This is a genomic window from Legionella bononiensis (assembly GCF_016786215.1).
Taxonomy (GTDB): domain Bacteria; phylum Pseudomonadota; class Gammaproteobacteria; order Legionellales; family Legionellaceae; genus Legionella; species Legionella bononiensis.
The window spans coordinates 115344-173014 of sequence record NZ_JADOBG010000010.1 but is presented as its reverse complement, the minus strand read 5'-3'; the positions used below and the strand labels follow the sequence as shown (position 1 = coordinate 173014).

Below are 57671 nucleotides of genomic sequence, written 5' to 3'. Positions count from 1 at the left end.
TTTCATTTGGCAGGTGGCCTTAATGATTCCTTGTTTATCAATAAGCAGCGGGATGATTTTTTAGCGACTATAGCCGTAAAAATTGCTGGGGCAGAAGTGATCAAGCGACTTGCAGAGCAGTTTAAACCACAGTCAGTCTGTTTATTTTCTTCCTTATCGGGGATCTTGGGAAATACTGGCCAAACAGATTACGCAGCCGCTAACGCTGGTCTTAATGAGTTGGCAGAGCAAAATAATTTGAACCACTCTACTCGATGGTTTGCGATTAATTGGGGATTATGGGAAACCGCGTCTGGCATGCAAATGACTGATACCGGGAGGATGAACGCAATGAAATCAGAAGAAGCGCTCAAACAACTCGATGCAATTTATGCAAACAAACTCACCGTATCTGCGGTTTATCATGGTCAAGTTGAATTACTCAAACCGGTTAAGCAACTGGACCGTCGTGGGGACTCATCTGAAATTTCATTGGCGAAGGTCCGTCAATGGATAAAGGAACTTATTGCTGAATGTACCAAAATTAAAAATATAGAGGAGGAAGTTTCCCTACTTGAAAAGGGAGTTGACTCCATCATTGCCACGCATATTGCGATTCACCTTGAAAAAGAATTATCGAAATTTAGCACGCGATGCACCATACCTAAAACCCTGGTTTTTCAACACAGTAGTGTGAACCACATTATGGAGTATTTGCTTGCGAATCATGCGGATGCGCTACAGTCGCTGTTTCCCGCTGAAAACGAGGAAGTTACTGCCTCTTCAATAAGCGAGGTGCCTGAGCTACCAATCCAGTCTGTAGAAGATGATCGTTTTGCTATTATCGCTGCAGCTGGTGAATTTCCTCAAGCAGAAGATGTACATGCACTTTGGGAGCTATTAAACAGCAGTTCGGATGCAATTAGACCTATTCCTGAAAATCGTTGGGATTGGCAGCAACAGTTTAGCTTGGATGCAGCTGAACCAGGAAAAAGTTATTGCCGTCAAGGTGGCTTTATCCAAAACGCGGCGCAATTTGATGCCAGTTACTTCAAAATCACTCCACGCGATGCGCAAAAAATGACCCCTGAGGCACGCAGGCTGTTGCATCAAAGTTATTATGCTTTGGAGCAGTGTCATTTCCTTAAAGCACTTGATGGTTCTGTGGGCGTTTTTGTTGCTAATATGTATGCCCATTATCAAAATCTTGATAAAACCAGTGAGCTGTTTGATAGCTCTTTGTCAGCCATGGCCAATCACGTCTCTTATGCTTTTAATTTTAATGGTCCTAGTATGGGGATCGATTCCATGTGTTCTGGAGGCCTTAATGCCTTACATATCGGCTTGAACAGTTTGAAACTCGGTGATTGCAATGCCATTTTGGTAGGCGCGGCTAATATCATGTCCCATCCTGGAAAATACCGCTTTTTATCCGAAGGCAAATTTTTGAGCCATTTTGGTAAATGCCAGAGCTTTGGCATAGGCGCTGATGGTTATGTTCCGGGTGAGGGCTGTGTGGTGTTGGTGGTTAAGCGTTATAAAGACGCCATAGCACATAAGGATAAAATTTTAGGTATTATTCGTGGTTCTGCGGTCAATTCAAATGGGGCCAATGGCGCTATGACTGTTCCTTCGGCAAAGGCTCAATCCCAAGTCATTAAAAAGGCCTTGGCTCGAAGTGGTTTACAGGCTGACGACATTAGTTATATAGAAACGCATGGTACTGGAACTTCTCTAGGCGATCCCATTGAGATAGACGGTTTAAATCAGGTCTATGGTCAAAGTAGCAAAAGAATTTCTTTAGGTTCATTAAAAAGTAATATCGGTCATTTAGAGGCTGCTGCAGGCCTTGCTTCCATTGTCAAAGTGCTCTTACAAATGCATTACCGCAAGAAAGTGCCGAGTCTTCATTGTGATATAGAAAATCCATTATTAGGCTTAGATAAAACCCCCTTCGTTCTTCATAAAAAATCGGCTGCATGGGGCGATGCGAAACACGTTCTTTATGCCGGAATCAGTGCTTTTGGTGCTGGAGGGGCGAATGCGCATGTGATTATAGAATCACCTCCACCAGACTATGCATACAGCGAACTGCCACGAGCGATTAAACAACTTGATGAAAGCCAGTCTTTTTGGTTGGATCCACAGACCATCGATCGGATACAACATAAGGACAATCCAGTTGATCTTGATAGCACTCGTTCGCTATGGCTGACTAAAGAGTTTCAGTCTTGCGATACGCCACTGACTAAATTAGAGAAGGGCTCTTATTGTTTTATAGTAACACTAAGTCAAAAACAAGTTTTAGATCTGGTCGATAACACCCTGCCATTAATTCTGCTTCATGAGGCAGGGCAACAACAACACTACAAACACGTGGTGATTAACTTAAGTGCATTAGATGATGCAGATGATGCTGACTATTTATTAGATCAGTTTAATTTGGCGCAAAGTTTAGCCAATCAAAAAGCAAATCTGGATTTAATTACCTTGACCCGCTTAAACTTTTTGTCTTCTTCATCTGCTTATCGCGCTGCATTTGATGGACTATATAGAACCTTAAGTTTAGAAAATCCAAGTATTAATCATCTCGTCATTCAAAGCGATGAGTCATTAACTCAGATCGTAACTTTATTAACAAACACGCAAATTAAAGAGCAGCATTTCGGTGTTTATCAGTGGCAAGGATCTTATTGGAAACAACAAAAATTTATTGAGAATAAAGAATTAATCCAGCAACACCATAAACCTTTATTAAAGAAGGGTGGTATTTATGTGATTAGCGGTGGTTTAGGCGCGATAGGTCAAATTATTTGTCGTTGCTTATTAAGTCAGTACGATGCCACAGTGATTTGCCTGGGCCGGTCTCCATTGCTAGGAGTGAAGCAAGAACAGTTTGCCAAGCTTCATTCAATCAATGGGAAGCTTGAATATTATCAAGTGGACGTTACCGATAGTGTCAAAGTACATGAAACAATTAAAGGGATTGTGCAACGTCATGGGACGCTCAGTGGGGTTATCAACAGTGCTTGTGTATTAAACGATGGTTTATTGCGTGAAAAAAACTTTGCTGTGTTTGCTGAGGTAGTTCATAGTAAAGTCCAAGGCACTATAAATCTTGATGAAGCAACTAAAGACTGCCTGCTAGATTTCTTTGTTTCTTTCTCGTCAATGTCGGCGGTATATTCCAACGTAGGCCAGTCCGATTATTGTCTGGCGAATACTTTTGTTGATAATTTTACCCATTATCGCCAGCAGCTGGTCAACACGTCACAGCGTTTTGGTGCAAGTTTGACTATCAATTGGCCATTATGGGATGTTGATGGTCTATCACTGAGTCCACAAACTATAACCTATTTGTGTGAGGCGACGGGAATAGAGCTTCTAAATGAAGTATTGGGAGCGACGCTTTTTGAACGACTTATGGATAGCAAACATCCAAATCAACTTATTCCTTTATATGGGAATACAGCGGATATTCGAACAAAACTGTTAACGCAAAAGACAGCTACTTTGCAGGCATCAGAACATTCCCTAGATTCGATTATCAGTACGGTTATCGACTGCATCAGTCAGGTTACTCATATCAATAAAGCCCATTTAAATGCAAGGACCAGTATTAACGAACTAGGAATGTCGTCGGTTTTATTAGCAGAGCTTGCCGAATTAATTGAAACACACTTAGGGACGCCAATAGCACCAAGTGCGTTTTTTTCTTACCACACAGTGCACAAAATTGCTCATTACTTAAATCCAAAGATTACTAAGAATGAATCAAGCCATCCCCAATTGGATAGGACGGTTGATGCGCTTCCCGCTCATGATGAGTACGCTATCATTGGTTTATCAGCACTCTTGCCTGGAGGTCCCAGGCCAGAAGACTTTTGGACTAGTTTAGTTAACAATCAGTCATCGGTCAGGAGGGTTACTCGTTGGGAAGGGGAGTATTTTGCTGCGACTTTGGACTCTATAAAGCAATTTGATAATCAGTTTTTTAATTTATCGAATAAAGAAGCCATGTTAATGGATCCCCAGCATCGCTTGTTTTTGCAAGAAAGTTATCAGGCCTTACTTAATGCAGGTTATCCTCCCAGCAGTATGAAACAAGTTGGTGTCTTTGCTGGTGTTCAATTTAATGACTATCACAATTTATTAGGCCGCAATCAAATCCCACAACATCCTTATATGGCGACAGGTAACTCTCATGCCATGCTTGCTAATCGAGTCTCATATCTGTTTGATTTTAACGGTCCAAGTCAGACTATCGATACGGCCTGCTCCAGTACTTTGGTTGCCATAAATCGCGGGCTATTAGCCTTGAAAAACAATGAATGTGAACTGGCCTTATGCGGAGCGGTCAGTTTGCTTATTGATGCGCGTGTTACTGATGCGGCACAGAGCATGGGTGTTTTGTCGCCTAATTTTCGCTGTGCCACCTTTGATGAGAGTGCCGATGGCTATGTTCGTGGTGAAGGGGTTGGCGTATTTGTCATTAAACGCCTTAATGATGCCTTGCGAGATAAAGATGCCATACATGCGATCATTGTTTCATCTGCAGAAAATCATGGAGGTAGAGCAAATTCGCTCACTGCACCTAATCCCATTGCTCAAAAAGAGTTACTACTTAGGGCTTATAAGGGGTCTTTGGCCCAGCAGGTCAGCTATATAGAAACACATGGGACCGGAACTCGTTTGGGCGATCCCATTGAGTTGGATGCGCTGACTCAAGCCTTTAAACATCTACGATCTGAAACGGTTGCTAATACCATTATGTTGGGATCAGTAAAAACCAATGTGGGCCATCTTGAGCCTGCAGCTGGTGTGGCGTCGTTGATTAAAGTGATTTACTCCTTAAAGAACAAGCTGCTTCCTGCAAATGTGCACTTCAAGCAATTGAATCCTTATATTAACTTAGACAATACTCCGTTTAAAATCGTTGATAGAAATACATCCTGGCAAGGTAAAGAGCGAGTTGCGGGAATTAGCTCCTTTGGCTTTGGTGGTTCCTATGCTCATCTGGTTTTAAAAGAGGCACCAGAATTAAGTATATCTCCACACACACAGAACTCGTTTTATTTGCCATTATCAGCTCGTAAACCAGAGCTCTTGCAGGAAATGATCGCTCAATTGCTTGCCTTCTTGAGACAGAATATGAATAGTCCCCTGGAGGCGCTTTCTTATATGTTGTGTTGCTGCAGAGATCATTTTACTCATCGATTTATTGCCCGTTGTAGCTCGATAGAGGAACTAATAGTGCATTTAGAGAATCAAGAAGTTCAGGATGATCCGCTTTGTCGCGAGTATTGCGAAGGTAAAGATATACATTGGGATAAATACTTCCCGAAAAAACCCAATAAACACTTTATTCCTGGATATGTATTTGAACAAAAAGAATTTTGGTTTGATACCCATAGTGTAGAAACAATAGCAGGGCTGGATAATGAACACTAGTCAAGAAAGAATTGCGCTCGTTGGTATGGCATGCAGGCTTCCTGATGCACATACAGTCAATGAATTTTGGCAGAATTTGATACAAGGTAGGGTGTCTACTAAAAAGAAAAGACTCTGGCCGGATGGTTCTTCAGCTTATTCTGGCTTCTTGGATGATCCCAATAGTTTTGATGCGGCTTTTTTTAATTGCTCCCCTAATGAGGCTCAATGTATGAGCCCACAATTACGTCAATTATTAGAAGTGTCGTATCAGGCGATTGAAAGCAGTGGGTTAACGATAAAAAAATTGGGTGAGTTAAATACCGGGGTATTTTGTACGAGTTTACCTGGAGATTATAAAAATATTCTGGCTCAAGATGCGCACAATGCAATTAATCCTTATAGCTTTTCCGGTAATGCGCCCTCGGCTATGTCAGGCAGATTGTCTTATTACTATGATTTTCATGGTCCATCAATTTCTATTGATACGGCTTGTTCTTCAGGGCTTACTGCCTTGCATTTGGCACAGTTGTCGATTAAAAATGGCGATTGTGACGCTGCCTTAGTGGGTGGGGCTAGTATCTTTTCAACCAGTGAATTTCATACCTTGGCTGCCGCCAGTCAAATGCTCTCTAAAGATCATGAATGCGCGGCTTTTGATGAAAAGGCAGATGGCTTCGTAGCCAGTGAGGCAGTTATTTGTCTGGTCTTGATTCGTGAAAGTAAAGCTCAAGAGTTGGGTATACCTGTTTATGGCTTAATTAAAGAACTCAAATTAAACCATAATGGCTTGAGTAATGGTCTGATGGCGCCTAATGCAAAACAGCAAGAATCATTAATTAGACAATGCTACCAACAGGCTGGACTATCCCTAAAAGATATAGCACTTTTTGAAACACATGGAACAGCAACAAAACTGGGGGATAGTATCGAGCTCAGAGGATTAGCCAATGCTTTAGGAGCGCAAGGTGATTCAGTCAGTTATCTAGGTGCTTCTAAAATGATTATTGGACATTGCCTGGTTTGCTCTGCCTTAGCATCTGTTATTAAAGTCGCTTTGTCTTATCATTATCAAATGATTCCGCCAAATCCATTATTTAAAACAATGAATCCTTTGTTGACTATCCCTGATGGATTAGCGATTAATACCACCGCTGTTCCTTGGCCTAAAGGAAAGCAGTATGCCAGCATCAGTGCTTATGGATTTACCGGCTCTAATGGTCATTTGATCATGGAGTTTGTTGAGCATCAGAAGACTAACGCCGAACTCTTACCCCCATACTCTTTTGAGCGTGTTGAATACCACGTTAAAAATAACCAGCAACGAATAGCAAAAATGGAGACTCAGACTTCAGAAATGGAGGCCTGTATTGAGGTGTTATGTGAGGTTTTATCTTATCAGGCGAATAAACTGGATCTAAGTAAGTCTTTAGCCGAGTTGGGCATTGATTCTTTGAGCGCATTGAATGTATTGACCAAATTAAAAGAACGTGGTTATGCCACCTCTGCTGATAAAGTATGGAGCGCCCCGACTTTGCGGGACTTTGCTCATGAATTAACTCCTCCTGTACACGAGGATATAGAGAGTGATATTCCCGGGCTAAGAAAGAAAAAAAGTAATGGTTTAGAGTGGCTATATTCTAATGGAGATGGGCCTATTTTAATTCTTTTACCGCCATTAAATAGTGACTATAAAGCCTGGATGCGACAGATTCCTATGTTTTTAAAACGCCGTTATCGACTCTGTATTCCTCATTATCCTGGGCATGGAGCTCAAGCACTTGAAGAGTCATTAGTATTGGAAGGACTAGCAAATAAAATCGCGGACTTTGCTTATTCCTTGCCGCAAAAAGCGCATTTTATTGGTTGGTCATTGGGTGGGATTTTAAGCATTTTAATCGCGACGGTACATAGAGATTTAATAAAGAGCATGACTTTAATTGCCTGCACCACTCAATTTGATGAGAGCTTATTTGAAAAAACAGTGGAGATGCAAGACGATCTGAACAGTAGAGATGATTTATTAAAAATTGTTTTTCAGACTGAGCAATCGATTAGCGAGTATATTTCCTGCAAAACGGCGATGACCGTTTTGAAAGACTATTATCAAGAGCTGATCCATTTATCCATTGAACCCCAAGCGCTTAGCGCAATTTCTACACCCACCCAGATCATTTTAGGAAAACACGATCCGGTAATTAATGCGCAACAAGTTGAACGACTGAAAACAATTCCTCATCAAGCACTCACTGTTTTTGAGCAAGCAGGGCATTTCATACCTATTACTTCTGCCGCAGAGTTTAATTCATTAGTGCTTTCTTTTGTGGACTCAATTGAGAATACTAAGGCTGATGAGCATGTATAAGTTACTGGAAGCAAATTCTGCAGAACAACTGATTTGGCGGCGGTTGCTTGAAAATCCTCATGATAAATCGTGTACGCTTAGTTATCGATTTTTAATCAAACAGATACTCACTCCAACACAAATTAACGAAGCGATTTATCGCTTTCTTAGTGCGCATAAAGAGCTCAATTATCGATTTTATGAACATGATGGGATGGTCTATAAACGGTTTCAACCGCCATCCATAGAACCAGTCCGTGAATTGTCGGGACACGATACAAGCGAGAAGGTTTTATTTCATAAACCCTTAGCCCCGCTTTATGAATTTCAATGGCAAAGAAGCGATGAAGGCTTGTATTTGTATGTTCATTTGAGTCATTTAATCATTGATGGCAGTGGATTTTGGCTCTTGGTTCATGAGCTGGAAGCCGCATTTTCAGGTAAGCAGAACCCAGTTCACCAAGAGCAGCCACAAAAGCACTCGGAAGATGACTCATACTGGCAGCATTATCTGCACAATCAATCCGTACACCAAGCCATTCCTTTTTTAGAGCATGGTGCAACACCCCAATGGATTAGTCATGACTGCTTACTTTCTCCTGAACTGGTTAGAGAGTTAATCAATTTTAAAAACAGTCATTCCGTGTCGATTTTTCATGTATTAAGTGCTGCTTTGGCTAGTACCTTACATCACTACTTAAAAGATGACTCATCAGCCACAATCATTCGATTAGCTTATTATGTAAAATTAAACAGGCAACTCAATCAGTTTGGTTGCGATATCAACTTGCTACCCTTATTTGTGCCTTGTGAGGATACTCAAACTCTGGAGCAAATACTGCAATCAATTGTTGCTACACGCAAAGAGCAGGTTACAGTACAAAATAGGCCTCTTATTCAGCTTCTAAAGTACGTAGATCCCATAAAAAATAATAATCGTCCTTTATTGAATGTAGTAGTTAATGAGTCTCCTGGGCTAGTAGCTCAGACGAAGACTGCATATTTTGCAGAAGTTATAAGTTTAGATAATCAAAGCGCGGCTAATACCTTGTCACTAGTTTATACCTTTGATGGAGAACAACTACGTATCCGTTTTGAATCCAATCAAGGGCCATTGCTGCAGGAGCTATTAAGTCAATTGGCGGCAAATTGTATAAAAGCCTTGGCGTTAATCGTCACTAAGCCACAGATGCACTTGGGAGATGTGGTATTTAGAGAAGAGGCGCAACCGGTAAGCAAAGGCGCACTTTGTAATTATTCAGGGTCATTATTCGATGCAATTGCATCACATAATCAAAAACGTAGAGCAGTGGTTGATGATCGTACAACTTTATCCTACGAGGATCTTAAGGAGCGAATCCATGCAGTCTATAGGACTTTAACCACTTTAGATATAAGCTTATTAACCCATGGTGTTGCTTTATTTTTAACTCGAAGCAGTCAACTTCCAATTGCTATGATAAGCACATTAGCAGCTAAAGTCCCCTTTATTCCAATAGCAGAAAATACACCTGCAGCAGCACGGGATTTACTCATCAAGGAAACGCAATTAAAAACTATCTTTGTGGATACCCAAACCGAACAATTACTCTCTGAAGATGAAAGAGAAGCGCTACAAGTGATTAATTTAGACTTGATAAAAAACGTGGACAGCCATTTGTCTATGGAGCCCTTACTAGACAATGACATTGCTTACATTTTGTTTACCTCCGGCTCAACAGGTAAACCTAAAGGCGTGATGATTAGTTATGATAATTTAAATAATTTTCTTTGTTCGATGGCTGTTCATCCGGGATTTACTCAACACGATACCTTACTGGCGCTCACGGCAATAAGTTTTGATATTTCGATTAACGAACTTCTATTGCCACTTTTTTGTGGTGGTTGCGTGCTTATTGCATCTACTGCTGTGCGTTCGTCTCATCAGATTTTAGGTGAGATGATTAATCAAGATCAGGTATCAGTGGTGCAGGCAACTCCATCAACACTAAATTTACTGATGCAAAGCCAATGGATTTGGCATAATAAAAGAACCTTGCGTTTATGGATTGGTGGTGAGGCTTTAAGCGCCGATCTGGTTACTTTTTTTAAGCGCCAAAATATTGAGATCTACAATATGTATGGCCCAACCGAAGCAACGATTTGGGTCAGTGCTTCATTAGTTCACTCGGCAAGCTTAATCTCTATTGGAACTCCTTTAGCGAATACATCGTTATATGTGCTTGATAGCAATGGGGCATCCATGCCGCTTGGAATGGCTGGTGAGTTGGTCATTGAGGGCAAATTAGTTGGCCAAGGTTATATCAATTATCCAGCTAATTCATTTAAAGATGGGGAAAATGGGTTAAAGCGATATCATACCGGTGATAAAGTGATTGCCTTGGCAAAAGACACGCTAATCTACCTCAATCGTTACGACGAGCAGGTCAAAGTACGAGGTCATCGGATTGAGTTGGATGAGATCAACAGTCAGATACGAAAGTTAATTCCAAATTTTATTGGTTTAACGCTACTAGTTCCAGAACCGGAAGCGCATCTTTGTGTTTATTACACCTCACCAACTCATCTTAATGTGGATCAATTAAAGGAAAGCCTTAATAAAATACTTCCTGGATACAAAGTGCCGCAGCGTTTTCATTTTTTAGAAGCAATTCCTTTAACTAATAATGGTAAGGTAGATAAGAAAAAGCTTCTTGCTTATGAGGTTGAGCAACAAGATTGCCCACTTATTGATGATAAGGAACCCACCACATTCGAGCAAAAAATCCTCAGGCTTATTACTCAGCATTTTAATGTTACTATTAGTGATTTAGAGCGATCCTTACTGGAGTATGGCTTTAACTCATTGAGTTTTAATCAACTGTCGTTTTTATGTGATCAACACCTCGATTTTACAGTGAGCCCTCACCAGTTTTATCATCTTAATACGATCAAAAAACTGACCGAATATTTTCAATTTAATACAATTTCAGTCGCCAAAGATTATTCTCTGATGGTTTCTAAAAAAACGCAAACACGCATCGCTGTAATTGGCTATGATGCATTGTTGCCTGGTGGTAAAAATCCAACTGAGTTTTGGGAGTCATTACTAAATCAAGAATGTTTAATTAGTGATCACAAACGTCCTTGGTTAAGTAGCAAGGAACGTGCTGGTTATATCGAAAAGGTAGAGTATTTCGATAGGAAGTTTTTTAATCTCTCTCCTATAGAGGTTATGCATCTGGATTTTAGGCAACGTTTATTGCTGCAATGTGCTTTTCGTACTTTAGAGCATGCCAGTATTTCAACAACAGCCCTTGATCATAAATCAGTGGCGTGTTTTATTGCAGCAACGGGTATGGATTCAATACTTGCTTTAAGTAAACATCAGATTCCTGCACATCCCTATACGCTTTCAGGTAATTCGCTGAGTATGCTGGCTAATAGATTGTCCTTTTATTTTAACTGGAAAGGACCTTCAGCTACTGTTGATACCGCGTGTAGCGGTTCTTTAGCAGCACTGGCGCGAGCAATGGATAGTTTAGTTTTAGGTAAGGCTGATTTATGCTTTGTTGGTTCTGCCAATTTAATCTTGGATAATGAATTCACCGATGCTTTACAGGCTGGACGATTTTTATCGCCTCAATATCAATGCGCGAGCTTTTTAGAACATGCCGATGGTTATGTGCGTGGTGAAGGGGTATTAGGATTTCTGTTGAAACCTTTGGAACAAGCCGTAGAGGACGGCGATGTTATTCATGCCGTTATTCATCACGTGGTGGAAAATCATGGTGGTAGATCGGCATCGCTTACCTCACCCAATCAGCAAGCGCAGACCGATTTATTAACTAGAGCTTATCCTAAAGAATTGGCTCAAAATCTCAGTTTTGTAGAAACCCATGGTACGGGAACAAAGCTTGGTGATCCTATAGAAATTGATGCGCTAAAAGAGTTTGAGCAACTTAGTTTGGGCGATAATCAACATGAGTCAATTTATTTAGGCGCGTTAAAACAAAATATAGGTCATCTGGAGGCTTCAGCGGGATTTGCTTCCTTATTAAAAATTATTTTGGCGATGAAGCATCAATGTCTGCCTGCAAATGTACTGAGTGAAACACTCAATACATCCATCAATTTAACGAATTCCAGGTTTAAGTTAAGTTCGAATACTATACCCTGGGTAGCTAAAAATCTCACGGCCGGGGTTAGTTCATTTGGTTTTGGTGGTTCAAATGCCCATGTCGTATTATCGAATTATGATGAAGTCGAGCTGTGCCGTGATTTAGATCAGGATGTGTTCCTACCTATCGTTTTATCTGCTAAAACAAAAGGTGCATTAAGGGCACGCCTAAACAATCTACTGAACGACCTGGCGAGTGATGTACCATTGCTAGATATAGCCTACAGTCTGGCAGTGGGGCGAACTCATTTTGAGTGTCGTACGGCGGTATTAGCACAAAATAAGCAGCAATTAGTTGAGGAGCTGAAGGAGTTATTAGCCACGGAACAATTACAAAAACCAATAGAAGGACGTTCAGCTGCTCTTGACGACTATTTAGCCGGTAATCCAGTGGATTGGGAGTCGCTTTTCTCTTCATTTAAAGCAAAACGGGTCGCACTTAGTCCCTATGTTTTTGATACAGAGCCCTATGTGCATAAAACCTTTGCTTCAAGTACCAATTTAATAAGTAAAATTAAATTCACTCCGATTAATGCAAATCACTATTCAATAATAATCTCGAGCGACCATCCTTTTCTTGCCCAGCATCGAGTATTTAATCATAAAGTACTTCCTGGAGTGGCTTATATTGATTTTGTTTTGTCACTTTTGTCCAAGGATATATCCAATAAGGCTTTGTGTTTAGAAAATCTTCGTTGGCTTCAACCAGCAGTATGCGAAGAAGAGTCTTTGTGTTTGAATCTTGAGCTCGGTTTGAACGCGTTTAAATTTTCAAATCTTGATAATCAAATTTTGGCAACAGGAGACTACAGTTGGTTAGAGAAGGAATCTGTTTTAACTCAACCTTGGTTTGAAAAAACACAAAGTGAACTAAGAAAATCAGTTCTTAATGAGAGTTTAGCGGCATATGTTTATAACCGATTTAAACAGCTGGGGATAGAATACGGCGCCTATTTTCAAGGGATATCCTCAATAAGTTGTACCGAAAATGTAGCATTAACGCAAATTGTCATAGAGCCACAAGGAAGCTGTATTGGCTTGTTGGATGCAGCGTTTCAATCAGGAATGGCGATTAACTTGGCAGAAACTCAGGCAGGATTAATGCCCTTTAGTTTAGGACGAATTATAATTCTTGAACCCAATAAATTAAGATTAGTACAAAAAAGCCACGTTTACACGCTAAAAAACTCTCCATTTAGAACCAATTTTGTAATTTGCGATGAGTATGATAATCCTTTGTGTATACTAGTTGACCTCGGTGTCAAAGCTTCAAATCTGCCTTTATCTTAAATGTCTACTTACTTTGACTGGAGAAAGTTAACAACTACGCGATACTATTAGAAGAACGAGGGGTACACTTTATATTCAAATAAACTTTAAGATAACGATACGAAGCAATTTTGCTTCAAAGAATGTGGGCTGCTATCAGCCCAATTTTGGAGTTTTATTTATTAAATTCTGCAATAGTTCAAATAGCATCGGTTCAATAACGTCATTTTGTGATGTTCGATCATGAATTTCATAATTAATATATTCGTGGATAATTTCTGGGTCAGATGCAAATTGATTCGCTTGTGAAGTCACATGGTCTAATGGACTATTTTGAGGTCTTAATTGTTTGGTATTAAGGTATTCCAAAAACTGTTTATCTAATAATTTTTCATTTATAAGTGGAGTAAGATGTTCCTGGATATTGTGTAAATTTTCAATTAATAAGGAATGGGCTTGTTCCCGAGTTAACCCAAGTCGTGCATAATCGTCCATGCTATTATCATCAGATAGTCTTGATTTTAGAGAAGAACTAAAAAATGTTGGCACCCGAGTTACAAGGGAAGATTGCTCTTCATCGTCAAACTCGTCTGAAGGGAGTGCTATCAATGTTTGGTAAAAAGCGGACTCCAGAATATTTTTTTCTGGTCTGGTTTTTATTGTATCAAGATCTGCAAGAAGTGACTGCACCTGTTCTTCTTTTAATGGAATAATGAGTGAATCTGATGTTCCATGAAGAAATTGAAAGGGGTTGATAATATTGGCTATTTCTGTATCAGTGAATCCTAATCGTTGTAACTTTACATCCACTTCAGCTCTCGCATTTACATACCAGAAATCAAATTGACCCTGAATTTCTAAAGAGTTTGTTGACCCATTATAACTAAAAACAATGTGACCATCGGCATTCAAATAAGGAAGAAGTTCCATTAGTTTAAATTCAGGATAATAAGAGTGACTTAATGACCTGATTAGGCCCTGATGTTGTCCTTTTATTGCAAGAAAATCAAACTCTTTTTGCCATTGATTTGCTACCAGTATTGTAACCATTTGCAGGTATGAATCATGATGTCTTTCATCATAAAATTTTAGTGCTTCAATCAGGCGTCCTTTCTCATTACCTAGGTTCGCTTCATTCGATACATCAGCTCGCCTGTCTGGATATTGTTTAAAAAAGGCCAGCATGTAATATATTACGAGATCCTTTTGAGGATCAATTAACTTAGATTCGTCCAAGGTCTTAACCAGATGTTCTACATCTTCAAAATTAGACCAATTCTTTATGGCCCAAAACACTAATTCCTCTGATCTGTTGTGCACTTCTTTGGGAGTATCTAAACTGATATTTTTTACAAGCATAATTAGATTTTGATAAGCATCTTCAAAATCCCGGTTATAAAATTTTAAAGATTCGATTATTCTGTCTTTTCTATTTTGAGTAGATGAGAGTGTTTTACAGAGAAGGTCAGATCCATAAATTCCAGGTTGATTGTATACATGTAACAGATAATATAACTCCGGGTCTGTAGTGCTATTAATTAGATTCAATTTCTCTAATAGGTACATTACTTTTTCAAAATTAGAAGAATTGATGTCTTGTACAGCTGAATTAACTAATTCATCCCTTTTTTGAGCTGATGTATTATGAAATTGTTCATTCTTTAAATATTCTAAAAAGAGTGTATTATCAAATATCCAATTTCTAAGTCCATATTGCTCAGACAAATGGATTAAGTTTAGAAAAACAGAGCGTTCATTTTTACTGTGTAACAATAAATTTTTAATATAAAAATCGGAGAATTGTGACGACACAAATTGGTCGGATAAATCAGTAAGATCAGGTTCAAAGGAAGAATTAAACCACCATGATGCCCCAAGGAAATGCTCATCTCTTGTATAATACATTGATTTGATGTGTTCTTCTGGAAATGAATCATAAAATTCTTGGAGCTGATTAATTTGATTATGCCAAAATACGAGTTTAACCTTAGGTTTCTCTTTAATAATTAATTTTATCGCGTCTATCAACTTAGGTGTTAAAGTTGTAAATGAAAGATCGATAATGCTGTCATCAGCAAGGTGTTTTAATAATTGCTGATTATCGAGCAATGCAGAAGGGTTGTGGTATAAGGACAAATCAAGCGTATTATATTGTTTGAGTTTTTTTAATTTCTGATTAATAAATTCTTTCTGAGTCATCTTTTTACAAGAAAATAATTCACTCGCTGTAGTTGTCGACGGTTCCATCCGGTATCCAACTTGCTTGGCAATACGTCGGTTAATCAATGGTTCACCAACACCACAACCCACTAAATAATCAGCAAAATCAGTTTGGGCAAAGCCCTGTAATACCTTTAGTGCCTGAAAACCATTGGTTAATACAAGGCGTGTTAGTGAGCCCGATAACACAATAAAAGTAGGGGCATTATCATCCAACACGTGAGCGCATTGGTCTAGAACCTCTTGAAAATTCAGCAAATCCCCTCTAATGAATGTTCCTTTATCTGAATATTTAGATTGTGCTTGCTCAATATTGGACTCGTTAAAATCAAAGCCCACCAAATGAACATCGATTTCATTGAATGCGTTTGCTGTTGCATTAATGTACTTACCGTTACCACAACCTCCATCGATAATATTGATTGATTTCAGTGCTGGTTCTTTTGCCAGTATTCGTCTGATTTCGTTATTAATTTTTAAATGTTCGGAATCATAGAATTCATCAACTTTATCACGGCGCGAAGCGTATGAATTGTAGACGGTATCTACATTTGATTTAATCCAATCCACAGCAAGCGCAGATTTTCTTGAATAAATACGATCAAGGTTGCATCCCTGAACTTTGAACAACTCTTTAAGGTCTAAACAATTTGCGGAATTAAGCGGTATGGGTAATTTGGTTTTATCCTTAAAACTCAGTATAAGATATCCTTTAAAACTTGGACTATCACTGTCAATAAATTCTAGCAAACGCATTTTTACCAGAGATTTTTGGGCTCCATCAACCAGGAGTTCACAGGGTTCTCCTGAATCAGTTGCACATTTAGCTTGTGGTAAAATATACATGTTGAAATCGAGTTCAGAGGGGAATGAATGTCTCCCTTGGGGATACGAATCAATAAGAGACTGGACTTCAAATAATAAGTGAGCTGATTTTTGTGATGCGGACTCAATAGCGCTATTGAGTGAATCTTGTTGTCGCATGATAAGAATCTCTTGCATTTATTCATATGATCAAACATGGTGCATGTATTCAGAGAATTTACAGCAATTTAGTCTGGAGTTTCTCATTAGAAAGTATAGAACAATTTTGGTGTTAAGATGCTGGTGATTAGATCTGCCCACTTAAATAGGAAAGGGCCGGGTTTTGCCGAGAATACTTGTCCGGTAAATTATTGTTGACCTACTTTTTGGTCACAATGGAACTAAAAATCAAATGCTCTATGTTAAAACTATCAGATTAAATTATTGATTTAAAATATAAAAATGGTGCGCTCGGAGGGACTCGAACCCCCGACACCTTGGTTCGAAGCCAAGTACTCTATCCAGCTGAGCTACGAGCGCAATGGGTGATGATTTATAAATTGTTTTGCTATTTTGGTCTCTATCAGGAGGGTTGACCAAAATGGTGGGCCGTATAGGATTTGAACCTATGACACAGAGGTTAAAAGCCTCCTGCTCTACCAACTGAGCTAACGGCCCATTACAGGGTATTCTTTATCTAAACTACTTTGTTGGTATCAGTTTATTAAACTGGTGGGCCGTATAGGATTTGAACCTATGACACAGAGGTTAAAAGCCTCCTGCTCTACCAACTGAGCTAACGGCCCTAAAGAGGCTGAAATCATACCGGATTAGCGTAGAATTTCAAGTGTTTTATTGATTATTTTTGAATTGGTCTGACTTTTTTTGGCAAAGTTACAAGTAAAATGGTGTATATGATTTAAGAGTGAATGGAACGAGACTTAAGACGAATCCCAGACTTCGTGAAAAACATGCTTGTAGTCTTCATTGCTGGTTTGCAAAAAATTCATTTTATTCAATTACTTATGATTTTTAAATCAAACGTGTCCCTTAATAAGGGCTTAAGAGATTTGAAAGCTGCTATCGCCTTCATGACTTAACTCATCATCTTTCTGTTTCTCTTTACTAAGAAAAGCCGATCTTTGTTCTTGCATGGCCCGTCGTGCATCTTTTGTTTTATTTATGGCAGTTGCCTGTATATCAGATGGTGATTCATCGTGTTTACTGAGTAGAGGTTCCCTTAATTCTTCAGCTTTGTGTTTAGGTAAATCAGATTCATTTTGTGTCCAGAGAGTTTGTGTTTCAGTAGCCATTGGATTGACAGTGTCATTGTTGGCTGCTGCATTAGCCCGTTCAATTTTAATATCAAGAATTGCTTTATTTAGTGCATCTCTAATTCCGTTTAAACCACTGGTGATAAAATCAGTCAATGGCTTTAATCCAAAACTGTTTTTAATGGCAAAACCTATTCCTTCCATAGTATAGGCTATAGCAGAGGCTACATATTTTAATGGGTTATAGCCAAGAGGCCCCAGCATATCATTTAATCTTCGACCAATGTCCTGAACGGCATGCCCTATAGCAAACAATACTGTTCCACCTAGATATCCCAGGTTTCCTACAAAACTGATTACTTCTTTAAGGAGGTTCATTGTCGCGTGCACAATGCCAGATAAAAGCATTCGAACTATACCGGGATCTTGAATTGTATATTGACGTCCATAACTGTCTAATAATTTACCTAGCATTGAAGCTAAATCGGAAGTGCTTGCCTGTTGTGCCATCTCTTTGTAATGCTTCTCAACCAGATCCAATACACTGTGATATTTTTCATCATCAGATAGTTTCTTATCATTAACTAATAAATTAATTTCTTTAATAAGCTTTGTTGCCCGTAAATCTTCTGGTCTTTCACCAGAGAAATACACGATCGGTTTTTCTCTTTGATATCGAAAAATATGGCGATAAGCATTCATTTCCAGGACGGCTAATTTATTGGGTGTTTTTTGATATATCAAATCATTGGTTACAAGATTTGGGAACATTTGTACTACTGTGCCACAAGGTTCCAAATGATATAGTCCCCCTGAGGGACCAACAGTAATAATGCCGTTAACTTCTTGCACTCCACGAGGTTTCAAACGTTCAAATAATTTAGAGTTGTCTCGTTTTAAAGAGTTCAATTCAATTTCAACTTGCTCTGGGGTAGAGTTACTGTTTTCAGGAAAACGGATATCGAATTGATTTCTTTCAAATAAATAATTAAATGTTTTAGGATAAGTTATTTTAAAAAGTTCACGTTCCAATTGATTAGTAAAAAAATCCGGGTTTTTAACATAGAAATCCAGGTGGTTATTTAGTGTTCTTTGCACTCTAGGTACGGGTATGCCATCAGTAAGGTTTGATTTTTTTCCAGATTTCAGGTACGCATCGCGTTCTTCATGATTTACACTGAATAATTCGAGTAACTCTTTGGCAGATGGATTTTGAGGTAAATCAACAGGGTTTTTATAATTTTGACTGTAAACAATTTGTGGTATTTGATCATTATTAAACTTTGTTCCATGTTGAGTTAGAAATTGATGCAAAGAATACCAGGCAATTTTAGGTCCGGCAGTCATCTGGTCATTTTTAATTTTGGTTGTGTCTGAATGATTACCATACATAGGCAACATGGATACTTTTGTGGTTTGAGGGGATTGAACAATGATACGGGTCATATCTTGTGGTTTAAAATCACGACGCATTTCATCCATCTGCAATACAGCAACATAATTTTTGACATTATCAGGTATAACACGACCATCCATGTTGCTTTTATCACTCAGTCCAGCTACTGGATCCATGAGAAAGAGATTTAAATTGATCTTCTGTAATTGAGTCAAAAGTTGTTTATCTGAATTATTTAGTTCCTTCCCTGCACGCAACAAACGCTGTTCTTTAGCTGCTAATGCTTTTTCCTGTCGCTTTAAATTATTGGCAATATGAAGTGAAGTCACTGAACCACGACTAAACCCTGTCAGATTAATATTATGAGAATCATCTTGCTGGGTGCTTAACCATTTAATAATCTGATCAGTCGCTCTTTTAGCATTAGCCTTAACTTCTGTTCCTAACAAAGTTGGGCCATCGACATGGATGGAATGTTCCTGAGAGCAGGCCTTGGAAAACTGAGAAATAATATTGTTTGCTGCTTGATGAGTTTCTCCAGTTCCATAACAAAATACTGTAAATGTTGCCATGTTTTGCTCATACTATTTCTTAATTTTAGTATAGATGGGAATTATGAAGGTTTTATTATGGAGAGGGGGATGAATATCCATGCTTTTGGATATTTAAAATTAGGGAAATTTCTGATTTTTTTCGATAAATCATAGATTTGATTGAGACTTGGTAATCCTTCGTTAAGTGAGCTATGGGTTCTAGCACTTTTAACAGTTTAGATCTGCTTCAGACGCCAAAACAGTCCAACCTTCATGTTCCATTTTTTTTCGCAAGGTATGAAGATTCTGACGTTTGGTTAGTATCAGCAGGGTATCAGCTCCTAATGCGCCACAACCTTTTATCGCTACTATTTCAGGATTAGATTTAAGGGTATTGATCATGTTCAGACTGTGTTCTTCAACCAAATTTAAACTTGAAAGTATTTGGTGATACTTATTGACGGCGTTGATTAGTTGCGTGCTATCTCGTTGTTCAAATGCCAGCTTTGCTTCATCGACCAAATTGGACATCTCGTTAATTTGGGTTGGAAGGGTGGTATTCATGAGATGTTGGTGAGTCGCAAGTTTAACTCCCGTGTGAAGAATGAGAAATGATAGGTCATCAAAGGGCCAATGGTATGACTGCACCATGTTTTTTTGCTTATTAATGTACACACATCCTTTTCGAGCCTGGGCTATTACATCATATCCACTGGGTCTTAATCCTTCGCCTGACCAGGAACTTTGATAATATGCTTCCAACATGGATTGTTCATCAGGTATGTTCTGATGAAGATGACATGTAGCCCAATAAGTTCCTAAAAATTGAGCACTGGATGCCCCAAGGCCGCCTCGCTCGTTATAGGGATCATTCCAGCCCAAGAACGTTCCTTCGTTTTGTGCCTTACTCCACCATTTTCCTGCTGGCGACTGAGGATGAATGGGGGATTGTTCTATACTATCGGTTAATGAAAGTTCAAAATACGGTGCTGTGGTGAGTATGATTGCAGAACCTCCAGTAATTGCAACATACTCGCCAAGTAAGAATGTTTTGGCAGGGATGGACCATTTCATACGGCTATAGGGGCTTGTCTGATTGCGGCTAACAGATCATGCGCATTATTGAGGCTGACTCTTTTGTTAATATCCAGCCACTCCTGTAAACGCTCTTTGAGTAAGGGCATTTCATTTTCATCTGCACCTGCAACCAGCAACAGGTTATCAATATGTAATTTCATATGCCCCTGAATGATGCCATCAGTGCATAATGCTTTAATCGCACCAAGATTCTGTACAAGTCCTACGGCGGCAATCACTTGAGACAGCTGATTTGCAGAACTTATATCCATCATTCGCAGACACATTTTAGCTGTAGGATGTAGGGAAGTGACTCCACCTACAGTGCCGACAATGATTGGCGCGGTGAGTTCGCCTGTCAGTACATCATCTTGATAACGCCATTTGGTAATGGCCTGATATCGTCCTGATCGAGCTGCGTATGCATGTATTCCTGCTTCGACCGCACGCCAATCATTGCCGGTTGCTATTAAAACCGGATCAATACCATTCATTACTCCCTTATTGTGAGTCGCTGCTCGGTAGGGATCCATTTCAGCAAAAAGAGACGCTTCCTGCAGTTTATATCCTAGAACAGGGTCTATATTACGCAAGGTTACTTGTGCGGTGGTTAATTTTTGATCGTTTAAATTGGATAGAATGCACATGGTGACTTCTTCACCAGTTAATTGTTCAATGGGTGATTTTAAATATTCTAAAACCTGATTAATGATATTAGCTCCCATTGCATCACAACTATTCATCGTTAAATGAATAACTGCCATGTCCTGACCATCATCTCGTTTTAATTGACGTAATTGTAGATCAATAACACCACCACCTCGTTTTACCATATTCGCAGCAACATCTTCATTTGCTATTTTGATAAGATTGAGGCGATTTTCTTCAAAAATCCGGGAAAATCGTTGAAAATCGTTTATTTTTGCTAATTGAATTTGTCCCAGTATGCAATCACCCTGAACGCTGGTGCTGATTTCTCCGTGTTGCCGAATCCATTTAGCTGATTTGGATAAGGCGGCAATAATCGATGTTTCCTCAACCGCTAAAGGGATAACGTAATCACGACCATTGATGTTAAAATTAGTAGCAACCCCTAAAGGCAATTGGAAATATCCAATCACGTTTTCAATCAATTTGTCTGCAAGATTCAGGTCTTTTATACCGCCTTGCTGAAGAAAGGAGATGTCCTCGGAGGTCATAGCCCCCAATTCTAATAACCTTTGAAAACGTTCTTCTCTGGATAGTTTTGAGAAACCACGAAATAATTCATTGGCATTGGAGACTATTGACATGCTTTCTCCTTTAAATCGCTAAGTATCTGACTGCCAGTACAGAACATGGCGGTCTTTAACTCATATTCTATTGTAGCCATTTTGTTAAGTACTTGTTCTGTTGAGTTCAGAGCTGCTTCCAGCATGGGTTTGGCAAATCCGATAGATGTTGCGCCGAGTGCAATTAATTTAGCTGCATCCAGACCATGACGCACTCCTCCTGAACCCCAGATTTCGAAGTGAGGGTTTATTTGTGCTGCATTTTTAACACTTTGCAGTGTATCAATACCCCAATTCCTGAAGGTATCTGCAGTTTGATGACGGATTGAGTTTTTATCGGCTCTATGACCTTCTATACGTCCCCAGTGAGTACCCCCAACACCGCTGACATCTACGGCCGCGACACCGGTTTCATTCAGGCGAGCCAGTGTCTTTTGCGAAAAACCACATCCAGTTTCTTTAACTATTACTGGGACTTCCAGGTTTTTAACCAACTCGGTTATGGCATTCCAACATCCTTTAAAATGAGTTGTTCCTTCCGGTTGAATGCACTCTTGCAGTGGATTGCAATGAATAATTAAAGCTTCCGCCTGGAGTGAGTCGATCAATCTTTGGATGGATGAGATCGGGGTATTTATTAACTGAGCTATACCCAGGTTACTGAATAATCGGGTTTTGGGAAAATCACGACGCAGTGGCGTCCACTCAAAAGCAGCCTGATTATCAGTCAACTCTCTGCGTTGCGAGCCTACTCCCATTGCCCATTGTGACTCAGTACAGGCTTCGATAAGTCGTCTGTTAATATCAATTGCATTGGAATGACCAGCTGTCATGGAGCTGATAAAAAACGGGGTTTCCACTATCTGATTAAAGCGTTTGCTTTGAATGCAAATATCCTCAAAATTGATATCAGGCAGGGCCTCATGAACTAAAGAAAAATGATCAAATGGATTTAATTCACTGCTTTGATTTGCAGGCATCAGCGCGAGTTCAATATGATCTCGTTTGCGTTGTTCAAACTCTGTGTAGTCGTTTTGCATGCCTGATTTTAGTTTTATGAAAAATAGAGGCAATTTTATCATAAAGAAAGAAACCAAACTACCTGATTTAAAATGTTCCAATTAGAGGGTCATTAGGACCTTGAGCCAGGAGGAGGGGGTGTTGATCACTAATGAACTCATTTCCAACAAATTGTAATCTGCACTCGAACAATCCTCACTTTTTATAGGTCATCTCCGCGAGTACGGGAACTTGCAATTAGCCTTAAGTTTTTCTTGATACACTGTAAAAAGTTCTATCGAGATCTCACTAAAATCGTCTTCTCCATGCGGGAGAAGGTGCCGACAGGCGGATGAGGGGATTTTAAAATGATTTCAACTATCAATTAAAAAAGTTGACCAACCAATAAAGGTTAAAATGCATGGAGCTATTTGAAAAGGCAAAAAGCAGATGTAAAAACAGATCCATTATGAACATATAGAACTTGCTTGGATCTCTACAATTTCAATGAATTTAATCAGAGGGCAAGGTTTTTGGGGTAGCAATAGCTTGGATTTTATTTTGTATCGAAAAAAGTTAATAAATGAAATTTGATCCCCTCATCCGCCTGTCGGCACCTTCTCCCTGAGGGAGAGGGCGATTTTAGTGAAATCTCGATAGCAGTTTTTATTCAAAATTTATCATTGTTTTAGGAAAACTCTGGGGGTAATTTAAAGAACGGGTATCCATTACGCTAGCATAACGAGGTGCTCATTTAATGCATTGATACCCACTCTTGCGTGAGTGATGCAAATTTTGTTCAGGTGATTTTCATAGTAACGAGTTGTCAAATAAATGCCGGAATCCCTCAGTGCTTTCTCGATGTTGACAATCTGCTTTACATTTAAAAAAGCGAGACTCTTTCATGACTTGCTCTGGGGATCCTGAGATCTGGTATTATATGAACGAATGATTTATCGACAACAAAATTCCCGGAATTCTAATATTTTAACATTCCGGGAATTTCAAATGAGTGACTCGTTTTCTATTGCACTCTTACTGATTACCAACGGTAATAGTATCGATAGGGTCGATAGTAACGATACGGATAATAGTAACGATATGAATTGTAATATCGATAGGGGTAATAATATCGGTAAGGTCTATATCCATAATAGATATACCAGGAAACCTGGGTAGGAATAACCTTGGGAACGGGCGCATTTAATTCCCTTGAATCTGCTCTTGCCGGTGTTACAAAGACCAAAGCCCCAATTAATATAGATAATAGTGCGAAGAGTCTGATTAATGAGGTGCTTTTAGGTATGCAGTTATCCATTTTTAACTCCCAAACGCGTTTACCTCTATTATTATAGTTCAAAATTTGATCATATGTTGTAGTATTCATTAATATTGATTTGTTCTAAAAAGTCATCATCATGAGAAATAACAATAAATGGTCCCGGGTATTTTTGCATGAGGGTCATGACATGGGATCTGGTTTTAAGATCCATGTTATTCGTCAGTTCATCCAAGAGCAGTAGTTTTGGCGGATTGGCCGCAATTTTTGCTAAGCATAATCGCGCTTTTTCTCCTCCTGACAAGGTTAATGTCGGTGCATTAACTTCTTCATTTGTACGAAAAAGAAAATCATTTAAATGTTTACGTAGCTCCACGTGACTCCAGTCCTCCCTGCAATTCTGGAGGGTTTCCAGTACTGTGTCGTCTGGTGATAGTTGTTGGTAATGTTGATCGAGATAGCCTATATCTTTTAATCCAGGCGTTAGCCATAACCCTTCTTTTATTATTTCTTTAGACCCCATAATTGCTTTTATAAGAGTAGATTTTCCCGAACCATTAACACCACAAAGAGCTACCCGGCTTTGCCCAGTAATGTTTAAATTGATATTATTTAATATCTTCCGTTGATTATATGAAACGGAGCCGTCACTAATCGTAACCAGAGCTTTAGTCGTACTGTGTGATAGCGATAAATCAAAATGCGGATTGATTTCTTCCTCTTTGCCTAATTCATGCAGACGGTTTATGAGATCTTCCTTGTTTTTAGCAAGGTTCTTTTTCTTTTTACCCGATGTTTCTTGAGCACGGAGTACTTTTGATTTGGAAACGATGGTTGGCCATTTGGCTTGATCAATTGATTTTTCACCTTTCAAGCGAGAGTTTTTTGCTCTTATCTGTTCTTTCATCAGCGCTTGATGCTGTTGTTTTTTTTGATATCGTAACTGTCCAATTTCGGTTTCAATCACCTGCCGATTTAGGGTATTCTGTTGTTGAAAATGATCGAAATGCCCTTTAAACAGAGTAATTTGGCTCTGATTGAAATGCCAAAAGCAATACTCCGCACTTCTAAGTAAATGAATGTCATGAGAAGCGATGATCAAGGTACCTGTGTATTGAGCAAGCAATCGCATCAGGCTTTGGCGATTTTTAGTGTCGAGATGATTGGTAGGTTCATCAAGCAATAAAACATCGGGATCTTCGGCCAAGGCCTGGGTTAAAGCCCAGTTAAACCGTTCCGCACCGCTGGCTGTATCATGGCCATTAATTAATTGAGGTACATAAGATACAGTCAGGTTATCTGCATAATGGACGTATCCCTCGTTGGGAGGCATAAGGTTTTTAATTATTTTGAGCATACAGCTTTTACCAGAGCCATTATCGCCTATTAAGGCAATTCGTTCCCCTGAATAAATTGAATAGTTAAATGCTTCAAAACAGATTTTTTTGGAACAATACAGACTTAGATCAACTAATTGAATTAAACGACTCATATACTCTCTCTCAATGGTTTGGGCCAGAAATTATTGTGCCCATCAGGGCTTATTGAGAGATAATGCGCATCGGAGTATAGACCTCGTTTTTATTGAATTTGGCCATTATAATAAAACATTGATATATTTTCAATCGATCAAGCCTGACGAAAGCTCTCAAGTTTTAGGCTTACTGAATTATAAACACATGCTCCATTGCGTGATCACAAGGCTAAATGTATTTAGAATTGATTGGCTGATCAATGTATCAATTCAAAATTAACGCCCTCAAGAGTATGTTACCCAAAGTTTTATGGATTTTCATACTGAGCCGGTTTTGCTTCACAAAATTCTTCATCTTCTTCAATTATTGGATCTAAAGAACTTCCGAATTTATTTGACCAGGACTTCACAAATGAAAAAGGATTATGACCTGTAGATAATCCTGGTTTGGTATCAAGTACCGTTTCTTCTTCTTCAGGAATGGCCGATAGCGTTGACGGAGACGATAATCTTGACTTAAAGAGATTGTTATTGAAGTCAGTTGGCCAACAACTGGCATATCTGGACATAGTCGGTTTCTCAGCATTTGTAGGTACACATATTTGACTTGAACTTTTAGAATTAAGTTGTTCCTGTTGAGTTAATTTATCCCTCTTTTCTAAGTCTGAATGCTTATTAGTATCTTTTTGTTCTGGTGATTGTACAGTCTTATCAAACATAAATAATACCTTTAAAATGAGCCTATTAGTGCTGATTGGATCACGTTTCGAAGAATTAACCCCACAATTTGTGCGGTACTATATCACGCCAGAACTCAGGGGTGTACTCAAAATGACTGATGTGATCGAATTAATTATGATGTGATTTATGTTGTTCCTGCATGCGCGGTTCAAATTTTATACAAAAAATAATCACTTTGATGCTTATATTTTGAAACAAAAAAGTAGGCAAACTCATTATTGTAGATCAACATGACGCAATTGTTACAATAGTAGCCGGAATCTTTACTCTATTTTTACCCTATAACTGGTTTTTTTCTGAAAACTAGAGTACAATGTGCCCACTATTTGTTCATAAACTTTGGAGTAAACAATGTCCTCTAAATCTAAACGTGAAAAGGCTGCTTTTGATAAAGCTAAAGGCAGGCTTGAGAACACAATTTCAAACTTAGAACGGTGCAATTCCTATGACCGATTACAAGAGATAATTAAATCAATTGAAAAAGCGAAAAAAAGCACTCAAAGCCCCTATACACCTGCTGGTTTGAGTGACAATCATCTATTAGAAATTAAGAGAATGAAAGAGACTATTGAATCTTTGATTAAAGCAAAGACTTTAGCATTTCCCAAGCCAGTTCAACCAGTTGCAGTAACTGTAGTTCAAGAACAACAATCTGTTAGCGAAACAGAGGTATCTGTTCCTGTTACAGAGACTTTGGAGCATCCTGATTCTGTTCCAGTTGACTCTGTTCCAGTTAACATTACTAATGGTTCTGATGAGAATTCTCAAGAGAGTACCAATAAAGTTCTTAATAACGATAGATTAAAAGAGTTAAGCAAAGTTTATGCTCAGTTAGATCTGTTAAAAATTAAAATAGATGAACTATTTGAAGAATCTGAAGAATATCCGGCTGACAAGAATGGTGTAAAAACTGATCTTTATCATAAAGCAGCTAAGGCTGGGGTAGAAGTATACAATACTATCTCTTCATTATGCATGAATTATGCAACGGGCACCATTGATCTTGATACATTCAAATCTCAATCAACAGAGTTTTTGAAGAGTGATAATCAATACGTTACCGAGTTGAAAACTCATCGTGGATGTAAAGATGTGTTTGCCAATTTATTGTTAGCATGTACTGGTGTAGGCCTCCTGGCTATTGCTGCAGTGTCTATCTACAATGGTCGTTTTACGCTGTTCAATCTAACCAACACAGATTCTGGAAACAAAGTAGACGCATTGAAAGATTCTGTTGAGCACGTACACTCTGCATCTCTGAAGTAATTCCCTCCTGATGAACTGCTCTGGTCATGTAAATTGCCAGAGCAGTTTTTTTTAAGTTCTGTACACATTCGTGTTTGTTATAAATAGATAAAGAAACCGACTTTTATTTTTGATTAAAGAAATTGCTTCATCGTTTAGCTGATGCGAGTTCTTCAAGATTTTAAATGTTCTGTGCTTGATGACGTATAAAATGTGACGAGCAGTCAGGAACAAGCCACTGGACGTCAAACTCTTTATTCATAGTATCCCTCATCCCCAACCCTTCTCCCTTAAAAAGGGAGAAGGGAGCGGTTGGGTACAAACCGGGTAGACTGGTAACACTCAAATAGTTGCTACTCCTGCTTCTCAAATAGCCTTAATCTTTTTTGACGCAATGCCCAATGTTCCATCTCAAACGTTATTGAGATCATGCTAGAATTGCCTTCTCCATCAGGGAGAAGGTGCCGACAGGCGGATGAGGGGATCTTAAGAGAAGGGAGCGGTTGGGTCAAACCGGGTAGACTGGTAACACTCAAATAGTTGCTACTGCTGCTTCTCAAATAACCTTAATCTTTTTTGACGCAATGCTCAATGTTCCATCTCAAACGTTATTGAGATCTTGCTGGAATGGCCTTCTCCATCAGGGAGAAGGTGCCGACAGGCGGATGAGGGGATCTTAAAACGATTAAAATGATTTTATCCTTAGCCTGACGGCTTTGGGGTTGTCTCCAAACCACGATTATTTCAAATTTCTCTTAAAGTGTATCATTTGGGTGTCTATCTTATTTATAAAACAAGCGAGTAAGTTTGTATTTGAAGGCCATCATGACGCATTAGTTAGAATATTGTTTAGATTATTTGTTCTGTTTTTGTCCTTCATCTAGTATTTTATTGAAATTACATGTACAATATGTACAATATTTCATCAATATCTTTGGAGTAAACAATGTCCCCTAAATCTAAACTTGAAAAGGCCAATTATAAAAAAGCCAAAGAAGCTCTGTTAAATACAATTTCAATATTAAACCGATGCGATTCCTATGATGAATTACAATCGATTATTAGTACAATCGAAAACGAGAAAAAAAGCGCTGAAAGTCCTTATACACTTGATGGTTTAAATGAACATCATCAATCAAAAATTAGGAAAGGGAAAGCGATTATCGATTTATTGATTTATCAAAAGACTAAAGAATTTCCTAACCCAGTTCAGCCAGTTGAAATCACTGCAAAAGATCAGGAAACTGTACCTATTATTGAGTCTTCGAAACAGGTGGAAAGCAATCCAGTTGAAGTGACTAATAAATCGTCAGATCAACCCAAATCGAGTAGAAATAACGATCGTGATCTTGTCCGAGTAAATGAATTAAGTAATGTTAAAATTCAGTTGGTTCATTTATGGGATAAAATGGAAGAACTGTATGAGAAAAGTCACCAATGTGCGATTAAAGGGGAGTATCATCAAGCAGAACTCCATCATAATACAGCTTCAGATGTTAAACTAATATTTGATGAAATTTCATCAAGATGCATATATTATGCTGAAAAGAAAATTGACCTGGATACCTTGAAACAACAATTAACAGAGTGTTTGGAGAACAATAAAGAAATCGTTACCGAGTTGAAAACTCACCCTGATTGTAAAGATGTGATAGCTAATTTTTTGAGTGTACTAACTGGCGAAGGTCTTGTAGCCCTTGCAGCGGAATCTATTTACAAGGGTCGTTTGACGATGTTCATTGCAACCAATACCGATTCTGGAAACAAAAAGGATGCGTCAACAGATTCTCTTGAGGACGTAAAATCGCCTTCATCTCCCAGGTAATTCTACCTTGATGAACTGTTCTGGTCGCTCAAATTGCCAGAGCAGTTTTTTCTTAAGCCCTGTACACGTTCGTGTCTGTTATAAATTGATTATGAAATCGGCTTCTATTCTTGATTAAAGAAATTGCTTCATGGTTAAATTGAGGTGAGTGCTTCAATATTTTGAATTTTATACAAATGATGACGTATAACAAGTGAGGATCATTAAGGAACATGCCGCTATGCTTCATCCGCGCTTATGATTTTCTTCTTAGCCTGACGGCTATGGGATTGTCCTCAAACTACGAGTGTTGCAAATTTTATTTAAAGATTATCATTTTTGTGTCTATTTTTTGATAAAACAAGAACCTAATTGTAAATTTTAAGGACATCATAACGCAATTGCAACATTATTGATTTGACTGTTTGTTCTCTATTTACTCCATGCCTAGCATTTATCTAGTATTTGTTGTACAATATGATCATTATTTGGCCTATTACTTCGGAGTAAACTATGTCCTCTAAATCGAAACGTGAAAAGGCAGCTTTTGATAAAGCTAAAGGCAGGCTTGAGAACACAATTTCAAACTTAGAACGGTGTGATTCCTATGACCGATTACAAGAGATTAAAAGTTCAATAGAAAAAGCGAAAAAAATTACTCAAAGTCCTTATACACCTTCTGGTTTAACCCCATATCATCAATCAGAAATTAACAGATTGAAAGAAACTATTGCTACTTTGGTTGAAGCGAAGACTAAAGCCTTTCCTAAACCAGTTCAGCCTGTTGAAGTCATTGTACAAGAGCAAGAATCCGCGCCAGTTAGCCAATTAAAAGATTCTGCGCCTGTAACTGAGTCTCTGGAGACTGCTGAGCGCGTTCCAGTTGAGGAGACTAAAAAATCGTCAGATCAATCCAAAGATAGTAATAGAAGATACAAAGTTATTGATCCTGTTAGAGAGAATGAATTAAGTAATGTCATAAAACAGTTGGAGCAGTTAGATAAAAAAGTAAAAGAACTGTATAGGAAATCTATAGCATATTCCGTTAAAGACAATCCAGAACAAGCAGCCCTCTATCGTAAAACAGCTAAGGCGGGTGAAAAAATATTTAATAAAATTATAGAAATTTGCGGAAATTATGCTGATAAGACAATTGACCTGGATACATTTAAACAACAATCAACAGATTATTTGAAGAAAGATAATCCATACGTTACCCAGTTGAAAACTCATCGTGGTTGTAAAGATGTGATAGCTAATTTATTGATTGCACTCACTGGGGTAGGTCTTGTAGCCATTGCAGCAGTATCTGTTTATCATGGTCGTTTTACGTTGTTCAATTTAACCAATACCGATTCTGGAAACAAAATAGATGCGTTAACTGATTCTCTTGAGAACGTAAAATCGTCTCCATCTCCCAAGTAATTCCGCATGATGAACTGTTCTGGCCACTCAAGTTGCCAGAGCAGTTTTTTGGCTAGTACCGCTTACGTTAATGTTCGTTATGATGATGCAAAGAAACAGTTTATTTAATGATTAAAAAAATGACCCAATCGTTTTGCCGATGCACGTACTTCAAGATTTTCAATTTTATTATTCTCTGTGGCCGGTTTGAATAATCGCTGTTGTGAAGGGTTATAGTTGAATATTTTAAGGTTTTGATCCGCTGATTGAACAGTATCCTTTAATTGATACTGTAAATTGGATTTGTTTTGGGGGTGTTGGTAGAGGCTATGGTTTAAGACCAATCCATGTTGCAGTGCTTGATAGAAGCGTGATACCGGACCTTGCAGGGCTGCGATGTGATCATAGATTATTCCCGGTTGGGGAGCGCCTTCAATGTCCTCAAGAGCCAGTTTTAACTCTTCCATTTTTGATACAAAGGATTTTTGTTTTTCGATCGCTTTAACCATGACATCGATTAATTTTAGATTTTTTGATCGTTCTAAGGATTTCTTCTTATCAAGAATTTGGTTCAGTTGATTGTGAGCAATAATTCGGAGTAAGGAATCAACCAGGTGATTCAGCATGGCCAATACATTCTGCAAATCGTCACTTCCTAAAGCAAAAGCCAGGCGTTCTCTGTTTAACAGGTCAGAATGTTGTGGTTCAATACCGAGTAATTGCAGGAGGTATTGCTGCATACCGGATAATTGATATAACGCTTTTTGCGTATCCAGCCGATATTGTAGTACCAGTTGCATGGTGCGAACAGCATCCGGATCGCTCAGGGGATGATCACTGGTTTGATCCCATCCGATTTTAAATTCTTCCAGAAGGTGATTGGATTCATTTAAATCCTTTTCAGCCTGATTAATCAGATTTTTTTGGTCAGTTATAAGCATTTTAATAAATCTGAAGAATGAATAATATTATGATAACATGAATTAATAGTTTTGCGGATTCTGGGTTTTATGTATTATGCTAACACCATCTAATTTAAATCATCGACTATGGAACAAATAAGCGCTCAAATTGTTTTTGATCAGGATGAAGCCAAATTTCAGTGCTCTGGTGCATGGTCTGTCTTGGCTCTTGATGGTTTGACTAAAAAATTCAAAGTCAGCGAACTTCCAAAATCACAAAAGATTACTATTAATGGCGAATCAATAAGCAATTTTGATAGTGCGGGGGCTTTGGCTCTTATGAAATGTGTTGATGAGCTTAAAGAACGAGATAATCAGATCGAATTGACTAATTTTTCTGAAGCTCAAAATCAACTTCTTCAGTTGGTCGAATCAAAACGAGACAGTCTGACCTATCAAATCCCCCCACAACCTCAAGAAGGTATGCTTTATCAAATCGGTAAAGAGGCAGAAAATAAATTATTTCAGGTCGATGGGTTAATCATTTTAATTGGTGATTTAAGTACCAAAATGTTTGAAGCGTTGGGTAATTGGCGACGGTTTCAATTCCCCAGTATTGTATCCAATATTGATTCAGCAGGGATTAAAGCCTTGCCCATTGTTGCCTTGCTTTCATTTTTGATTGGAGTGGTTCTGGCTTATCAAATGGGCTTGCAGTTAGCCACCTATGGCGCAAATATTTTTATTGCCTATTTATCCGGTATGGCTATTTTCCGGGAATTTGCTTCTTTAATTACTGCTATTATTGTTGCCGGGAGAACCAGTTCAGCATTTACTGCACAGATTGGTAGCATGAAAATTAATGAGGAAATTGATGCCTTGCTGACTATGGGACTGTCCCCGACTGAGTTGCTGGTGGTTCCCAAGGTTGTTGGCTTATTAATCGTATTTCCATTATTAATTTTTTGGTCTGATATTTTTAGCATATTTGGGGCAATGATCATGTCCAAACACATGCTGGGCATTGGTTTTGACGACTTTTTAGTCCGTTTAAAGAATGATGTTGGACTATCTCAGTTAATGTTAGGCTTGTATAAAGCGCCCGTTTTTGCTCTATTGATTGCTCTAGTAGGTTGTTTTCAAGGATTTAAGGTAGAAGCCAGTGCTGACAGTATTGGAAGCCAGACTACGAAAAGCGTGGTTCAGGCATTGTTCCTGATTATTATCGCTGATGCTGCGTTTTCTGTGATTTACAGCTGGATGGGGCTCTAGATGAGTGATCCGGTTATTGAAATCAAGGGATTAAAAAACTTTCTTGGTGGTCAGTGGGTACATACAGATGTTAACCTGACTGTGGAACAAGGTGAAATACTGGCGATAATCGGCGGATCAGGAAGCGGTAAAACTACCATATTGCGAAGTTTGTTGATGTTATTGAAACCTACTGCTGGTAGTATTAAAGTATTCGGTGAGGATGTTTTAAATCTAGATGCGCAAGAGGCATTTCTGCTGCGTCGACGATGGGGGATGCTGTTCCAGCATAGTGCTTTATTTTCAGCCATGACAGTTTTGGAAAATGTGATGTTTCCCATGAGGGAGTTTACCAATCTGGATTCGGAATTTATTGAAGAACTGGCTCGATTGAAAATATCATTAGTTGGGTTGCCCAATGAAGCTGCAGGTAAGTTGCCTTCAGAGTTGAGTGGCGGAATGCAAAGAAGAGCCGCGGCGGCACGAGCGATTGCTATGGATCCCGAATTGTTGTTTCTTGATGAACCGACTACCGGATTGGATCCACGAGGTGCTAGGTTATTTGATGATCTGGTGGTTTTTCTAAGAGATTCATTGAATTTAACTATTGTCATGATCAGTCATGATATAGAATCTTTGAAAAGGACTACTGACAGAGTTGCATTCGTTGGCGACGGGAAAATTCTCAGCGTGGAACCTATTAAAGAATTAATGCACAATAAAAACCCGTTGATTGCTGATTATTTCAGCAAATTTTAAGATACATACTGGATACAGTATCAACATAGAGGACAGGTTACTTGGAATCAAAAACCAATTACACCATAGTCGGTCTCACCGTACTTATTTTAATGGCTGCGCTATTGTCTACGGCATTGTGGTTGTCTGTTGGCTTTAATCAGAAAGTCTATTTATTTTATACTGTTTATCTTCGTGAGTCTGTTTCAGGATTAAGTGAAGAATCACCTGTTAAATATAACGGGGTACAGGTTGGATTTGTGAAGAAAATTAAATTAAACAAAAATGATCCACGGCAGGTCGAGTTAACCTTAAGTATTGAAAAAGGCATACCCATAACAACCAGCACCTCTGCTACATTAATATCACAAGGGATCACAGGAGTAACTTTTATTGGATTATCCGCAGGCTCTTCTGATTTGACTCCCATTCAGAAGATGCCAGGTGAACCTTATCCAGTTATTCCTGCAAAACCATCATTATTTAATCAATTGGATACCATACTGAAGGAAGTCTCTGAAAATGTGAGCAAAGTCAGTGACCAGGCACAGCGTATCTTTAATGAAGAAAATGCAGCTTACATACGAAATACTTTGTCTAATATAGATAAGTTTTCTGAAGTGATGGCATCAAACAGTAAAAATATAGACAGCAGTCTCAAAAGTGCCGATGTATTTTTAGCGAATATGGCTAAAGTAAGTAACGACTTTCCAAAGATACTTAAAGAGTTAAAAGTTGGCGTTAAAAAGTTCAATACAATGGCTGATGACATCAGTAATGCCGGTAAGAGCGTGTCCAAGACCATGGATGCAGGTAAGATCACTGTAGATAAAATTTCACAGCAGACACTTCCACCTGCAGTTCTGTTGTTACGTCGATTGAACACTATATCGGCAAATCTTGAGAAGGTAAGTAATGAAATGCGACAAAATCCATCGGTAGTACTCCGTGGAACTAAACCACCCAAACCCGGACCTGGAGAGTAGCCATGAGAATTCTAAGTATTTTTATTTTGAGTCTCGGGCTTATTAGTTGTTCTCCAGTGAAAACTCCAGTGACTAGCGAATACCAGTTGAGTGCGTTCAGTACCAAACAATGGGTTGCAAAGCCTCATCATGTATCCATTTTAGTTACTGCTCCGGAAGCAGTTGCCGGGTTTCAGACTGAAGAAATGCTGTATATTAAAAAACCCTATCAACTGGAGGCCTTTGTAAAAAACGCCTGGTCTTCGCCTCCTGCAGACATGTTATTTCCATTGTTGGTCCAAAGTCTTCAGAGAACGGGTTACTTCTATGCGGTAACTTCCAGCCCTTATAGTGAAGAAGCGGATTATCGTCTGGATACACAACTGTTAACCCTGGATCAGAATTTCCTGAAAAAACCCAGTATTCTTGAGTTTTCTGTTAAAGTGGTATTGACGCGAACATCAGATAATAAAGTAATCGGTTCTCAAATTGTTAGTCAACAAATCCCATGTTTGGCAGATACACCCTATGCGGGTGTAATCGCTGCAAACAAAGCTTCTCTGCAATTCACTGCAAGAGCAGTTGATTTCGTGATTTCGCATATAAAAAATGACTCAGTAATAGCCAAAAAATAAAAAGAATTGTACAATGGCTCTCCATGATAATTGTGTGTGATTTCTAATAATAAAAAGAACTAAAGGAGATTGAGGATGAAAGCCGGAACATTATATAAACTGGGACTGCTTGTAGCGGGTGCACTGTTAGTAGCTTCTTGTTCCAAAACGCCGGGCAGTGCCGATGGCGCAGCAATGAGTGATGCTGATGCTTCTGCTCAGGGTTTAGGTCAAATGACCCATTTCGCTGGACAGGAACCAGGTGAATCATATACTACCCAGGCTCCACATAATCAATTGTATCTGTTCTCTTATGATGACAGTACTTTAGCATCTAAATATTTGCCTTCAGTGAATGCACAGGCTGAATATCTGAAGACGCACTCCGGGGCTCGTGTATTATTGGCTGGTCATACTGATGAACGTGGCAGTCGTGAATACAACGTCGCTTTAGGTGAACACCGTGCTAATACTGTAGCAGATATTTTATACATGGCTGGTGTCAGCAGACAACAGGTTCGTGTAGTGAGCTACGGTAAAGAGCGACCTGCAAATTATGGACATGATGAAGCATCACACGCTCAAAACAGACGTGTTGAATTTACATATGAGGCTACAAGATGATTAATTGCAAAAAAACCATTATCGCTGCTTGTTTTACAGTAATGCTCCCTCTGACCGGTTGGTCAGAGGCGCCTGTGGTAGATGATAGTGACAATTTTGCAATTATTGATGGACAACAGATGGCTGATGAGCCACCTGTTGTCAATCCCAAATACGATGAACCACAAATTGAAAATGCCGAACTGGATGGTCCTCAGAGTCAGCGTTATCAAATAAATGATTCATCCTCCGATGATGGTCCTGCATTGGTTAAAGAAGATCAATCCAGTGATACTAATAATATAAACAACAATGCGAAATTAATTGACAAGATACTGAGCCTCCAGCAGGAAGTTCAGGAACTGCGTGGTCAATTGGAAGTGCAAGCACATGATTTAAAATTATTGCAACAGCAACAGGTTGCATTTTATAAAGATTTGGATGCACGTTTAGGTAATGCTTCTGGCAAATCAGTCCAGAGTAAACCAGTTACCGATCTTACAGTAGGTTCTAATGCACCTGCCGCACAACCTACTACTCAGGTAACAGCTCAAAATCAACCCGTAAAAACGCCAATAACAACCAAACCGGTTGTGGCTGTATCACGTGTGAACCCGGCAGATGAGCAAATCAGTTATTTAGCTGCATATGAATTAGTAAAAAACAAGCGTTATGATGACGCTATAGGCGCTATGCAAACCTTCGCACAAAAATATCCCAATGGTGGATATACAGCAAATGCAGAATATTGGTTGGGTGAATTGTACCTGGTTAAAAGAGACTATCCCAAAGCAATAGAACATTTTGAAATCGTACTTCAGCAATTCCCATCATCCAGCAAATCAGCTGCCAGCATGCTTAAAGCTGGATATGCCTTTGCCGCAAAAGGGGATAATCAGGAAGCGAAACGAAGATTTCAACAAGTAGTGAAGAACTATCCTGGTACCCCAACTGCTCAATTAGCACAATCCAAATTGGACGCAATTAAAGCTCTATGAAACGCCTTAACAATCAATTAAGAATAACGGAAATATTTCATTCATTACAGGGAGAGTCAGTTACTGTGGGTTTACCTACGGTATTCGTTCGGTTAACAGGTTGCCCATTACGATGTCAATATTGTGATACTGCCTATGCGTTTAATGGTGGAGCAGTGCAAGACATTGATGATATTCTGGAGACTATTGCTTCCTATAATTGCAAGCGTGTATGTGTTACAGGTGGCGAACCCTTAGCACAACCGGGTTGTATCTCACTATTAGAACGTTTGTGTGATGATCAATATCAGGTATCTATAGAAACCAGCGGAGCTCGCGATATCTCAGAAATAGACTCCCGTGTAATGATTGTGATGGATTTAAAAACACCTGATTCACTTGAAGTCGATAAAAATCTGTTTTCTAATCTGGGTTGTTTAAAACCTTCTGATCAAATTAAATTTGTTTTGTGCAGCCGTAGTGACTATGAATGGGCTTGTGCTTTAATAAAGGAACACAGTTTGGCAGAACGTGTTCAATTGTTATTTTCACCCAGTTGGAACCAACTGAACCCGACTGATCTAGCTAACTGGATTCTGGAAGATAATATACCCGTTCGTTTTCAACTACAATTACATAAGATTTTATGGAATGATGCACCTGGTCATTGACCACAAGGAGAAATTTTATGCATTGGCTTGCTCAAGCTCCAGCTAATATAGCTTTGATTAAATATATGGGTAAAAAGGATGGTAACTCAAACCTTCCTGATAACTCTTCTTTATCCTATACCCTAAATCATTTATTAACGACCGTAAAACTGGAAAAAATTCCCACTAAAAAAGACATGTGGGAACCACTTAACATACCCGGTGCAGCAGAGTTTAAATTATCTACTTCAAGTCAGAAAAGATATACAGATCATCTGGCCATGCTCAAAGAGCATTTTGGTTATACGGGTGGTTTTTTAATCCAATCCAGTAATAATTTTCCGCATAGCAGTGGACTGGCCAGTTCTGCATCCAGTTTTGCCGCGTTGACCAAATGCGCCACTATTGCTCTTAGTGAATTGACGAATAAACCTTTACCATCGATTGATGAACAGGCTCAGCTTAGTCGCTTAGGTTCAGGATCTTCATGCCGCTCTTTTTATTCTCCATGGGCATTATGGAAAGAAAATGAGGTAAAGGCCATTGATCTGCCATATAAAAATCTGATTCATCAGGTCATCGTTGTGAGCAGCGAGGAAAAAAAAGTATCCTCCAGTGAGGCACATCAACGGGTAAAATCCAGCCCCTTTTATGCTGAAAGACATAAACGAGCTGAAGAGAATTTGAAATTGCTTCTTGATGCTTTTCTGAATGAAGAATGGGAGCGTATTTATAAACTCTGCTGGCGTGAATTTCAGGACATGCACAACTTGTTCAGCTCATGTGAGCAGCCTTTTTCCTATATCACGTCTCATTGTATGGATATTTTAAAGATCCTTGAGGCGAATTGGAAAAAGGAAGGCGACGGTCCAATCGTAACAATGGATGCGGGGCCTAACATTCATCTACTGTATCGTCCTGATCAAGCAGATCACGCACGTCAATTTAAATCACAATATTTGTTGGGTAACTACGATGTTTTATGATTTTGAAACAACCACTTATGGCAAATGGATTCTGGCGGGAGAACATGCAGTAGTCAGAGGACATGAAGCTTTGGTTTTTCCTATTAAAGAAAGACAGTTAAAACTTCGCTATAGTGCGCAGTCCCCTTCATTGAGTGCTGATTACACAGGAAGAAATGGACAGGACATGCATTTATTGTTTTGGAGCGTATTGGAACAAGGCATGCAGTTATTAGGGCGATCTCTGAATCAGATAGGCGGCCATTTTGAATTGGAAAGTAATATTCCGGTTGGTGTCGGAATGGGGGCCTCCGCTTCGCTTTGTGTGGCAATGAGTCGCTGGTTTTGCGCACAAAATATGGTTGAAGATGCTCAATGCAATGAATTTGCCAAAGAATTGGAACATCTTTTTCATGGAAAAAGCAGTGGACTCGATATCGCAGGTGTGTCTGCCGAAGAAGGTGTCTATTTTAAAGGCGGGGAGTGCAGCAAACTCCAACAAATTATTAAACCATTATGGTTTTTGTCTTCGTGCAATCAAATTGGAATTACTTCTCATTGCATCCAGCAAGTTCAAAGTCTTTGGGATAAAAATCCTCTATTAGCTCAAAAAATTGATCTGGAAATGGTGGAAGCTGTTCAACAGTCGCGAATTGCGCTTGAAGCAGGTGGCGTAGATGCTATAGAACGTTTGGCCAAAGCAATGAATAAAGCAGCTGACTGTTTTTTTCAATGGGGACTGGTCAGTGAAAGTTTACAACAACATATGAATACTCTGTTTGATGAAGGAGCCATTGCTGTGAAGCCAACAGGTTCCGGTGGTGGCGGATTTGTTTTAAGCCTATGGGATACACAACCTGCTGAATATCAGGACTTTATTGCTGTTTAACAGAAATCCAATTTAAGTTCTGACTCTATAATTTTTATCTTAATAGTTACTTAATAAATAATTATTATAATGAATTACTCTATTAATCTTCTTGATTGAATTATGCCTCGTAACACATACCCTGAAACAATCACTTATTTTGGCCAAGTAATTCGATCACGATTGTCAATGAAATCCAATTTTAAAATTGAACGAAAAGCCATGCGGATTCTTTCATTTGATGATCCTGATAATTTCTATTTAAGTCCAGAAAAGCAAGAACTCCATGCTCTGAAGTATTCTGAGAAACTTCAAACCTTTGTAACATCGTCTGATACTTTCCTTATAAATAATCAATATAATTTTATTTTGACCTGTGAACAAAATCCCAGGCTAATTGTTAGTGAATCAATGCATCATTCTGCTATGGCTAATGGCAAAAAGGTATTGGCATCCGGAAGTTTGATCTTCAAGGACGGTTATCTGACTAAAATTACAAATCATAGTGGTCATTATTGCCCCAAGGATGATGAGATGCTCGATATTATTAAAGCGCTTCATACTGCCTCTAATGGGACATTATATGAGTACTATAGTTATTGTACTCCAGAACCTTTGCTTTATTCTGTCAAAGAGCTGATTCATGTGGATCGCTTTGATCAGGTAACACCTATAGCCACAGATGAAGTGATTCATCCCGATACGGGTAAGCGAGAGAAAAGTGGGTATGATTTTAAAATGGGAAGCCAGGCTTTGGGTTCAAGAAATCGATTTGGCGCTGGTTTAAAGTCAGATCGGATTAGTGTGTTTGAACACATCATTAAAAGTAGATTAACTCTTTTTGATTCGACTGAACAACCATCCAGTTCCAGTGAATCTTCTGCCCAGCGACCCTTTACACCGTAAGGTAGATACCAAGAGCTGCCTTGGATTAAATCAACTGGTTAACAACAAGGTATTATTGATAAGGAAGGGTGCTTTGGTTCACTTTGTGGTACTAATCAACAAACTGATAATAAATCTCATACTCTTTAATCATGCCTAATTCATATCGAGCCTGTTCTTCAAGTGCCTGATCACCGCCTTTTAATTCTTTAATGTCTGCCTCCAGCGCTCTGTTGCGAGCAGCCAGTTTTTTATTTTCACGCTGGTGATCTTCTAGTTTTTTTTCGAGGTTAATCCATTGAATTACATTTCCATCACCTAGCCAAAGCTTATGTTGTAAGACAACTAAAGCAAGAATCAGGATAATGAATATAGGGCGCATGGTGTTTGCCTATTAATGTATCTAAATAATATTGTATTCCCTTATTACGGCATGGGGCAATATCTTGCAGAAGTAAATATGTATTTTATTTGTTTATTATTGGCAAATTACTCAACCGATAAATATAAATAATGGTAAATCTTGATACTTCATAAATAAAATTATCATCTCAGGATAAACTTTTGTTACTTCCCAATAATTTGTAATCCAGAATGAAGGTCGGTGCCTGCATTTGGAGATTCTTCACTACGCTCAGAATGACGAAACTCAATCGTCATCCCGAGGGAAACGAGGAATCTCCTGAATGTGGATCGTTGCCTGCATTGGGAGATCCTTCACTGCGTTCAGGATGACGAAACAGAACCGTCATCCCGAGCGAAACGAGGGATCTCCTGAATGTGGTGCGGTGCCAGCATTGGGAGAACCTTCACTGCGTTCAGGATGACGAAACTCAATCGTCATCCCGAGTGTACCAAGTGATCTCCTGAATGTGGAGCGTTGCCTGCATTGGGAGATCCTTCACAACAGAACCGTCATCCCGAGCGAAACGAGGGATCTCCTGAATGTGGTGCGGTGCCAGCATTGGGAGAACCTTCACTGCGTTCAGGATGACGAAACTCAATCGTCATCCTGAGTGAAACGAGGGATCTCCTGAATGTGGTGCGGTGCCTGTATTGGGAGATCCTTCACTGCGTCCAGGATGACGAAACTCAATCGTCATCCCGAGTGAAACGAGGGATCTCCTGAATGTGGTGCGGTGCCTGTATTGGGAGATCCTTCACTGCGTTCAGGATGACGTAAATTCTGAGGTTATTTAGACAGTACTGATTTTCCAGCATAAGGAAGATCATCTGCTTCATTAATACGCAATAACTGATTGTATTTTGCTGTTCGATCAGTACGGCACAATGATCCGGTTTTAATTTGTCCACATCCTGTAGCTACAGCAAGATCCGCGATAAAGGTATCTTCAGTTTCACCAGATCGATGCGACATGACACAGTTATAGCCGTTTTGTTGCGCTAATTTAATGGCTTGTCTTGTTTCACTTAAGGTACCGATTTGATTCACTTTAATCAGAATAGAGTTAGCAATATTTTGGGCAATACCTTCTTGGAGAATTTTCGGGTTAGTGACAAAAAGATCGTCCCCAACAAGCTGAATTTTTGTTCCCAGACGTTCAGTTAAATGCTTCCATCCAGCCCAATCTTTCTCATCAAGACCATCTTCTATGCTGACAATTGGATAACTTGAAACCAGATCAGCATAATAATCAATTAACTGAATTGAATTAAAAATCTTTTGTTCTGAGGCCATATGATAATTACCTTGATCATACAATTCAGATGCAGCGACATCCAGAGAAAAAACGATATCGTCACCCAGTCGGTAACCTGCCTTTTCAATTGCTTCACTCAGCATATCCAATGCTTGTCTATTGGATTTTATATCAGGAGCAAAACCACCTTCATCACCTACCGATGTATTGAGACCTTGTTTTTTCAGCACTGACTTCAGGATATGAAAAATTTCGGCACCCATACGAATAGCCGTAGGAAAATCAGGAGCACCTACAGGCATAATCATAAATTCTTGAATATCAACATTATTATCAGCATGTGCTCCACCATTTAAAATGTTCATCATGGGAACGGGCATGGACATTTTTTCGCCTTGATTCAGACTGGCATAAAGGGATTTGTTTTGATACATTGCGTTAGCCCTGGCACTGGCCAGCGATACAGCGAGAATCGCATTCGCGCCTAGACGTGATTTATTTTCTGTTCCATCAAGATCACACAAGATATTATCCAGATGTTCCTGATCATCTATTTTAATTCCATTAAGTGCCTGATTAATTTCGTTATTAACATGCGATACTGCTTTAAGCACGCCTTTTCCATTATAACGCTTTAAATCATTATCTCTAAGCTCGCAAGCTTCTCGAGTTCCAGTTGAGGCACCCGATGGAACGCTTGCTCTTCCCATCATTCCGTTGCTTAAAATCACATCTGCCTCAACTGTAGGATTTCCACGGGAGTCTAAGAGTTCACGCGCTTGGATTTTGGCTATTTGCATATTCATTCCTGATTGTGATTAAAATAATTAAATTGAAACGGCACCCAGGCAAAGTAAGGCATTCGCCAGAGGAACCAGAGGTAAACCCAGAATGGTGTCTTCATTCCCTCGTACTTCTTTGAATAACCATTTACCTTGAGTTTCATATTGATAAGCACCGCAGCTATGGTATGGTTTTTCACTTAGTAAATAACCTTCGATGTTCATTTCACTGAGGTAATGAAGGGTTATGTAAGCGACATCATGATATTGCCATAATACTTGATCGTCCTTTGCGATACAAAGACAGGCAATTTGTTGGTGTTTTTTTCCATTTAACAAGCGCAGATGTTCAATTGCAGTTTGATGGTTAAGTGGTTTATCCAATATCTTTTTACCTATAACACACAATTGATCAGCCGCAATGACGTAATGATCCGGGTATCTTTTACTTACTTCAAGGGCTTTATTGGTAGCAAGAGCAAAGCCCAGATCAGGCAGGTTGTCTGCTTTGTGCATACTTTTTATTGCTTCTTCATTACAATTGGATGGTATTACTAAAAACTCCAGCCCAAGTGACTTAAGTAATTTCTGTCTTATTAACGATCCTGATGCCAGAATCAATGGTTTCTGTCGCAAAAATCTAGACATAAATCGCTACCGATGCCATAAGTAAAAAGCCTATAATGACGAAGCTAAAATCAGTAAGATTACAACATCGTTCAACCATGACGCAACGCTCCAATCCATGTAAAGTACCTAGATAGAGGAAAGTCCCCGCAGAGGCCGCAATTAATATAGGATCAAAAACAGAGCTGGTTTCTATTCCATGACCGAAATACCAGCCAAGATAGATTCCTAGTGGGGTCATGAAGCTGAACAAAATAAAAAAGATCATGCTTGTATTGGTACTCATGGAACTTCTATTTAATTGTACTGCAATAGCAAAACTTTCCGCCCATTTATGAGTGATAATAGCTAAAAATAACATGATAATCATGGAGTTATAATGAGCGAGTCCTAGAGCAGCCCCAAGCATAATGGAGTGAACAGAAAGCATGGCCCAGGCCAGAATGGCAAAAGCAGGGTGTTCGGAACTATGATGGTGATACAGTTCTTTTCCTAAATGTTCAAACCATAAAAAAATAAGAAATACCGCGCCAGTAATAATGAAGGCAAAGGGATAGTCAAAGCCCATACTTTTAAATAATGAGTTTGATTCGGGTAACATATGGAGCAAAGCTGCGCCTAAAAATACACCTGTAGCTAAAGTTTCTCCAATTGGGAAATCAATGTGTTTATCGTCTTTAATTCGCTTTTTGAATGGGTACCAGCCTGCGATGAGGATGACAATAAAAATTGAAATGGCGAAAATAATTTTTAGACTCGTAGCCGAAAACATGAAGTATTCCTACTTTAAAATGAGTTATATCTCTGCATGTCATCCCATACCAAAAGGGATGGTACAGTTAGGTATGTTACAAAAAGAGTATAATATCCCAATTGCTGATTAATTTACCAGCTAAGATTCGTTGTGATGCATCATTTCGTGCAAACTAAATAATCTGACTTCTTCAATATCTGCCTGCAGCTTTAAAGCAAGGATAATGCGATTATGTAACTCCTGCCACTCACTAAAATCTTCCGTACACGCAATGTCGATGCTGATTTTTCCATCTAAATAATGCAAATTCCAAAACAGTATCTGAGGAAAATCAATGTGCACTTCATTCAATAATTGTTTCTGGATGACTGTTCTGCTCGGTAAATGCAATGAAGGACTGCATACTTCATCGTCTTCCGGATCGACATGAACAATAACGTCCTGAACACTGTCAATTTGAGCCACCAACGCACGGTGCACATGTTGGGCGATATAATGACCTTCGGAAACTGATATTTTAGGAGAGACAAGAATATGTACATCAATTAAAACATCATTACCCATAAAACGGCTGCGTAATTGATGAATTTTTTGCACACCGTCAATACTTTGGATGACCTGTTCGATTTGGGCTAATAATTCGGGTTCTACAGCGGTATCAACCAACTCTTTTACACTATTCCAACCATAATCCCATCCCATTTTAACAATCATCAATCCCACTATGATTGCAGCCACGGCATCCAGATAGACAAAACCAGCCAGGCTTCCGATCAGGCCGAGGAGTACTACTATGGATGATGCGGCATCAGAGCGATGATGCCAGGCATTGGCTGTAATTAATGGTGAGTTAATGCGTTTACCAACATGTTTTGTATAATGAAACAGCAGTTCATTGGCTATGATGGAGCTACAAATTATAGGTAAAGACAGCCAGTTGGGCATTGTATGTGCTGAATTGATTAATTCATCCAGAGCATCCCAGGCAATTCCAAAACCTGCCAGTATGAGTAATTGAGCTAATAACAGAGTGGCCGCAGTTTCAATGCGTTGATGGCCGTAGGGATGCGTGTCGTCAGCATCAAGGCTTCCGTATTTAGAAGCAAACAGCACCATAACATCAGTGATTAAATCTGAAAATGAATGAACTCCATCTGCTACTAATGCATGGGAATGATAGATGATACCGCCAATTAACTTAACGAGACCGAGTAGAGCGTTTACTAAAGCTCCAATCAAGGTAACTTTTTTGGCCTGCCTATACCGATCGTTTTGTATCATTGTTAATTCTTCTCAGGTTAAAAGTTAAAGCGACATTGGGATCTGTTAAAAAAATGAATCATAACATTATATTAATAAAAACTCAGGTACTAACTGGAGTGGTGAATGCTTTAAATTCTGTAAAAAAAAATTAATTTCACCTTAGGATGATACTGTTTCGCAAGAGCAACTTGGTAAGTTCTGATGCATGTGAAAAATTAACTGATTTTACAAGGTGTTCTGAGTACTACCCACAGGGTTATCCACAGATTTTGTGGATAAACGAGTTGTTTTGCTTTTGTTCAAAAAATCACGTAAGTCCTTATTTCATAGGGATAATATAAAAAGCAATAGGGGTAATTTGATTGCATTGGAAAAAGAGGCGTGTTTATTTATCCACAGGATAGGAAGTAGGGCGTGTACTTTATAAACCTGTGTATCTTATCAAAGAAATAATTAAAAAACAGTCTTGACTTCCACATTCTTTGAACTATTTTTTATCCTTGTAAAAACTGTTCAAAATTTCCCAACCATCGCCGGGTGATTGCTCGTGCTGTTTCCGGCATGTCCACGACCAATTGTTTCGCTATTGGTGGTAGCAGTGCTAACAGTGACTTATCTCGTTGTAAATTGGCTAATTTAAATTGTCTGTATCCGGTTTGTTTCGTCCCTAACAATTCTCCTGCGCCTCTTAATTCCAGGTCCTTTTCAGATATGATGAACCCATCATGAGTAGCACGCATTACTTTTAGGCGTTCGGCACCGTGTTGTGATAAAGGACTTTGATAAAGAAGAAGACAATGAGATTGAGCACTGCCTCTTCCTACTCGGCCTCGTAATTGATGTAATTGTGATAATCCAAGTCGTTCTGCATTTTCTATGATCATTAAACTGGCGTTCGGAACGTCTACTCCAACTTCGATAACTGTTGTCGCAACCAGTAAATCAATTTCACCTGATTTAAATGCTGACATAGTCGCTTCTTTTTCCAGCGATTTCATTTGTCCATGAACTAATCCCACTCGGGCAAACGTTAATTGTTCCTGCAGTCGTTGGGCTGTTTCTGTAGCAGCCATGCATTGTAATTTTTCTGATTCTTCAATTAAGGTGCAAACCCAATATGCTTGTCGACCACTTGCAATTCCAGCCTGAAGTCTCTCAATTATGGATTCTCTTTTGTCCTGACTTAATACAGCTGTAGTAACCGGGGTCCGCCCGGGGGGCAGTTCATCGATTATCGATATATCCAAATGGGCAAAATGAGTCATGGATAGGGTTCTGGGAATAGGGGTGGCCGTCATGAGCAGCTGATGCGGAATTAATTGTTCCTGTTGTCCTTTTTGCTGCAATAGTAAACGTTGTTCCACTCCAAATCGGTGTTGCTCATCAATGATCACCAGACCCAGTCTGGAAAATTCCACATCCTCCTGAAACAGGGCATGAGTTCCTATAATCAGTTGGCAACTATTATCGGCAAGAGCTGTTAATGCTGTTCTTCGCTCAGCCGCCTTCATTTTACCGCTTAGCCGTAATACGGAACAATTTAAGGGCTGTAACCAGTGGTGCAAGGTATTATAATGTTGCTCACTTAAGAGATCTGTCGGTGCCATAAGAGCCACCTGATACCCTTTGGCAATTGCTTGAAGAGCTGCAAGGGCTGCGATCACTGTTTTACCCGAGCCCACATCACCTTGAACCAGGCGCAGCATGGGTTTAGTTTGACTTAAATCCTGAGCTATTTCCTGAGCAACCCGATGTTGTGCCTGAGTCAAGTCAAAAGGAAGAGATGTTAGAAATTGTGTCGTTAATTCATTTTCGATCGGTATGCTTGGAGCATGCAGCTGACTACGGGATAATCTGGCGAATTGCATGCTTAATCGTTGCGCCAGTAATTCATCGAATACTAATCGTTTCAGAGCAGGATGTTCACCCTGTTCCAACGCCTGTAAGGATGTTTCTGGAGGGGGATTATGTAATAATTTAATCGCATATCCCAGATTTGGAAAATGATGTTCCTGTAATTGAATGTCACTCATCCACTCCAATTGATGAAGTTCCTGTTCACAACGAGCAAGCGCAATCTGTACCAATTGTCTTAGCCGGGTTTGAGTTAAACCTTGAGTAGTTGGATAAATAGGCGTTAATGTTTCATTTACCTGACATTCAGCATCATGGTCAAGCAGTTGATACTCGGGATGGATCATTTCCAAATGATTATTGAATTCGCGTACTTCTCCAAAAGCATGAATTTTGGAGCTGTTATTTAAAGAAGCGACCTGTTGTTTGTTAAAATGAAAAAAACGAAGTTTTACTACCCCGGTTTTATCTTCGACATAGCAATTTAACATCATCCTCTTGCCGTATTTTATTTCTGTTTTACACACATGGCCTGAAATCACGCACCAGTCATTAGAGCGTAAATCCTGAATTGGTGTTATTCTGGTTCTGTCCTGGTAGCGATAAGGTAAGTGAAAGAGCAGATCTTGCACGGTAAGAATGCCGCATTTTGCGAGTTTTGCCGCAAGTGTTGGACCTACGCCAGCTAAGGATTCACAAGAGTTAGACAGCACGGTATTATTATTCTGTTAAAAAAATTAATGATAACAGGAAAATATACGTGTTGCGAATAAGTACCCATTAAGAACAGGAGTTTATCAGTATGAGCCGCATTATTAATTTTACGGCAGCTTTAATATTAGTCTGGATATGTGGCTATTTATTAATAGCGGGTCGTGGATTATTGATTCCTATAGTCATTTCAATATTTATCTGGCATTTATTGAATACGATAAACAGCGGCATGCAACGAATTCCTTTCGTAGGTTTTCGTTTCCCCAATTGGATCAGTATGATTTTGTCACTCATTGTTGTGACTGTTATGGTTAAAATTTTAATTAATATCATCACCAATAATGTGAATGATGTGATCGAGGCTGCTCCTCGTTATCAGGATAATTTGATCACGATATTTAATAATGTGGAGAAACGATTTCATATCAAAGCCTTTGCCAATTTTGATAGTATTATCAAGAATTTAAGCATACAGACTATGGTAGTAAATATTTACAGCGTGTTTACTACCCTGACCAGCTCGGCGGTATTAATTTCATTGTATGTTGTTTTTCTTTTTGTAGAACAACATTATTTCAGTCAAAAAATGGATGCATTTTTTCCCCAGGAAGAACATAGAAAACTCGTAAAGAATATTGTCTCTCATATTACAAAAGACACACAAACCTACCTTGGTATTAAGACCTTGTTAAGTTTTATTACGGCAACTGCCAGTTGGCTTATTATGAAATGGGTGCAACTGGATTTTGCTGAATTTTGGGCTTTATTAATTTTCTTTTTAAATTACATACCCAATATTGGCGCAATTGTGGCTACTGCGTTTCCTGCGGCTTTGGCATTAATTCAATTTGAAAGTTGGTGGCCATTTGTAGAAGTAACTTCAGGAATTGTTGGCATCCAATTTATTGTAGGTAATTTCCTTGAACCGAGATTATTGGGAAAATCACTTAATTTAAGTCCTTTGATTATTTTGTTTGCTTTAGGCTTGTGGGGGGCAATATGGGGTATTTTGGGGATGTTTTTATCTGTACCTATTACTGTAATGATGATGATCGTATTTGCTCATTTTGATTCTACACGGCCAATAGCCATATTGTTATCCCAGGATGGCTATATCAATAAGTCTTATGAGACTATCGATTAATTTAACTTTATGGATAACCTTTCCATCTGGCATGAAAAAGAGCATAATAACGGTATTTTTGACGGATATATGAGTCGTATGAAACATACAGTGGAGCATCTTTTAAAACACTCTTTAACTGCATTACAAAAATCTGGAGCGATACCTTCTGATCTTGATATTGAGATCAAAGTGGATAATGCAAAAGATCCCGTTCATGGTGATTATGCCAGTAATCTTGCTCTAATATTAGCGAAGCCTTGTCGTCAAGCACCCAGGAAATTAGCGGAGCTATTGGTTCAGTCTATGCCTGAGGATCCTTCTGTAGAAAAAATTGAGATAGCTGGTGCCGGTTTTATTAACTTTTTTATGCGCAGCAGCGCCCGTTCAGTGATAATAGCTGAGATACTGAAACTCGGTAAGGAATTTGGTCGAAGTAATTTAGGTAAAAATCAAAAAGTCCTGGTTGAGTTTGTATCTGCCAATCCAACTGGCCCCTTACATGTAGGTCATGGAAGAGGAGCTGCTTTTGGAGCAACCCTGGGTAATGTATTAAGTGCCGCCGGATATGATGTTACCTTGGAATATTATGTTAATGATGCTGGTCGGCAAATGAATATCCTGGCTGCCAGTGTCTGGTTGCGCTATCTGGAGTTAGCTGGTGAAGCGGTCTTATTTCCAACCAATGCCTATAAAGGCGATTATGTTTATGAAATAGCAAAAAAGATACACGCTGATCATGGTTCTGCTTATGTACATCCCTGGTTGGCAATTGCTGCTGATCTTCCTGCTGATGAACCTCAGGGCGGGGATAAGGAATTATATATTGACGCCGTTATTGAACGTGCGCGTTCTTTATTGGGAATACAGGGGTTTGAATTATTTCATTCCTATGCCTTGAATACAGTTTTGGATGATATAAAGGATGATTTATCAGGATTTGGTGTTGAATATAAAAGTTGGTTCTCTGAACAGTCTTTGTTCGAAGATGGATCGATTGAAAAGGGAATACAGGCGTTAAAAGAGGGCGGTCATACTTTTGAAAAAGAAGGGGCTCTCTGGTTTAAAGCGACAGATTTTGGTGATGAAAAGGATAGAGTTTTAGTCCGTGCAAATGGACAAACGACTTATTTTGCTTCCGATGTAGCCTACCATTGGAATAAATACGATAGAGGTTATGATCGCGTTATTGATATTTTCGGCGCGGATCATCATGGTTATGTAACCAGAATTCGATCGGCGGTTAAAGCCTTGGGCCATGATGAGAATGCTTTAACTGTATTATTAGTGCAATTTGCCATACTGTATCGAGGCGGGGATAGGGTGCAGATGTCTACTCGTAGCGGTTCTTTTGTGACTTTAAGAGAATTACGCGACGAAGTTGGAAATGATGCAGCCCGCTTTTTTTATGTGGCGCGCAAACCCGAACAACATATGGATTTTGATTTGGACTTAGCCAAATCTGAGTCAACGGATAATCCTGTTTATTATATACAATACGCACATGCCCGAATTTGCAGTGTACTGAAGCAATTAAATGAGCGTGGTATGAACTGGGATCGATCTCTAGGACTCCAGCATATTAATTTATTAGACAAACCGCATGAAACTGCATTAATTACCCTGATCTGTCGATATCCCGAGATTATCGAATCATCGGCAGCATCATGTGAACCTCATCAGCTGGCGTATTATCTCAGAGAGCTGGCTAATGGATTACACAGTTATTATAATGCGATTCAGCTTTTATGCGAGGATGAAGAATTACGATGCGCGCGTCTTTGTTTGCTGGAGGCAGTGCGTCAGGTTTTAAATAATGGTCTGGATTTATTGGGCGTTTCAGCTCCAGAGAGTATGTAATGGCAAGAGATTATGGAACCAAGCGCTCCACACAACATAGAAGAAGTGCTCCTCATCAATTATTGGTACTTTTAGTTACTTTTTTATTGGGGTATCTGACTGCTACTTTTTTGGATCCGCAAACTATAAGCACCTGGATGAATACTCAGGTGCTTGCAAATCATGAGAAGCCGCAAGTGGCCGCTAAAGCAGAACCGCAGCGAGCACAGGTACCTCCTAAACCCAAGTTTGAGTTTTATACTTTATTAGCTAATGAGAAAGGAGCGACGCAACCAGCTTCAAACCCTGGTTCAAGTGCGAATCATCCGACGACAACTACCGCGGCAACAACTACTGCCAGGCCATCTCCTGTTACTAATGGAACTGCAGCAGTTACAACTGCCGCTAATAACTCTGTAAAACCTAAAATCCCAGTGACTAATCAACCCGCCGCAGTCAAAGTTGCCGAAGGAAAAGCTTTACCGCCTGCTCAAGGTGGACGAGGATCTTTCTTGGTTCAAGTGGCGGCATTTAAAGCCAGACAAGATGCTGAACATATGAAAGGCTTGTTAATTCTAAAGGGATTCGATGTTAACGTAGTGCCTGTAACCAATGCCCACGGAAATTGGTTCCGGGTGGTAGTTGGTCCTTATGCAAATCGGGTTTTAGCACAAAAAGCGCAAATGACTTTGGCTAAAACCGAACGACTTCGTGGTATGGTGACACCTGCGGGTGGGTAGATTATCTAGTTACCGTAACCTGGATAGTACCCGCATTTTTTACTGCATGAGGTTTACTGACTGCTACAGTTATAGCAGTCAGATGAAATTCTCTTTTAATTAATTCAGAGACTTGATTAGCAACGGTTTCAATCAGTTGAAATGAATTGGATTCAACGTATTGCGTGACTAATCGGCACAACGCATCATAATCCAACGTGTTTGTCAGATTATCTTCACAGCTAGTAAAATCAGATGGAATGGTAATATCGATTAGTAGTTGTTGTTTGATGCGTTGTTCCCAAGCATGCACACCAATCTGGGTTGCAACGTTGAGGGCAGAAATTTTTAAGTAATCCATTCGCTAGTCCAGGAATAATAGATAATAAATTGGTTTTGATTCTACACTAGCGTCTCCTCTACATACAATAATAGATACCACTGCATTGAATTCTCTATCGTGTTACCATAAGGTCAATTTTATAACGTAATTGAGATTTAATGATGTACGATATCAACCAATCACTGTTTCTTCGTGCCTTGAGACGTCAACCAGTTGAACGAACTCCTGTATGGATCATGCGACAGGCTGGTCGGTACTTGCCTGAATACAGAAAGACCAGGGAGCAGGCAGGTGATTTTTTAAGTTTGTGTAAAAATCCGGAGCTGGCCTGTGAAGTGACCTTACAACCTTTGCGTCGATTTCCTTTGGATGCGGCCATCTTGTTTTCCGATATATTGACAATACCGGATGCGATGGGATTGGGTTTGTATTTTGCAGAAGGAGAAGGGCCTTGTTTTACTAATCCCATACGGGATCCAGGAGCCATTGAAACATTGGTCGTGCCAGATATGGCTGATTCATTGAGCTATGTTATGGATGCCGCGCGTTTAATTCGTCGTGAAATGCCCAAACATTTGCCTTTAATTGGTTTTTCAGGCAGTCCCTGGACTTTGGCCTGTTATATGGTTGAAGGTGGAAGCAGCAGAGATTTTAAACGCATCCTGAAACTGGTCTATACTGAAGATAGAGCTGCTCATATGTTATTGAATAAACTGGCTAACTCAGTGAGCCAATATTTAATAGAGCAAATTAAAGCAGGGGTAAATGCCGTGATGATTTTCGATACCTGGGGTGGGATTTTAACCCCCCAAAATTATCAGGCTTTTTCTTTGCATTATATGCGGCAAATTGTTCGGGAAGTTAAAGCTTATCGTTCCGAGATACCGATTATTCTCTTTACCAAAGGTGGGGGACAATGGTTGGAACAAATGGCAGATACAGGTTGTGATGCTTTAGGGATTGATTGGACTTGCGATTTGCAATCAGCTCGTAAGCGAGTTGGTGAGAAAGTAGCTTTACAAGGGAACCTGGATCCAACAGTTTTGTTAAGCACGGACCAGTGTATTCGCAAACAAGTGGGAGATGTGCTGGCATCTTTTGGAAATGGAACCGGACACGTGTTTAATCTTGGGCATGGTATTACTCCTGATGTGAGTCCGGAGCAAGTAGCTGTAATGATTGAATCAGTACATGATTTGAGCCCGCAATATCACTCGAGGTAATTATGATTATTGAGAGTCAATTTAAGCCTGCCTGGTGGCTTTCTAATGCTCATGCACAAACCATCTATGCCTCCATGAGACATCCAGTACAAGCGCCTGTTGATAAAGTAGAAAAAATTGATTTGCCTGATGGAGACTTTCTGGATTTGGCCTGGAGTACGGCCAATCTGCCTGATGATTCTCCCTTGATTGTCATATTGCATGGATTGGGTGGGTGTGTGAATTCGAGTTATGTCGCTCGATTTATGAATGCCTTTAATCAACAAGGCTGGCGGGCAGTATTAATGCATTTTCGTGGTGCAGGTAAAGAAATTAACAGACTACCAAGAGCTTATCATTCGGGTGATACAGGTGATTTGGATTTTCTGATGAAAACGTTGACTATTCGAGAACCGAATACTAAAAAAGCGATTGTAGGAGTGTCTTTAGGGGGCAATGTGTTACTTAAATGGCTGGGAGAACAGCGGATTCAATCGAAAATTCAAACTGCTGTTGCTGTATCCGTTCCATTTCAATTGAATAAAGTCGCGGATAAAATGAATATTGGATTTTCTCGTTTGTATCAAACCCATTTATTAAATCAATTTAAATCCGTTTTTGCCCGAAAAGTGAATCATTTAAAAAATCCTCCGGAGGTTTTGAAAAGAGCAGCTGATTGTACTTGTTTTTGGACGTTTGATGACAAAGTTACCGCTCCTCTTTATGGTTTTAATAATGCCCATGCTTATTATCGAGAATCCAGTTCCAGACAGTATTTACGTCATATTGTTACTCCAACTTTAGTGATACATGCTGAGGATGATCCCTTTATGACAGTTGATGTATTACCTACTGAGGATGAGTTATCTGAAGTCGTTACATTAGAGGTAAGCAAAAAGGGCGGGCATGTCGGGTTTATATCCGGTATGAAAATTTGGGAGCCTGTTTATTGGCTGGATCAACGGATTCCAGAGTATATTGCCAAGTATTTTGATGAATAGATCACACTGATTTTGTTAGAACATTGGTAGGTATTCATATAATGCCGCAGGCTGTACGCATTAATACGTTCTGCCTGCAGTTCGTTTAAATAAGATCATTAAGAGTTCGCTGTGCGATCTAGAAATGAACTGCTTAGTTATGCATTTCTAAATTGTCTGCTCAATTGAATTGCCATCTCTATTGATTGTTCGTAATTTAAACGGGGATCAACCAGGCTGTGATATGCCTTTTTAAGATCATCGGCAGCTAAACCACGAGCACCACCAATACATTCGGTAACGTTATCCCCAGTCAGTTCAAAATGGACACCACCAAGATAACTGCCCATTTTATTATGGATTTCCAAAGCTTGTTTTAATTCCGAAAGTATATTATCAAAATGCCGTGTCTTGGTGCCATCAGCAGTAGTTTCTGTATTACCATGCATGGGGTCACAGGACCAGGTAACCGGTATTTGCGTTTTTTGTACTGCTTCGATAAGTGGAGGCAGCAGCTTGTCGATGTGTTTGGCTCCTAAGCGGGTAAACAGCAAAATACGGCCTTCTTCACGATCGGGATTGGCGATTTGAAGTACATCAGATAACCATTCTGGAGTTGCTCCCGGGCCTACCTTGATTCCAATCGGATTTTCAACACCCCGCAAAAATTCGAGATGGGCGCTATCAACCTGGGCTGTACGCATCCCTATCCAGGGTAAATGGGTTGATAAATTATACCAGCGACCATCTTTTAATTTACGCGTTAAAGCTTGCTCATAATGTAAATGCAAGGCTTCATGTGAGGTGTAGAAATCAACTTTACTTAAATTACTGGACCGGATTCCATCGATTGATTTTAAAAAATCCAAAGCATCAGCGATTGAGTTAACAATGTGTTGGTACTCATTTTTTTGGGTTGAATGTTCAACAAATCCTAAATCCCAACGTTGAGGATGATGTAAATCAGCAAAGCCGCCATCCAATAAAGCACGAATAAAATTCAGGGTCATGGCAGAACAACTATAAGCCTGCAATAATAACTTGGAATTAGGTTCTCTGGCTGATTGAGTAAATTCTGGAGAGTTGACAATATCCCCTCTATAGCTGGGTAAGGTAATTCCATCAATGGTTTCAAAATCAGAAGAGCGGGGTTTAGCGTATTGTCCGGCAATTCGTCCAACCCGAATAATGGGTTTACGTAAACCATATAATAAGATCAAACTCATCTGTAAAATAATTTTCAATTTGTTACTGATGACTTCAGAACGACAATCATTAAACGATTCAGCGCAGTCACCTCCTTGAAGAATAAACGCTTCACCTCGTCCTGCTCGTGCAATTTCACTTTTTAAGTTCTTGACTTCACCACTGGTAACGAGCGGAGGTAATGAGCTTAATTGTTCCACTACTTTATTTAATTGTTCCTGATCTACGTACGTTGCCGCTTGCAAATACGAATATTGTTGCCAGGACACTGGCGACCATTCTTGCATAATAAACTCATCTGGTTTTTTTGATACCTAAGTATGGAATAAATGAACATATACTGCAAGTAAGGTAAAAAGGTAGTCTATATTTAATTCTGAAATAAGGGCTTGAAAAACAAATGAGTCGCCCCCATGTGGTACGGTCACGTTAGTCAGGAGCATATTTGATGAGTAAACATGATAAAAAAGATTGGAATAAGTTTAAGGAAGAACACAAGATCCATGATGAGGATTTAGGTGAAGAAGTCCCTGATGAGGAAGTCCGCGACGAGGAAGCTCATTCTGAGCCTGCGCTAAGTCATCCCAGTTATTTGGCATTAGAAGAGCAACTAACTCTGGCGGAACAAAAAGCACATGAACACTGGGAAAAATCGGTACGGGCACTGGCCGAATTGGATAACGTACGTCGCCGTATGGAGCGTGAAGTTGCAAACGCACATAAATATGGCATGGAAAAATTGATTTCTGCTCTGTTGCCTGTAGTGGACAGTCTTGAACAGGCTCTGCAGCTAGCTGATAAAAATACCGATGCGGCCATGCATGAAGGGCTGGAACTAACCATGAAACTCTTTGTTGATGTCTTGCAAAAATTTGATGTGACCCCGCTTGATCCTATGGGTGAGCCTTTTGATCCTCAGAAACATGAAGCGATGTCCATTCAAGAAGTTCCTGGAACTCCTGCGAACTCAGTTATAGCTGTAGTTCAGAAAGGATATCAATTGAACGAACGGGTAATTAGACCTGCTCGAGTCATTGTTTCCAAAAAATCATCTGCAGAGTGAGATAGGTACTTTTTATAAATTTTTGCTGTCAAAAACAGATTTTTTGTAAAAAAGCTTGAAATTGGCGTGTTACGCCCCATATGACAATTATTGCATTAGAAACTACTAATTTGGAGCAAAAAAGAATGGCTAAGATTATAGGAATAGACTTGGGAACCACCAACTCATGTGTTGCTGTAATGGAAGGTGATAAACCCAAGGTAATTGAAAACAGTGAAGGTCATCGCACTACACCTTCTATTGTTGCTTTTACTGATGATAATGAAGTATTGGTTGGACAGGCTGCAAAACGTCAGTCAGTTACTAATCCAGAGAAAACCTTATTTGCGATCAAGCGTTTGATTGGTCGTAAATTTGATGATGCCGTCGTTCAAAAAGACATTAAGATGGTTCCCTACAAAATTGTTAAAGCAGACAATGGGGATGCCTGGGTTCGTGTAAAAGATCAGGATAAAGCACCACCACAGATTTCTGCTGAAGTTTTACGTAAAATGAAAAAAACAGCCGAAGATTATCTGGGTGAGGAAGTTAAAGAAGCCGTAATCACTGTACCTGCCTATTTCAATGATTCTCAAAGACAGGCAACTAAAGATGCTGGCCGTATTGCTGGTCTTGAAGTGAAACGTATCATTAACGAACCAACAGCTGCAGCTCTGGCTTATGGTATGGACAAAAAACGCGGTGACTCCATTATTGCGGTTTATGACCTTGGTGGCGGTACGTTCGATATTTCAATTATTGAAATCGCAGAAGTAGATGGCGAACATCAATTTGAGGTATTGGCTACAAATGGTGATACATTCCTGGGTGGGGAAGATTTTGACCTGGCTCTGATTGATTATTTAGCAGCAGAATTCAAAAAAGATTCAGGTATTGATTTACATAATGATCCTTTAGCATTACAACGTTTGAAAGAAGCAGCAGAAAAGGCCAAAATTGAATTGTCCTCTGCTCAACAAACTGACGTGAATCTGCCTTATATTACAGCAGATGCATCTGGACCAAAACATTTAAACATCAAGCTGACTCGAGCCAAACTGGAATCATTAGTTGAAAAACTGGTTGAGCGAACTGTAGCACCCTGTAAAACAGCATTAAAAGATGCGGGACTGACCGTGTCACAAATTAATGAAGTCATTTTGGTTGGTGGTCAAACCCGTATGCCTTTAGTGCAAAAGACTGTTGAAGAGTTTTTTGGCAAAGAACCAAGAAAAGACGTGAATCCTGATGAAGCAGTTGCAGTAGGCGCAGCAATTCAGGCGGCAGTATTGTCTGGTGAAGTTAAAGATATTTTGTTGCTTGACGTGACTCCTTTGTCTTTGGGTATTGAAACAATGGGCGGTGTTATGACCAAGCTTATTGATAAGAATACAACCATTCCGACTAAAGCCAATCAAGTGTTTTCAACTGCGGATGACAAT

At 39.3% G+C, this 57671-nt stretch carries 40 protein-coding genes and 3 tRNA genes (2 of these 43 cut by a window edge); 23 read left to right on the top strand and 20 right to left on the bottom strand.

Features of this window, described 5'->3' with window-relative positions:
* The 3 genes in view from IZU94_RS06085 to IZU94_RS06075 are tightly spaced (each overlapping or abutting the next) and all read left to right on the top strand, a layout consistent with a single transcriptional unit that may run on beyond the window.
* Positions 1–5430 carry the 3' portion of an SDR family NAD(P)-dependent oxidoreductase gene (locus IZU94_RS06085; protein ID WP_203108977.1) on the top strand. Its footprint begins 837 nt before the window's first position, so the window shows 5430 of its 6267 coding nt (coding positions 838–6267); its start codon lies off the left edge, out of view; the stop codon is at positions 5428–5430.
* Positions 5420–7774, top strand: a complete 2355-nt coding sequence (locus IZU94_RS06080; protein ID WP_203108975.1) for an alpha/beta fold hydrolase — start codon at positions 5420–5422, stop codon at positions 7772–7774. Before IZU94_RS06085 ends, IZU94_RS06080 begins: the two co-directional genes overlap by 11 nt.
* Positions 7767–13202, top strand: a complete 5436-nt coding sequence (locus IZU94_RS06075) for an AMP-binding protein (RefSeq protein ID WP_203108973.1) — start codon at positions 7767–7769, stop codon at positions 13200–13202. The genes IZU94_RS06080 and IZU94_RS06075 overlap by 8 nt, the downstream gene beginning before the upstream one ends.
* Before the next feature lie 135 nt (positions 13203–13337).
* On the opposite strand, the gene IZU94_RS06070 is transcribed toward IZU94_RS06075, so the two are convergent.
* From IZU94_RS06070 to IZU94_RS06020, 11 genes are all read right to left on the bottom strand, one after another.
* A complete protein-coding gene (locus IZU94_RS06070; RefSeq protein ID WP_203108971.1) occupies positions 13338–16385 on the bottom strand; it encodes a methyltransferase domain-containing protein in 3048 nt (1015 codons plus the stop codon).
* Between the two features lie 283 nt (positions 16386–16668).
* Positions 16669–16745 (bottom strand) — tRNA-Arg (locus IZU94_RS06065).
* A gap of 62 nt (positions 16746–16807) precedes the next feature.
* Positions 16808–16883: transfer RNA gene (locus tag IZU94_RS06060), tRNA-Lys, on the bottom strand.
* A gap of 52 nt (positions 16884–16935) precedes the next feature.
* A tRNA-Lys gene (locus tag IZU94_RS06055) sits at positions 16936–17011 on the bottom strand.
* A 255-nt stretch (positions 17012–17266) separates the two neighbouring features.
* Entirely contained in the window at positions 17267–19447 is a 2181-nt protein-coding gene (locus IZU94_RS06050) for a DUF5621 domain-containing protein (protein ID WP_203108969.1), read from the bottom strand.
* 189 nt (positions 19448–19636) lie between these two features.
* Positions 19637–20482 carry a mevalonate kinase family protein gene (locus tag IZU94_RS06045; RefSeq protein WP_203108967.1) on the bottom strand — a complete coding sequence of 282 codons (846 nt, stop codon included), beginning with the start codon at positions 20480–20482 and terminating at the stop codon, positions 19637–19639.
* Positions 20479–21777: a hydroxymethylglutaryl-CoA reductase, degradative gene (locus IZU94_RS06040; protein WP_203108965.1), complete on the bottom strand. Its 1299-nt coding sequence runs from the start codon at positions 21775–21777 to the stop codon at positions 20479–20481. The genes IZU94_RS06045 and IZU94_RS06040 overlap by 4 nt, the downstream gene beginning before the upstream one ends.
* Positions 21768–22796: a type 2 isopentenyl-diphosphate Delta-isomerase gene (gene fni, locus IZU94_RS06035; protein ID WP_203108963.1), complete on the bottom strand. Its 1029-nt coding sequence runs from the start codon at positions 22794–22796 to the stop codon at positions 21768–21770. Before fni ends, IZU94_RS06040 begins: the two co-directional genes overlap by 10 nt.
* A 1001-nt stretch (positions 22797–23797) precedes the next feature.
* The gene (locus tag IZU94_RS06030) at positions 23798–24073 is read right to left on the bottom strand and encodes a hypothetical protein (protein WP_203108961.1); all 276 of its coding nucleotides are present in this window, start codon (positions 24071–24073) and stop codon (positions 23798–23800) included.
* Positions 24074–24122: 49 nt separating this feature from the next.
* Positions 24123–25526 (bottom strand): ATP-binding cassette domain-containing protein, encoded by a 1404-nt coding sequence (locus IZU94_RS06025; protein WP_203108959.1) that lies wholly within the window; start codon positions 25524–25526, stop codon positions 24123–24125.
* A gap of 290 nt (positions 25527–25816) precedes the next feature.
* Positions 25817–26227 carry a hypothetical protein gene (locus IZU94_RS06020; protein ID WP_203108957.1) on the bottom strand — a complete coding sequence of 137 codons (411 nt, stop codon included), beginning with the start codon at positions 26225–26227 and terminating at the stop codon, positions 25817–25819.
* A gap of 373 nt (positions 26228–26600) precedes the next feature.
* On the opposite strand from IZU94_RS06020, the gene IZU94_RS06015 reads away from it, so the two are divergent.
* The 3 genes from IZU94_RS06015 (at position 26601) to IZU94_RS06005 (ending at position 30723) form a co-directional block, all read left to right on the top strand.
* Complete coding sequence (locus IZU94_RS06015; protein WP_203108955.1) at positions 26601–27515, top strand: hypothetical protein; 915 nt, start codon at positions 26601–26603, stop codon at positions 27513–27515.
* A 925-nt stretch (positions 27516–28440) separates the two neighbouring features.
* The gene (locus IZU94_RS06010) at positions 28441–29319 is read left to right on the top strand and encodes a hypothetical protein (protein WP_203108953.1); all 879 of its coding nucleotides are present in this window, start codon (positions 28441–28443) and stop codon (positions 29317–29319) included.
* A 492-nt stretch (positions 29320–29811) separates the two neighbouring features.
* Positions 29812–30723: a hypothetical protein gene (locus IZU94_RS06005; RefSeq protein ID WP_203108951.1), complete on the top strand. Its 912-nt coding sequence runs from the start codon at positions 29812–29814 to the stop codon at positions 30721–30723.
* Positions 30724–30827: 104 nt separating this feature from the next.
* Here the strand turns inward: IZU94_RS06005 and IZU94_RS06000 are convergent, their stop codons facing one another.
* Complete coding sequence (locus IZU94_RS06000; RefSeq protein WP_203108949.1) at positions 30828–31643, bottom strand: hypothetical protein; 816 nt, start codon at positions 31641–31643, stop codon at positions 30828–30830.
* Between the two features lie 108 nt (positions 31644–31751).
* Here IZU94_RS06000 and IZU94_RS05995 point away from each other — a divergent pair, with 108 nt between their 5' ends.
* The 10 genes from IZU94_RS05995 to IZU94_RS05950 all read left to right on the top strand — a co-directional run bounded on the left by IZU94_RS05995 (position 31752) and on the right by IZU94_RS05950 (position 40141).
* Positions 31752–32876, top strand: coding sequence for an MlaE family ABC transporter permease (locus IZU94_RS05995; RefSeq protein ID WP_203108947.1), 1125 nt, complete (start codon positions 31752–31754; stop codon positions 32874–32876).
* Positions 32877–33614 (top strand): ABC transporter ATP-binding protein, encoded by a 738-nt coding sequence (locus IZU94_RS05990; protein ID WP_203108945.1) that lies wholly within the window; start codon positions 32877–32879, stop codon positions 33612–33614.
* Between the two features lie 41 nt (positions 33615–33655).
* Complete coding sequence (locus IZU94_RS05985; RefSeq protein ID WP_203108944.1) at positions 33656–34579, top strand: MlaD family protein; 924 nt, start codon at positions 33656–33658, stop codon at positions 34577–34579.
* A gap of 2 nt (positions 34580–34581) precedes the next feature.
* A complete protein-coding gene (locus IZU94_RS05980) occupies positions 34582–35193 on the top strand; it encodes an ABC-type transport auxiliary lipoprotein family protein (RefSeq protein ID WP_203108942.1) in 612 nt (203 codons plus the stop codon).
* Between the two features lie 75 nt (positions 35194–35268).
* Complete coding sequence (gene pal, locus IZU94_RS05975; protein ID WP_203108940.1) at positions 35269–35796, top strand: peptidoglycan-associated lipoprotein Pal; 528 nt, start codon at positions 35269–35271, stop codon at positions 35794–35796.
* Positions 35793–36773, top strand: coding sequence for a tol-pal system protein YbgF (gene ybgF / locus IZU94_RS05970; protein ID WP_203108938.1), 981 nt, complete (start codon positions 35793–35795; stop codon positions 36771–36773). Before pal ends, ybgF begins: the two co-directional genes overlap by 4 nt.
* Entirely contained in the window at positions 36770–37423 is a 654-nt protein-coding gene (gene queE / locus IZU94_RS05965; protein WP_203108936.1) for a 7-carboxy-7-deazaguanine synthase QueE, read from the top strand. Before ybgF ends, queE begins: the two co-directional genes overlap by 4 nt.
* 17 nt (positions 37424–37440) lie before the next feature.
* Positions 37441–38388, top strand: a complete 948-nt coding sequence (locus IZU94_RS05960; protein WP_203108934.1) for a GHMP family kinase ATP-binding protein — start codon at positions 37441–37443, stop codon at positions 38386–38388.
* Positions 38378–39256 carry a mevalonate kinase family protein gene (locus IZU94_RS05955; protein ID WP_203108932.1) on the top strand — a complete coding sequence of 293 codons (879 nt, stop codon included), beginning with the start codon at positions 38378–38380 and terminating at the stop codon, positions 39254–39256. Before IZU94_RS05960 ends, IZU94_RS05955 begins: the two co-directional genes overlap by 11 nt.
* A 102-nt stretch (positions 39257–39358) precedes the next feature.
* Positions 39359–40141, top strand: a complete 783-nt coding sequence (locus IZU94_RS05950) for an IQM protein middle domain-containing protein (protein WP_203108930.1) — start codon at positions 39359–39361, stop codon at positions 40139–40141.
* 91 nt (positions 40142–40232) lie between these two features.
* On the opposite strand, the gene ftsB is transcribed toward IZU94_RS05950, so the two are convergent.
* The 6 genes from ftsB to recG form a co-directional block, all read right to left on the bottom strand.
* Positions 40233–40502: a cell division protein FtsB gene (gene ftsB / locus IZU94_RS05945; protein ID WP_203108928.1), complete on the bottom strand. Its 270-nt coding sequence runs from the start codon at positions 40500–40502 to the stop codon at positions 40233–40235.
* Between the two features lie 810 nt (positions 40503–41312).
* Positions 41313–42587 carry a phosphopyruvate hydratase gene (gene eno, locus IZU94_RS05940; protein WP_238400519.1) on the bottom strand — a complete coding sequence of 425 codons (1275 nt, stop codon included), beginning with the start codon at positions 42585–42587 and terminating at the stop codon, positions 41313–41315.
* Positions 42588–42608: 21 nt separating this feature from the next.
* On the bottom strand, positions 42609–43211 hold the full coding sequence (locus IZU94_RS05935; protein ID WP_203108924.1) for a Maf family protein: 603 nt from the start codon (positions 43209–43211) through the stop codon (positions 42609–42611).
* On the bottom strand, positions 43204–43962 hold the full coding sequence (locus tag IZU94_RS05930) for a ZIP family metal transporter (RefSeq protein ID WP_203108922.1): 759 nt from the start codon (positions 43960–43962) through the stop codon (positions 43204–43206). The genes IZU94_RS05935 and IZU94_RS05930 overlap by 8 nt, the downstream gene beginning before the upstream one ends.
* Positions 43963–44082: 120 nt before the next feature.
* Positions 44083–45225 (bottom strand): cation diffusion facilitator family transporter, encoded by a 1143-nt coding sequence (locus tag IZU94_RS05925; protein ID WP_203108920.1) that lies wholly within the window; start codon positions 45223–45225, stop codon positions 44083–44085.
* A 476-nt stretch (positions 45226–45701) separates the two neighbouring features.
* The gene (gene recG / locus IZU94_RS05920; protein ID WP_203108918.1) at positions 45702–47774 is read right to left on the bottom strand and encodes an ATP-dependent DNA helicase RecG; all 2073 of its coding nucleotides are present in this window, start codon (positions 47772–47774) and stop codon (positions 45702–45704) included.
* A gap of 89 nt (positions 47775–47863) precedes the next feature.
* On the opposite strand from recG, the gene IZU94_RS05915 reads away from it, so the two are divergent.
* From IZU94_RS05915 to IZU94_RS05905, 3 genes are all read left to right on the top strand, one after another.
* Positions 47864–48919: an AI-2E family transporter gene (locus IZU94_RS05915; RefSeq protein ID WP_203108916.1), complete on the top strand. Its 1056-nt coding sequence runs from the start codon at positions 47864–47866 to the stop codon at positions 48917–48919.
* Between the two features lie 78 nt (positions 48920–48997).
* Positions 48998–50758 carry an arginine--tRNA ligase gene (gene argS / locus IZU94_RS05910; protein ID WP_203109549.1) on the top strand — a complete coding sequence of 587 codons (1761 nt, stop codon included), beginning with the start codon at positions 48998–49000 and terminating at the stop codon, positions 50756–50758.
* Positions 50758–51477 (top strand): SPOR domain-containing protein, encoded by a 720-nt coding sequence (locus tag IZU94_RS05905; RefSeq protein WP_203108914.1) that lies wholly within the window; start codon positions 50758–50760, stop codon positions 51475–51477. Before argS ends, IZU94_RS05905 begins: the two co-directional genes overlap by 1 nt.
* 1 nt (position 51478) lies before the next feature.
* Here the strand turns inward: IZU94_RS05905 and folB are convergent, their stop codons facing one another.
* Positions 51479–51817, bottom strand: a complete 339-nt coding sequence (gene folB / locus IZU94_RS05900) for a dihydroneopterin aldolase (RefSeq protein ID WP_203108912.1) — start codon at positions 51815–51817, stop codon at positions 51479–51481.
* Positions 51818–51960: 143 nt separating this feature from the next.
* On the opposite strand from folB, the gene hemE reads away from it, so the two are divergent.
* Positions 51961–53022, top strand: coding sequence for a uroporphyrinogen decarboxylase (gene hemE / locus IZU94_RS05895; RefSeq protein WP_203109547.1), 1062 nt, complete (start codon positions 51961–51963; stop codon positions 53020–53022).
* Positions 53023–53024: 2 nt separating this feature from the next.
* Complete coding sequence (locus tag IZU94_RS05890) at positions 53025–54002, top strand: hydrolase (protein WP_203108910.1); 978 nt, start codon at positions 53025–53027, stop codon at positions 54000–54002.
* Between the two features lie 137 nt (positions 54003–54139).
* Here IZU94_RS05890 and IZU94_RS05885 read toward each other — a convergent pair whose 3' ends face one another.
* On the bottom strand, positions 54140–55474 hold the full coding sequence (locus IZU94_RS05885; RefSeq protein WP_203108908.1) for a 3-deoxy-7-phosphoheptulonate synthase class II: 1335 nt from the start codon (positions 55472–55474) through the stop codon (positions 54140–54142).
* Between the two features lie 161 nt (positions 55475–55635).
* Between IZU94_RS05885 and grpE the strand changes: the two genes are divergently transcribed.
* Positions 55636–56250, top strand: a complete 615-nt coding sequence (gene grpE, locus IZU94_RS05880; protein WP_203108906.1) for a nucleotide exchange factor GrpE — start codon at positions 55636–55638, stop codon at positions 56248–56250.
* Between the two features lie 125 nt (positions 56251–56375).
* Positions 56376–57671, top strand: partial view of a molecular chaperone DnaK gene (dnaK, locus tag IZU94_RS05875; RefSeq protein ID WP_238400520.1) — the 5' portion only. Its footprint extends 639 nt past the window's final position; 1296 of the gene's 1935 nt are visible here — the first part of the coding sequence; the start codon lies at positions 56376–56378; the stop codon falls past the right edge of the window.

Excerpts from the sequence above, each read along its gene's own strand:
- IZU94_RS06080 (WP_203108975.1), top strand. The coding sequence starts at position 5,420 with ATGAACACTAGTCAAGAAAGAATTGCGCTCGTTGGTATGGCATGCAGG.
- IZU94_RS06075 (WP_203108973.1), top strand. The coding sequence starts at position 7,767 with ATGTATAAGTTACTGGAAGCAAATTCTGCAGAACAACTGATTTGGCGG.
- IZU94_RS06070 (WP_203108971.1), bottom strand. The coding sequence starts at position 16,385 with ATGCGACAACAAGATTCACTCAATAGCGCTATTGAGTCCGCATCACAA.
- IZU94_RS06050 (WP_203108969.1), bottom strand. The coding sequence starts at position 19,447 with ATGGCAACATTTACAGTATTTTGTTATGGAACTGGAGAAACTCATCAA.
- IZU94_RS06045 (WP_203108967.1), bottom strand. The coding sequence starts at position 20,482 with ATGAAATGGTCCATCCCTGCCAAAACATTCTTACTTGGCGAGTATGTT.
- IZU94_RS06040 (WP_203108965.1), bottom strand. The coding sequence starts at position 21,777 with ATGTCAATAGTCTCCAATGCCAATGAATTATTTCGTGGTTTCTCAAAA.
- fni (WP_203108963.1), bottom strand. The coding sequence starts at position 22,796 with ATGCAAAACGACTACACAGAGTTTGAACAACGCAAACGAGATCATATT.
- IZU94_RS06030 (WP_203108961.1), bottom strand. The coding sequence starts at position 24,073 with ATGGATAACTGCATACCTAAAAGCACCTCATTAATCAGACTCTTCGCA.
- IZU94_RS06025 (WP_203108959.1), bottom strand. The coding sequence starts at position 25,526 with ATGAGTCGTTTAATTCAATTAGTTGATCTAAGTCTGTATTGTTCCAAA.
- IZU94_RS06020 (WP_203108957.1), bottom strand. The coding sequence starts at position 26,227 with ATGTTTGATAAGACTGTACAATCACCAGAACAAAAAGATACTAATAAG.
- IZU94_RS06015 (WP_203108955.1), top strand. The coding sequence starts at position 26,601 with ATGTCCTCTAAATCTAAACGTGAAAAGGCTGCTTTTGATAAAGCTAAA.
- IZU94_RS06010 (WP_203108953.1), top strand. The coding sequence starts at position 28,441 with ATGTCCCCTAAATCTAAACTTGAAAAGGCCAATTATAAAAAAGCCAAA.
- IZU94_RS06005 (WP_203108951.1), top strand. The coding sequence starts at position 29,812 with ATGTCCTCTAAATCGAAACGTGAAAAGGCAGCTTTTGATAAAGCTAAA.
- IZU94_RS06000 (WP_203108949.1), bottom strand. The coding sequence starts at position 31,643 with ATGCTTATAACTGACCAAAAAAATCTGATTAATCAGGCTGAAAAGGAT.
- IZU94_RS05995 (WP_203108947.1), top strand. The coding sequence starts at position 31,752 with ATGGAACAAATAAGCGCTCAAATTGTTTTTGATCAGGATGAAGCCAAA.
- IZU94_RS05990 (WP_203108945.1), top strand. The coding sequence starts at position 32,877 with ATGAGTGATCCGGTTATTGAAATCAAGGGATTAAAAAACTTTCTTGGT.
- IZU94_RS05980 (WP_203108942.1), top strand. The coding sequence starts at position 34,582 with ATGAGAATTCTAAGTATTTTTATTTTGAGTCTCGGGCTTATTAGTTGT.
- pal (WP_203108940.1), top strand. The coding sequence starts at position 35,269 with ATGAAAGCCGGAACATTATATAAACTGGGACTGCTTGTAGCGGGTGCA.
- ybgF (WP_203108938.1), top strand. The coding sequence starts at position 35,793 with ATGATTAATTGCAAAAAAACCATTATCGCTGCTTGTTTTACAGTAATG.
- queE (WP_203108936.1), top strand. The coding sequence starts at position 36,770 with ATGAAACGCCTTAACAATCAATTAAGAATAACGGAAATATTTCATTCA.
- IZU94_RS05960 (WP_203108934.1), top strand. The coding sequence starts at position 37,441 with ATGCATTGGCTTGCTCAAGCTCCAGCTAATATAGCTTTGATTAAATAT.
- IZU94_RS05955 (WP_203108932.1), top strand. The coding sequence starts at position 38,378 with ATGTTTTATGATTTTGAAACAACCACTTATGGCAAATGGATTCTGGCG.
- IZU94_RS05950 (WP_203108930.1), top strand. The coding sequence starts at position 39,359 with ATGCCTCGTAACACATACCCTGAAACAATCACTTATTTTGGCCAAGTA.
- ftsB (WP_203108928.1), bottom strand. The coding sequence starts at position 40,502 with ATGCGCCCTATATTCATTATCCTGATTCTTGCTTTAGTTGTCTTACAA.
- eno (WP_238400519.1), bottom strand. The coding sequence starts at position 42,587 with ATGAATATGCAAATAGCCAAAATCCAAGCGCGTGAACTCTTAGACTCC.
- IZU94_RS05935 (WP_203108924.1), bottom strand. The coding sequence starts at position 43,211 with ATGTCTAGATTTTTGCGACAGAAACCATTGATTCTGGCATCAGGATCG.
- IZU94_RS05930 (WP_203108922.1), bottom strand. The coding sequence starts at position 43,962 with ATGTTTTCGGCTACGAGTCTAAAAATTATTTTCGCCATTTCAATTTTT.
- IZU94_RS05925 (WP_203108920.1), bottom strand. The coding sequence starts at position 45,225 with ATGATACAAAACGATCGGTATAGGCAGGCCAAAAAAGTTACCTTGATT.
- IZU94_RS05915 (WP_203108916.1), top strand. The coding sequence starts at position 47,864 with ATGAGCCGCATTATTAATTTTACGGCAGCTTTAATATTAGTCTGGATA.
- argS (WP_203109549.1), top strand. The coding sequence starts at position 48,998 with ATGAAACATACAGTGGAGCATCTTTTAAAACACTCTTTAACTGCATTA.
- IZU94_RS05905 (WP_203108914.1), top strand. The coding sequence starts at position 50,758 with ATGGCAAGAGATTATGGAACCAAGCGCTCCACACAACATAGAAGAAGT.
- folB (WP_203108912.1), bottom strand. The coding sequence starts at position 51,817 with ATGGATTACTTAAAAATTTCTGCCCTCAACGTTGCAACCCAGATTGGT.
- hemE (WP_203109547.1), top strand. The coding sequence starts at position 51,961 with ATGTACGATATCAACCAATCACTGTTTCTTCGTGCCTTGAGACGTCAA.
- IZU94_RS05890 (WP_203108910.1), top strand. The coding sequence starts at position 53,025 with ATGATTATTGAGAGTCAATTTAAGCCTGCCTGGTGGCTTTCTAATGCT.
- IZU94_RS05885 (WP_203108908.1), bottom strand. The coding sequence starts at position 55,474 with ATGCAAGAATGGTCGCCAGTGTCCTGGCAACAATATTCGTATTTGCAA.
- grpE (WP_203108906.1), top strand. The coding sequence starts at position 55,636 with ATGAGTAAACATGATAAAAAAGATTGGAATAAGTTTAAGGAAGAACAC.